The organism is Candidatus Westeberhardia cardiocondylae, from assembly GCA_001242845.1.
Classification (GTDB): domain Bacteria; phylum Pseudomonadota; class Gammaproteobacteria; order Enterobacterales; family Enterobacteriaceae; genus Westeberhardia; species Westeberhardia cardiocondylae.
Window position 1 is genome coordinate 57,672 of sequence record LN774881.1, and the last position, 57,671, is coordinate 115,342.

56 protein-coding genes, 2 tRNA genes and 1 pseudogene (1 of these 59 only partly in view) are annotated in these 57,671 nt (G+C 25.3%); 46 read left to right on the top strand and 13 right to left on the bottom strand.

Annotated features, from left to right (window positions below; all coding sequences use genetic code 11):
* Positions 1–247, bottom strand: the 5' portion of a protein-coding gene (rnhA, locus tag WEOB_RS00255; protein WP_281264057.1) for a ribonuclease HI. The gene continues 221 nt to the left of window position 1, outside the view; the window shows 247 of its 468 coding nt (coding positions 1–247); the start codon lies at positions 245–247; its stop codon lies beyond the left edge, outside the window.
* Between the two features lie 95 nt (positions 248–342).
* Between rnhA and dnaQ the strand changes: the two genes are divergently transcribed.
* From dnaQ to murA, 4 genes and pseudogenes are all read left to right on the top strand, one after another.
* Entirely contained in the window at positions 343–1,071 is a 729-nt protein-coding gene (dnaQ, locus tag WEOB_RS00260; protein WP_281263919.1) for a DNA polymerase III subunit epsilon, read from the top strand.
* Positions 1,072–1,477: 406 nt separating this feature from the next.
* Positions 1,478–2,056 (top strand): D-sedoheptulose 7-phosphate isomerase, encoded by a 579-nt coding sequence (lpcA, locus tag WEOB_RS00265; RefSeq protein WP_281263920.1) that lies wholly within the window; start codon positions 1,478–1,480, stop codon positions 2,054–2,056.
* A gap of 388 nt (positions 2,057–2,444) precedes the next feature.
* On the top strand, positions 2,445–2,690 hold the full coding sequence (locus tag WEOB_RS00270) for a BolA family protein (protein ID WP_281263921.1): 246 nt from the start codon (positions 2,445–2,447) through the stop codon (positions 2,688–2,690).
* A gap of 32 nt (positions 2,691–2,722) precedes the next feature.
* A pseudogene (gene murA / locus WEOB_RS00275) lies at positions 2,723–3,984 on the top strand (UDP-N-acetylglucosamine 1-carboxyvinyltransferase).
* Between the two features lie 71 nt (positions 3,985–4,055).
* Here murA and WEOB_RS00280 read toward each other — a convergent pair.
* From WEOB_RS00280 to glyQ, 3 genes are all read right to left on the bottom strand, one after another.
* Complete coding sequence (locus WEOB_RS00280) at positions 4,056–5,450, bottom strand: Do family serine endopeptidase (RefSeq protein WP_281263922.1); 1,395 nt, start codon at positions 5,448–5,450, stop codon at positions 4,056–4,058.
* A 1,311-nt stretch (positions 5,451–6,761) separates the two neighbouring features.
* Positions 6,762–8,807, bottom strand: coding sequence for a glycine--tRNA ligase subunit beta (glyS, locus tag WEOB_RS00285; protein WP_281263923.1), 2,046 nt, complete (start codon positions 8,805–8,807; stop codon positions 6,762–6,764).
* The gene (gene glyQ, locus WEOB_RS00290) at positions 8,789–9,697 is read right to left on the bottom strand and encodes a glycine--tRNA ligase subunit alpha (RefSeq protein WP_281263924.1); all 909 of its coding nucleotides are present in this window, start codon (positions 9,695–9,697) and stop codon (positions 8,789–8,791) included. The genes glyS and glyQ overlap by 19 nt, the downstream gene beginning before the upstream one ends.
* A 1,317-nt stretch (positions 9,698–11,014) precedes the next feature.
* Between glyQ and murI the strand changes: the two genes are divergently transcribed.
* The 3 genes from murI to WEOB_RS00305 all read left to right on the top strand — a co-directional run bounded on the left by murI (position 11,015) and on the right by WEOB_RS00305 (position 13,851).
* Entirely contained in the window at positions 11,015–11,860 is an 846-nt protein-coding gene (gene murI / locus WEOB_RS00295; protein WP_281263925.1) for a glutamate racemase, read from the top strand.
* Positions 11,861–12,493: 633 nt separating this feature from the next.
* A tRNA-Glu gene (locus WEOB_RS00300) sits at positions 12,494–12,565 on the top strand.
* Positions 12,566–12,936: 371 nt separating this feature from the next.
* Positions 12,937–13,851, top strand: coding sequence for a PfkB family carbohydrate kinase (locus tag WEOB_RS00305; RefSeq protein WP_281263926.1), 915 nt, complete (start codon positions 12,937–12,939; stop codon positions 13,849–13,851).
* A 1,917-nt stretch (positions 13,852–15,768) separates the two neighbouring features.
* On the opposite strand, the gene WEOB_RS00310 is transcribed toward WEOB_RS00305, so the two are convergent.
* Together WEOB_RS00310 and nudE are read right to left on the bottom strand one after the other, a co-directional pair.
* Positions 15,769–16,395: a NifU family protein gene (locus WEOB_RS00310; RefSeq protein ID WP_281263927.1), complete on the bottom strand. Its 627-nt coding sequence runs from the start codon at positions 16,393–16,395 to the stop codon at positions 15,769–15,771.
* Positions 16,396–17,021: 626 nt separating this feature from the next.
* Positions 17,022–17,573, bottom strand: a complete 552-nt coding sequence (gene nudE, locus WEOB_RS00315; protein ID WP_281263928.1) for an ADP compounds hydrolase NudE — start codon at positions 17,571–17,573, stop codon at positions 17,022–17,024.
* Positions 17,574–18,603: 1,030 nt separating this feature from the next.
* Between nudE and aroK the strand changes: the two genes are divergently transcribed.
* The 5 genes from aroK to WEOB_RS00340 all read left to right on the top strand — a co-directional run bounded on the left by aroK (position 18,604) and on the right by WEOB_RS00340 (position 24,848).
* On the top strand, positions 18,604–19,134 hold the full coding sequence (gene aroK, locus WEOB_RS00320) for a shikimate kinase AroK (RefSeq protein ID WP_281263929.1): 531 nt from the start codon (positions 18,604–18,606) through the stop codon (positions 19,132–19,134).
* Between the two features lie 55 nt (positions 19,135–19,189).
* Complete coding sequence (aroB, locus tag WEOB_RS00325; protein ID WP_281263930.1) at positions 19,190–20,293, top strand: 3-dehydroquinate synthase; 1,104 nt, start codon at positions 19,190–19,192, stop codon at positions 20,291–20,293.
* Positions 20,294–20,587: 294 nt separating this feature from the next.
* On the top strand, positions 20,588–21,262 hold the full coding sequence (gene rpe, locus WEOB_RS00330; RefSeq protein ID WP_281263931.1) for a ribulose-phosphate 3-epimerase: 675 nt from the start codon (positions 20,588–20,590) through the stop codon (positions 21,260–21,262).
* A gap of 234 nt (positions 21,263–21,496) precedes the next feature.
* Entirely contained in the window at positions 21,497–22,507 is a 1,011-nt protein-coding gene (gene trpS / locus WEOB_RS00335) for a tryptophan--tRNA ligase (RefSeq protein WP_281263932.1), read from the top strand.
* Positions 22,508–23,186: 679 nt separating this feature from the next.
* Complete coding sequence (locus WEOB_RS00340; protein ID WP_281263933.1) at positions 23,187–24,848, top strand: inorganic phosphate transporter; 1,662 nt, start codon at positions 23,187–23,189, stop codon at positions 24,846–24,848.
* A gap of 145 nt (positions 24,849–24,993) precedes the next feature.
* Here WEOB_RS00340 and WEOB_RS00345 read toward each other — a convergent pair whose 3' ends face one another.
* Both WEOB_RS00345 and rsmD read right to left on the bottom strand, forming a co-directional pair.
* Positions 24,994–27,054 carry a M3 family metallopeptidase gene (locus tag WEOB_RS00345; RefSeq protein ID WP_281263934.1) on the bottom strand — a complete coding sequence of 687 codons (2,061 nt, stop codon included), beginning with the start codon at positions 27,052–27,054 and terminating at the stop codon, positions 24,994–24,996.
* 468 nt (positions 27,055–27,522) lie between these two features.
* A complete protein-coding gene (rsmD, locus tag WEOB_RS00350) occupies positions 27,523–28,095 on the bottom strand; it encodes a 16S rRNA (guanine(966)-N(2))-methyltransferase RsmD (protein ID WP_281263935.1) in 573 nt (190 codons plus the stop codon).
* Positions 28,096–28,846: 751 nt separating this feature from the next.
* Between rsmD and pssA the strand changes: the two genes are divergently transcribed.
* Together pssA and WEOB_RS00360 are read left to right on the top strand one after the other, a co-directional pair.
* Positions 28,847–30,235, top strand: a complete 1,389-nt coding sequence (pssA, locus tag WEOB_RS00355) for a CDP-diacylglycerol--serine O-phosphatidyltransferase (protein WP_281263936.1) — start codon at positions 28,847–28,849, stop codon at positions 30,233–30,235.
* Positions 30,236–30,530: 295 nt separating this feature from the next.
* Positions 30,531–31,757 carry a multifunctional CCA addition/repair protein gene (locus tag WEOB_RS00360; RefSeq protein ID WP_281263937.1) on the top strand — a complete coding sequence of 409 codons (1,227 nt, stop codon included), beginning with the start codon at positions 30,531–30,533 and terminating at the stop codon, positions 31,755–31,757.
* An 87-nt stretch (positions 31,758–31,844) separates the two neighbouring features.
* Here the strand turns inward: WEOB_RS00360 and WEOB_RS00365 are convergent, their stop codons facing one another.
* Together WEOB_RS00365 and tsaD are read right to left on the bottom strand one after the other, a co-directional pair.
* Positions 31,845–32,240, bottom strand: coding sequence for a dihydroneopterin aldolase (locus tag WEOB_RS00365; RefSeq protein WP_281263938.1), 396 nt, complete (start codon positions 32,238–32,240; stop codon positions 31,845–31,847).
* A gap of 285 nt (positions 32,241–32,525) precedes the next feature.
* Complete coding sequence (gene tsaD, locus WEOB_RS00370) at positions 32,526–33,542, bottom strand: tRNA (adenosine(37)-N6)-threonylcarbamoyltransferase complex transferase subunit TsaD (RefSeq protein ID WP_281263939.1); 1,017 nt, start codon at positions 33,540–33,542, stop codon at positions 32,526–32,528.
* Positions 33,543–33,972: 430 nt separating this feature from the next.
* On the opposite strand from tsaD, the gene rpsU reads away from it, so the two are divergent.
* The 32 genes from rpsU (at position 33,973) to rplQ (ending at position 53,137) form a co-directional block, all read left to right on the top strand.
* Complete coding sequence (gene rpsU, locus WEOB_RS00375; protein WP_281263940.1) at positions 33,973–34,188, top strand: 30S ribosomal protein S21; 216 nt, start codon at positions 33,973–33,975, stop codon at positions 34,186–34,188.
* A 154-nt stretch (positions 34,189–34,342) separates the two neighbouring features.
* A complete protein-coding gene (gene dnaG / locus WEOB_RS00380) occupies positions 34,343–36,124 on the top strand; it encodes a DNA primase (protein WP_281263941.1) in 1,782 nt (593 codons plus the stop codon).
* A 158-nt stretch (positions 36,125–36,282) separates the two neighbouring features.
* Positions 36,283–38,163, top strand: a complete 1,881-nt coding sequence (rpoD, locus tag WEOB_RS00385; protein WP_281263942.1) for an RNA polymerase sigma factor RpoD — start codon at positions 36,283–36,285, stop codon at positions 38,161–38,163.
* A 123-nt stretch (positions 38,164–38,286) separates the two neighbouring features.
* Positions 38,287–38,360 (top strand) — tRNA-Ile (locus tag WEOB_RS00390).
* A gap of 569 nt (positions 38,361–38,929) precedes the next feature.
* Complete coding sequence (gene rpsJ, locus WEOB_RS00395) at positions 38,930–39,241, top strand: 30S ribosomal protein S10 (RefSeq protein WP_281263943.1); 312 nt, start codon at positions 38,930–38,932, stop codon at positions 39,239–39,241.
* A gap of 56 nt (positions 39,242–39,297) precedes the next feature.
* Positions 39,298–39,939: a 50S ribosomal protein L3 gene (gene rplC, locus WEOB_RS00400; protein ID WP_420885186.1), complete on the top strand. Its 642-nt coding sequence runs from the start codon at positions 39,298–39,300 to the stop codon at positions 39,937–39,939.
* A gap of 54 nt (positions 39,940–39,993) precedes the next feature.
* On the top strand, positions 39,994–40,605 hold the full coding sequence (gene rplD, locus WEOB_RS00405; protein WP_281263944.1) for a 50S ribosomal protein L4: 612 nt from the start codon (positions 39,994–39,996) through the stop codon (positions 40,603–40,605).
* On the top strand, positions 40,598–40,909 hold the full coding sequence (locus tag WEOB_RS00410; RefSeq protein WP_420885187.1) for a 50S ribosomal protein L23: 312 nt from the start codon (positions 40,598–40,600) through the stop codon (positions 40,907–40,909). The genes rplD and WEOB_RS00410 overlap by 8 nt, the downstream gene beginning before the upstream one ends.
* Before the next feature lie 38 nt (positions 40,910–40,947).
* Positions 40,948–41,760 carry a 50S ribosomal protein L2 gene (gene rplB, locus WEOB_RS00415; RefSeq protein ID WP_281263945.1) on the top strand — a complete coding sequence of 271 codons (813 nt, stop codon included), beginning with the start codon at positions 40,948–40,950 and terminating at the stop codon, positions 41,758–41,760.
* A 33-nt stretch (positions 41,761–41,793) separates the two neighbouring features.
* Entirely contained in the window at positions 41,794–42,075 is a 282-nt protein-coding gene (gene rpsS, locus WEOB_RS00420) for a 30S ribosomal protein S19 (protein WP_281263946.1), read from the top strand.
* Positions 42,076–42,140: 65 nt separating this feature from the next.
* Positions 42,141–42,473: a 50S ribosomal protein L22 gene (gene rplV / locus WEOB_RS00425; protein ID WP_281263947.1), complete on the top strand. Its 333-nt coding sequence runs from the start codon at positions 42,141–42,143 to the stop codon at positions 42,471–42,473.
* A 46-nt stretch (positions 42,474–42,519) separates the two neighbouring features.
* Entirely contained in the window at positions 42,520–43,230 is a 711-nt protein-coding gene (gene rpsC / locus WEOB_RS00430) for a 30S ribosomal protein S3 (protein WP_281263948.1), read from the top strand.
* On the top strand, positions 43,230–43,631 hold the full coding sequence (gene rplP / locus WEOB_RS00435) for a 50S ribosomal protein L16 (protein WP_281263949.1): 402 nt from the start codon (positions 43,230–43,232) through the stop codon (positions 43,629–43,631). The genes rpsC and rplP overlap by 1 nt, the downstream gene beginning before the upstream one ends.
* Positions 43,632–43,636: 5 nt before the next feature.
* Positions 43,637–43,852: a 50S ribosomal protein L29 gene (gene rpmC, locus WEOB_RS00440; RefSeq protein ID WP_281263950.1), complete on the top strand. Its 216-nt coding sequence runs from the start codon at positions 43,637–43,639 to the stop codon at positions 43,850–43,852.
* Complete coding sequence (rpsQ, locus tag WEOB_RS00445; protein WP_281264060.1) at positions 43,845–44,099, top strand: 30S ribosomal protein S17; 255 nt, start codon at positions 43,845–43,847, stop codon at positions 44,097–44,099. The genes rpmC and rpsQ overlap by 8 nt, the downstream gene beginning before the upstream one ends.
* A 194-nt stretch (positions 44,100–44,293) precedes the next feature.
* Positions 44,294–44,662, top strand: a complete 369-nt coding sequence (gene rplN, locus WEOB_RS00450) for a 50S ribosomal protein L14 (protein ID WP_281263951.1) — start codon at positions 44,294–44,296, stop codon at positions 44,660–44,662.
* Positions 44,663–44,686: 24 nt separating this feature from the next.
* Positions 44,687–45,001 carry a 50S ribosomal protein L24 gene (gene rplX, locus WEOB_RS00455; protein ID WP_281263952.1) on the top strand — a complete coding sequence of 105 codons (315 nt, stop codon included), beginning with the start codon at positions 44,687–44,689 and terminating at the stop codon, positions 44,999–45,001.
* A 37-nt stretch (positions 45,002–45,038) separates the two neighbouring features.
* On the top strand, positions 45,039–45,578 hold the full coding sequence (gene rplE / locus WEOB_RS00460; RefSeq protein ID WP_281263953.1) for a 50S ribosomal protein L5: 540 nt from the start codon (positions 45,039–45,041) through the stop codon (positions 45,576–45,578).
* A gap of 12 nt (positions 45,579–45,590) precedes the next feature.
* A complete protein-coding gene (rpsN, locus tag WEOB_RS00465; protein WP_281263954.1) occupies positions 45,591–45,896 on the top strand; it encodes a 30S ribosomal protein S14 in 306 nt (101 codons plus the stop codon).
* A 66-nt stretch (positions 45,897–45,962) separates the two neighbouring features.
* Positions 45,963–46,355, top strand: coding sequence for a 30S ribosomal protein S8 (gene rpsH, locus WEOB_RS00470; RefSeq protein ID WP_281263955.1), 393 nt, complete (start codon positions 45,963–45,965; stop codon positions 46,353–46,355).
* A 33-nt stretch (positions 46,356–46,388) separates the two neighbouring features.
* Entirely contained in the window at positions 46,389–46,925 is a 537-nt protein-coding gene (rplF, locus tag WEOB_RS00475) for a 50S ribosomal protein L6 (protein ID WP_281263956.1), read from the top strand.
* 21 nt (positions 46,926–46,946) lie between these two features.
* Positions 46,947–47,309 carry a 50S ribosomal protein L18 gene (rplR, locus tag WEOB_RS00480; protein WP_281263957.1) on the top strand — a complete coding sequence of 121 codons (363 nt, stop codon included), beginning with the start codon at positions 46,947–46,949 and terminating at the stop codon, positions 47,307–47,309.
* Between the two features lie 29 nt (positions 47,310–47,338).
* Positions 47,339–47,845: a 30S ribosomal protein S5 gene (gene rpsE / locus WEOB_RS00485; protein ID WP_281263958.1), complete on the top strand. Its 507-nt coding sequence runs from the start codon at positions 47,339–47,341 to the stop codon at positions 47,843–47,845.
* Between the two features lie 27 nt (positions 47,846–47,872).
* On the top strand, positions 47,873–48,055 hold the full coding sequence (gene rpmD, locus WEOB_RS00490; protein ID WP_281263959.1) for a 50S ribosomal protein L30: 183 nt from the start codon (positions 47,873–47,875) through the stop codon (positions 48,053–48,055).
* 6 nt (positions 48,056–48,061) lie between these two features.
* The gene (rplO, locus tag WEOB_RS00495; protein WP_281263960.1) at positions 48,062–48,502 is read left to right on the top strand and encodes a 50S ribosomal protein L15; all 441 of its coding nucleotides are present in this window, start codon (positions 48,062–48,064) and stop codon (positions 48,500–48,502) included.
* A gap of 5 nt (positions 48,503–48,507) precedes the next feature.
* Positions 48,508–49,848, top strand: coding sequence for a preprotein translocase subunit SecY (gene secY, locus WEOB_RS00500; protein WP_281263961.1), 1,341 nt, complete (start codon positions 48,508–48,510; stop codon positions 49,846–49,848).
* Between the two features lie 43 nt (positions 49,849–49,891).
* The gene (gene rpmJ, locus WEOB_RS00505; protein WP_281263962.1) at positions 49,892–50,008 is read left to right on the top strand and encodes a 50S ribosomal protein L36; all 117 of its coding nucleotides are present in this window, start codon (positions 49,892–49,894) and stop codon (positions 50,006–50,008) included.
* 148 nt (positions 50,009–50,156) lie between these two features.
* Positions 50,157–50,513, top strand: coding sequence for a 30S ribosomal protein S13 (gene rpsM, locus WEOB_RS00510; protein WP_281263963.1), 357 nt, complete (start codon positions 50,157–50,159; stop codon positions 50,511–50,513).
* Between the two features lie 25 nt (positions 50,514–50,538).
* Entirely contained in the window at positions 50,539–50,934 is a 396-nt protein-coding gene (gene rpsK, locus WEOB_RS00515) for a 30S ribosomal protein S11 (RefSeq protein ID WP_281263964.1), read from the top strand.
* 57 nt (positions 50,935–50,991) lie between these two features.
* On the top strand, positions 50,992–51,612 hold the full coding sequence (gene rpsD, locus WEOB_RS00520; RefSeq protein WP_281263965.1) for a 30S ribosomal protein S4: 621 nt from the start codon (positions 50,992–50,994) through the stop codon (positions 51,610–51,612).
* Positions 51,613–51,657: 45 nt separating this feature from the next.
* Positions 51,658–52,665, top strand: coding sequence for a DNA-directed RNA polymerase subunit alpha (locus WEOB_RS00525; RefSeq protein ID WP_281263966.1), 1,008 nt, complete (start codon positions 51,658–51,660; stop codon positions 52,663–52,665).
* A 100-nt stretch (positions 52,666–52,765) separates the two neighbouring features.
* On the top strand, positions 52,766–53,137 hold the full coding sequence (gene rplQ, locus WEOB_RS00530) for a 50S ribosomal protein L17 (protein WP_281263967.1): 372 nt from the start codon (positions 52,766–52,768) through the stop codon (positions 53,135–53,137).
* Between the two features lie 90 nt (positions 53,138–53,227).
* Here the strand turns inward: rplQ and groL are convergent, their stop codons facing one another.
* From groL to WEOB_RS00545, 3 genes are all read right to left on the bottom strand, one after another.
* Positions 53,228–54,880, bottom strand: a complete 1,653-nt coding sequence (groL, locus tag WEOB_RS00535) for a chaperonin GroEL (RefSeq protein ID WP_281263968.1) — start codon at positions 54,878–54,880, stop codon at positions 53,228–53,230.
* 53 nt (positions 54,881–54,933) lie between these two features.
* Positions 54,934–55,227, bottom strand: a complete 294-nt coding sequence (locus tag WEOB_RS00540) for a co-chaperone GroES (protein WP_281263969.1) — start codon at positions 55,225–55,227, stop codon at positions 54,934–54,936.
* Positions 55,228–56,100: 873 nt separating this feature from the next.
* Positions 56,101–56,970 (bottom strand): YicC/YloC family endoribonuclease, encoded by an 870-nt coding sequence (locus WEOB_RS00545; protein ID WP_281263970.1) that lies wholly within the window; start codon positions 56,968–56,970, stop codon positions 56,101–56,103.
* Positions 56,971–57,671 lie beyond the last annotated feature (701 nt).

The window sequence follows — 57,671 nt, forward strand, 5'->3', positions numbered from 1 at the left end:
TCCATTTTGTAATCCCTAATTTTATATATTGACTGTCTGTATATAGTGAAATTTCGCATGGATATTTTATTTTTTTTAATGGTATAATTACTGCTATAAGTTCCATTCTGTTGTTGGTGGTAGTTATGTATCCTGCGCTAAATATTTTTTCGTAGTTTTTTTTATAGGTTATAATGGAAGCATATCCACCCTGTCCTGGATTACCTAGGCAAGAACCATCAGTGAAGATTTGAATTTTTTTATATATCATGTGTATTATTATATCGTATTTTATGTTAAATATTAATTGTTTAATAAATTTAAATTTAAATAATATAATGTGTGAAAATTAGGGATTAAATTATGAGACAAATTATTTTGGATACAGAAACTACTGGTATGAATAAATCTGGAACGCATTTTGATGGTCATAAGATAATTGAAATTGGAGCAGTTGAAATAATAAATCGTCGTATAACAGGGAGACATTTTCATACTTATTTGAATCCTCAAAGAACTGTTAGTGAAGAAGCTTTTGGGGTTCATGGAATCAGTGATAGTGTTTTATGTGATAAACCTGTTTTTAAAGATATAGTTTGCAAATTTTTAAATTTTGTATCTGGAAGTGAATTGGTTTTGCATAATGCTTATTTTGATATTGGTTTTATAAATTATGAAATTGCAATGTTAAATTATAATTTTCAAAAAATTGAATCATTATGTAAAATTATAGATACGTTGAAATTAGCAAGAAAAATGTTTCCTGGAAAAAAAAATAATTTGAATGCTCTTTGTGATCGATATGGGATTAATAATAATAATAGAACTTTACATGGGGCGTTGTTAGATGCAGAGATTTTAGCAAATGTTTTTTTACATATGACCTCTGGACAAACTTCATTACATTTTTTTTCTGAAATAGATAAAAAACAAGAAAATATTCAAAATATTGCTAAGATTAAAGTGAAAAGTAAAAATTGTAGAAAAAATTTAAAAATTATTGATACAAATCATGAAGAGTTATTTGCTCATAAAAATCAGTTATTACTTATAAAAAAAAGATGTGGAACTTGTTTTTGGTTAGATGAATAGTAAATTTTTTATTTAATTAATTTTGTTTTAAAGTTTACATTTTAGTATTTTAGTTTTGTTGGAAAATAAGAATTGAAATTTTTTATTTTTTTATTTATAGTATTGATTAGTTATTGTATTGTTAAATTTAGATTATTTATTTTTATTATGGTTTTGATTTTATTTTAAATTGCTAATTGTATATTTTATAGTTTTTGTTTTTTAAAAACATTTATAAGTGTATAAAATTTTTTTTTGTATTACTTTTTTAAAATTTTATGAATTTTAGTTATAGAATTTTATGAAAAAAAAAGAAAATTTTATGAAAATTATTTTGTAAATAAACGAGGTTATATAATTTTATATATAAAAGATTTTATTTAAAATATTAAAGAGAATTATTTTATATAATATTAAAGCGAAACTTATGTATAAGAATTTGATTTGTGATGAATTTAGGAAATCTTTATATGTTTCTGAAAGTTTTTTTAATAAAGAGAAAAATTTTCAATATATTAATAATGCGGTTAAATTAATTTCTCATTCTTTTAAAAATGGGGGAAAAGTTATTTCATGTGGAAATGGTGGTTCACATTGTGATGCTATGCATTTTTCTGAAGAATTAATTGGTCGTTACCGGGACCGTAGAGCAAGTTATCCAGCTCTTGTAATTTCAGATCCAAGTTGTATTACTTGTATTGGAAATGATTTTGGTTATGAGTTTGTATTTTCTCGTTATATTCAGGCTGTTGGAAATTGTAATGATATATTAGTATGTTTTTCTACTTCTGGAAATTCAATAAATATTATTAAAGCAATTGAAATTGCACGTTTAAAAAATATGAAAGTTATTTCTTTTACTGGAAATATGGGTGGTAAAATAGCAGATTTATCTGATATTGATTTTTGTGTACCATATTGTGGTTATTCCGATAGAATACAAGAAGTACATATTAAGATAATTCATATTTTAGTTTTGTTGATTGAAAAAGAAATGATGAAGTGAATTCAGTTTTTGTTAATTGATTTATATTATATTGGATGAAATTAAAGATTTTAATTGTTTTGATGAAGAAATAATATTCCATAATATTGTATTAGTTACATATTTTACAGTATGTTGAGATTTATGTTGTTTTGCCTTAATTATAATATAAATAATTTGTTTGGTATATGGTTTTATAGTTTATTATTATAGAGATAGTGGTGTTTTTGTTGTAATATTAAAATTAATTTTTAATAGTAGTTTTATTAATTGTAATGTAGTTTATGTTTTTGTGTATAAATTTTTGTTTAGAAAAAGCAATTTAATTGTTATATATTGATTAAATTGTGTTAACTTATACCAGTTTAATTAAATTATTTATCTGTATTTTATTTTTGAGTATGATGTTATGAAAAAAGATAAAATTAGAAATATATTAATGAAGAAATTATCTGCTAATGAGGTATATGTGTATAATGATGGAAAATACTTTGAAATTGTCGTGGTTAGTGAATGTTTTCTTGGAAAGAGCAGAGTAAAAAAACAGAAAATGGTTTATGAACCATTGATTAAATTTATTGAAAATAATTATATACATGCTTTGTCTGTAAAGACATATACTCCTCTTGAGTGGAAAGGAAATTGTTTTTCTTAATTTTTAAAATATAAAATTGTTTAAGGATTTTAATGGAAAAGTTTCGTATTGAGGGACCTATAAAATTATGTGGGGATGTTTCTATTTCTGGGGCAAAGAATTCTATATTGCCAATTTTGTTTATGACTTTATTAACAAAAGAAACGATAGTGCTCAAAAATGTTCCTAAAATACAAGATGTGTGTGTTTCATTAAAATTGTTAGGTCAATTTGGTGCTCATATAATATATGAAAAGTCAACAATATATATTAGTAATAAAAATATCAATGTTTATTATACTCCTGTTATTTTTAGATTTATGAAATTGATTCGCGCTTCTATTTGGATTTTGGGTCCGTTGTTGTCAAGAATAGGAACCGCAAAAATGTCATACCCCGGAGGTTGTTCTATTGGTATAAGACCTATAGATCTTCATATATATGGTTTGGAAAAAATGGGGGCTTTTTTTTTGTTTGAAAAAGATTTTATTACAGCTTCGGTAAAAGATAGATTGTATGGTTCATATATTAAAATGAAAAAGATTAGTGTTGGGGCTACAATAAATATTATGTCTGCTGCAACGTTAGCTATTGGGATCACAATTATTGATTTTGCTTCTTGTGAACCGGAGGTTGTTGATGTTGCAAATTTTTTGTTATGTTAGGAGCTAAAATTTATGGAGTTGGAACAAATACCCTTGTTATAAAAGGGGTTGATTATCTTAATGGTGGTATTTATCAAGTTATACCTGATCGTATTGAAGCTGGAACTTTTATGGTTGCTGCTGCTATTTCTAAAGGGTATGTTTTTTGCCGTCCTGTTCAACCTAGTAATTTAAAAATAGTTATTAATAAACTACGAGAAGCTGGAGCTGATATAGATATTGGAAAGGATTGGATTAGTTTAGATATGCATGGTCGTAGACCTAAGGCAGTACAAATCTTCACTTCCCCCTATCCCGGATTTCCTACAGATATGCAAGCGCAATTTAGTTTGTTGAATTTTATAGCTAAAGGAGTAGGTGTTATTACAGAGACTGTATTTAAAAATCGTTTTATGCATGTTCCGCAATTTATTCATATGGGTGTTCATGCTAAAATTAATAATAATAGTATTATTTCGTATGGTGTTAAATTTTTGTTAGGAAGAACGGTTGTTGCTAGTGATTTAAGATCTGCTGTCAGTTTAATTTTAGCTGGTTGTATAGCTGATGGAATTACAATTGTAGATTGTATTTATCATGTTGATCGTGGTTATGATGGTATTGAATATAAATTAAGAAAAATGGGTGCAAATATTGAAAGAATTCGATGACTGATAAAGGATAATTTGTAGTTAATTGTTTTATAGGATTAAGTATTTGTTTGTTTTACTTAGTTAGTTAATTAATGTAATAATAAGAAAATATTTGTGTTTCCTCGTATAATATGTAATGCTACTATAGATGGTTCTTGTTTTAGCGATTTCCTGAGTTGTTCTATATCTTGTATTCTGTTTTTATTTATTCCAATTATCATATCTCCTTTTTGTAGTCCTGTTAAAGATGCTGGGGAATCTTTAAGTATATTTTCTACTTTTATCCCTTTTGTTCCGTTTTTAAGTTGTCCATTATTTAACAATGCTCCTTGTAATTCTGGTAAGAGAATTTCTTTTGTATTATAGGAGATGTTTTCATCCAATGTTATGAGTAAATTTTGGGTTTTTCCATTTCTTAATAGTCCTAATTTAATGTGTTTTCCTGGTTCTGTAGTTCCTATTTTTGCTCGTAGTTCAGCAAAGCTTTGTATTCTTTTTCCGTCAATAGAAATAATAATATCTCCTGCTTTAATTCCTGCTTTGTGTGCAGCAGAGTTTGGTAGTACTTCATTAACAAATGCACCTTTTTGAGTATCGATATTAAAAGCTTTTGCGATATTGGCAGTTAATTCTGTTCCTTTAATTCCTAATTGTCCTCTTTTTACTTTTCCATATTCTATGATTTGTTGACTTAAATTTTTTACAATATTACTTGGAATTGCAAAGCCAATTCCAATGTTTCCACCTCCAGGCGCTAAAATAGCAGTATTTATTCCTATAAGTTCCCCATGCAAGTTTACTAACGCGCCTCCTGAATTTCCTTTATTAATAGATGCATCAGTTTGAATAAAATTTTCTAATCCTTCTAAATTTAAACCACTTCTTCCTAATGCTGATATAATTCCTGATGTTACTGTTTGTCCTAGACCAAATGGATTTCCTATTGCTACAGCAAAATCACCAACTTTAAGGAAATCTGAATTGGCAATTTTTATTTCTGTGAGATTTTTTGGAGAAAGTAATTGTAACAATGCTAGATCAGTTTGTTCGTCTTTTCCTATAAGTTTGGTTTCAAATTCCCTTCCATCATTTAGTTGAATTTTTATTTTATTTGCTCCGTTTATGACATGATTGTTTGTAATTACGTATCCTTTTTCTGAATTGATAATAACTCCTGATCCTATTCCTTCAAATGGTTTTAGTCCACCTTGTTGTTTTCCTGGTATATCTGGTCCAAAAAAATATTTAAATTCTTTTGGTATGGTACGTTTTGTTATAGGTTGTATTCCTTCTATATGTATGCTCACTACAGATGGAAGTATTTTTTTTAACATTGGTGCTAGACTATATGTAATAGTTTTTTTTTCTTCTATTTTTTCAATTGAATATACATTTTTTATTGGTATACAAAGAATAATAAGAAGATATAAGATAAAATTAATTGTCAATATTTTAGTTAAGTTTTTTGATATGATTTTTATCATAAAACTGTATTCCTTATAATTCTATTTAGAATGTTGAAAAAAATTTTTTGTTTTATAGTTATTTATTTTGTTGTATATTTTTATATATGTTATTAATATTATATAGTTATTTTATTTTGTATTTGAAATTATTTTTTTTTATAAATGATTTGTTATTGTAAAAATTATTTTAATGTTTTTCTACAAATAAGTTATTGAAAAATTTTTTATTGTATTTTGTATATAATTAGTTTTGAAGAGAACATTTGTGTATATTTTAAAAGATTATTATTGAGATAGATTTCAATTAATATATTTTTAATTTTATGATTTTACAGATTAAGGTTTAATAATATAGATAGATAAGTTTTTTATTTTACTATATAATATGTGTTGTGTAGTTTTTATGTAATTTAATTTTGGCGTTGTGATTTCTTAAAGATAAAATATTTGTAAATGTAGAGTTTGTATATTTTGAATTCAAATGTATATAGTTATTATATGAATATTTTAATTTTCACAAGTTGTATAATTTTAATATTTTTTGAATATGTGATAAGAGTAAATTTTTAATGTTGTTTTTATGATATTTTTGATATAGTATGAATTTTTATGTATAAAATGTAAAACTACAAATTTTATTTTTATTGTGTTAATCAAAAAAATTTGTACTTGTATATTTGATTTTTGTTTTTGTATAATAAAAAATTGGTATTTATTTTGTAAATATTATTGTTTATATAAATTTTTAGTGTGTTTACAGTTTAGTTTTAATATGTGTTTTGATGAAAAATGATATAAATTTTTTAAAATATATTGGGTGTTTTTTCAGTTATTTTTTTGAGAGTATGAATTTGTATATATGTAATATATTTTTAAGTTTTATTATTTAATATGGATTTAATTTTTTTATATTTTATATTTTTATTTTATTTTTGCAAAAAAATAATTTCAGGATAAATTTTTAATTATATAATTTACAAATTTATTTTTATAAAAGTTTTGCATAAAATATTAATTTACTAATATGCATATGTATGTTACGTAAAATATATAAAATAAATTTTGGAACTTGTTTAAATTAAAATTTTATGTAGTTTCGGCGAATTAATAAGAATTTTATTAATAGATTGTTTGACATATTATTTATTTTTGTTTTGTTAAAAATACTATATAGATATTGATGTAAGTAAAATGGAAAAAATATAAGATTAATTATTTCGAATTTTATAAAGTTTGTTTTTGTTATATTTTTATATATTTTGGGTGTTTTAAACGATTAAGGTTTATATAAATTATTTTTAATAATATGTACATTATTTTATTTTTTGATTATTTTAGTAGTGTAATATCTGCTATGTTTAAAAATAAGAGTTGTATATTTTTTAGCAAAGTTAATCTATGAATTCTATTTTTTTTGTTGTTTGTTAAGATTATTACGTTATTGAAAAGTGTTTCTATAGGTTTTTGTAATGTTGTTAGTTCAGTTAATATTTCTTGGTATTTTTGTACAAGAAGGAGTTGTTTTATTTTTTTTTTAATTTTTATTAAATGTTTTGCTAGTTGTATTTCCTCTGGAGTTTCAAATTTTATTTCTTGTAAGTTTTGGCTAGTATTTTCGTTGGTTTTTTTTAGCAGATTTACAATTCTTGTATTTATATTTATTAATTGTTTTGTTTTGTTTAATTGTTTAAATTTACTTAATGCTTGTACTTTTGCGTGAAAATTAGCTGGATAATTTGAATTTATTGATAAAACAGATTTTATAACATTAACATCGTATCCTTTTTCTTTGTATAAAGATATGTATCTATTTAATATAAAATTTAGGATGTTTTTATATATTTTATCTGATGAATAACTAAAACAGAATTTATTATGTAAATTTATAGATTTTTTTATTAATTTTTCTAAATTTAGGAGTAAATTTTTTTCAATTATAATACGTAATATTCCAATTGCAATACGCCTAAGAGAAAAAGGATCATTATTTTTTTTAGGATATTTATTTAAAATAAACATTCCTGTTAAAGTATCTATTTTATCAGAAATTGCTATTGCACATGATATTAATGTAGTTGGTATATTATCATTGAAGAATTTTGGTTGATATTGTTCTTTTTGTGCTAAAGATATTTTTTTTGTTTCATTATCCAGTTTTGCGTAATGCATTCCTATTATTCCTTGAATTTCTGGAAATTCAGTTACCATATCAGTAACTAAGTCGCATTTACATAAAATAGCAGCGCGTTTTGTTTCCTGAATATCAATATTAACTATTTTTGCAATCCAGACTGATAAATATTGTATTCTGTTAGTTTTTTCATATAAATTTCCTAAATTTGTTTGGAATGTTATTTTTTTTAATTTTGGAAGGTACTCTATTAGTTTTAATTTTCTATCTTTTTGGAAGAAAAATTCAGCATCTTGTAAGCGAGCATGTATAATTTGTTCATATCCACAGATTATTTTGTTTGGATTTTTTGATTTAATATTTACCACAATAATAAAATATGATAATAATTTTTTGTTTTTATCATATATAGGAAAGCATTTTTGTATTTTTTTTATGATTTGGATTATAATTTCTTTTGGTAGTTTTAAAAAATTTTTTTGGAATCGCCCAGTTAGTGTTTCAGGCCATTCTACTAACGATGTTATTTCTTCTAACATAGATTTGTCTAATTTAATAATTCCATTTATATTTTTTGCTTCTTTTTTTACAAGATTTTCAATGATTTTTTTTCTATATTGAAAATCAACTATGACTCCTTGTTTAAATAAAATTTTTGGATAATTTTTAGCATGATTTAGAAAAATATTTTTTTTACCCATGAAACGATGTCCATGTAGTTTTCTATCAATATTAATTTCTAATATTTTTCCTGGAATGATTTTGTTATTTATTAGCAGAGTTATAGTATGTATTGGTCTAATAAATGAAAAGGTGTTATTTCCCCACCGCATTAATTGGAATATTTGTGCATTATTTAGTATATTTTTAACTATATTAAATAGTAGTGTTTTAAATATGTAATATTGTTCTTTTTTTTTTAAAAATGTTTTAACATTTTTGTTATTATTGATCAATGAAATATTTTTTTTGATTTTGTATTTTTTAAATAAAAAATTATTAATTTCATTGTTTTTATTGAAAACATGAATATTATGCTCTAATTTGTTAATTTTTATAGCAATTCTTCTTGGAGAAGCAAACCAGGTTATTTTTCTATATTTAAAATGCTTATTTTGTAATTCTAAATTAAAAAATTTTTTGAAGTTTTCTGCTATATATCTTAATTTTTTTGGTGGTAATTCTTCTATTCCAATTTCCATTAAAAAAATGTATTTTTTCATAATTAAATTTTGTTTTTGCACATTGGAAAACCTAGTTTTTTTCTATAAGAGTAATAAGAAGTTGCAATAGATTTTGTGATTTTTTGAATTCTTAAAATACAATCTTGTCTTTCTGTAGATGAGATTGCTTTTCTTGAATCTAATAAATTAAAGTTATGTATTGCTTTTAGTATTTGTTCATATGCTGGTGATATTTTTTTTAGACACAGCAGTTTTTTTGCATTTTTTTCATTTTCTTTAAATGAATTTAGTAAGGAGTCTATAGAGGCATGTTCGAAATTGTAAGAAGATTGTTCATTTTCATACTTATGGAATATATCTCCATAAGTTACATTACCTAGCGAATTTTTGTTCCAAATTAAATCATAAACGTTATTTGTAGATTGTAAACACATGCTTAATCTTTCTAAACCGTATGTTATTTCCCCTGAAATTGGTTGACATTTTAACCCCCCCATTTGTTGAAAATATGTAAGTTGTGTTATTTCCATTCCATTTAACCAAATTTCCCAGCCTACTCCCCACGCTCCTAGGGTATAATTTTCCCAGTTATCTTCCATAAAACGTATATCGTGTATGTTTAGATCTAACCCAATTTTTTTAAGTGAATCAAGGTATATGTTTTGCATGTTTTTAGGTGAAGGTTTTAATGTTACTTGAAATTGATAATAATGTTGTAATCTATTTGTGCTGTTTCCGTAACGTCCATCTGTTGGTCTTCTAGAAGATTGTACATAAGCGACTGAAATAGGTTCTGGTCCAATAACTTTGAAATATGTCATCGGATGAAAAGTTCCAGCACCAACTTCTATATCTATAGGTTGTACAATAGTGCAACCTTGTTCTGACCAATAATTCTGAAGTTGAAAAATTAAATTTTGAAAAGTATTTTCAGCACGTTTTATTCGCATAATTAATATTTATGTTAATTTTTAATTTTGTATTATCATGTTTTTAAATTTAATTAATTATGTATGGAATTTTTTAATATTATTTTAGAATTGTTTTATTAAAATTAGTTTTTAATTTAAAATTAGTGATAAAGTTTATGTTTTTATTTAATTTAAAATAGAAATTATATTTTATATGTAATAATGTTTAATTTTTAAGATAAATAATTAGAAAATTGTTTTGATAAATTATTAAATAAGATTTTTTATGTTAAAATTTATGTTTTTAAATTTTCGTATTTAGTGTATTTTTTATTTTTATTATTTAATTATTTTTTTTAATTTTAACACGTAATATATTTAAGTAAATTAAATTTATTGTTTTATTAAATTGATTTTTTGAATTTGGTAAAATAGTATAATTTTATAAATGTTATTTATCATATTTTAGTTAAAATAAATTTTTTATGCATGTTGTTTTTATAAATTTAATTATAAAATGTTGATATTTATACATGTCCATGTTTTCATGTAGATTTAAAATATTTATAGTGTATATTTTAATGAATATTGTAGAATTTATATAAATAAAATAGAATTTAATAATGTTATTTTAAAATATTTATATTCGATGTTTAAGTATGTAAAATGATATTCTAGTATGTTGGAAATTTTATATTAAAGTTTTATGTTTTCTTAATTAATAATTTATTTTGTAAATTTGACTAATGTAAGATTGTTTTATTTATAATTTAATAAATAGAAAATGTGTCTTAAATTTTTATATAATTTATAATATTATATTGAAAAATTATTTTTCATATAAAAGATTATTTTCATAATAAAATTGTGTTATACAGTTTATTTAGTTATTTTAAAACTAATTTAAAATATAAAATTATTTGTTTTTCATGTGTTTTTTGAAAATTAGTTTTTTACAAAAATTATGTGTAATCTTTTGTTTTTAAATATATTATGAATAATGAATTTGTTAAATTTCTGTATATATGGTTTATGAAAATATTTTTTCGTTGCTATTTAATATTTTTTTGTTAAAATATAATTTTATATTTTATATAGTTAAAAAGTTAATATTAGTATATTAGTATAAATTTGTTTAGTAGAGAAGTTTTTTTAGTTGTGATTTTGATTTACATTTTTAATTTTAGTATTATATTAGGTGTTTAAATCGTAATGTGATTATATTGTTAAATATTGAATATTTATGTTGGTTTTTTTTTATTTTATAAATATTGTGAAAAATACAAACTTTGTTCTTAAATTTTTTGATAGTAATTTTGTGTAAAATATTAATTTGATATTAAGTTTAGAATTTATATGATTATAAATAAGCATATATGTAATTATCGTCCTGTTATATTAATATTAGATTCTGGAGTGGGTGGATTATTTATTTATAATCAAATTAAAAGGGTGCTTTCTTTTGCTAAATATATATATTTTTTTGATAACGAATATTTTCCGTATGGAAAGAGATCAGATTTTTTAATTGTAAAAAGATTAATAAATATTTTGAAGACGATTCAAAAATTTTTAAAATTTGATGTAGTTATTATTGCTTGTAACACAGCTAGTGTTGTTGCATGTTCAGAATTAAAAAAAATTTTTTCTTTTCCAATTATTGGTATTGTTCCAGATGTTAAATTGGCAGTAATGTTAAGTCGTAATAAGATAATCGGTTTATTAAGTACAAATGTTACAATAAATAGCATGTATATGCGGAATTTGATTAAAAAATTTTCAGGAATGAATTTGATTCTTCAATTAGATATATCAAATTTAATTGAAATTGTAGAAAATAAATTATATGGAAAATGTGTATCGTTAACTTTAGTTCGAAAAATTATGCGGCCTTGGTTAGAATTAGATAAAATTCCTGATACTATAATTCTTGGTTGTACGCATTTATTGTTTCTTAAAAATGAATTTAAGAAAATATTTCATAAAAATATTTTTTTTGTTTGTTCTAGAAATAATATTTTACAATGCATATTAAAAGTAATAAATATTTCTGTATTTAATATTTATAAATTATCAAAATTTAATTTTATCAAGAATAGAGTTTATTGTTCTACTATGTCTTCAAAAACATTAATGTTAATGCCTTCTTTAATAAAATATGGATTTTCTTCATTGGAAAAAATTCGTATTACTAATTTTTAATTGTTATGTTATTTGTGAATAATGAATGTATTATTCATGATCAAAATTTATTGATTTTATAATTAATATGTTAATTTATATAAAAGTTTTAGTTTGTTATGTATAAAATGAGAATTTTTCCAGAAATTTTGCATTAATTTTGGATTTTGTATTTTGATTTTATCATATTGTTAAATATGTCGATTAATATTAATTTAATATTTAGATTTTTAAGTGTTTACAAGTTTGTTTAAGTAGAATATGATTTTAAAATTTTTAATATTTCAAATATATTAATTATTTTGTAATATTTTTAGTTGATACTTTGTATATTTTTATTTAAGAAGTAATTATTTTGTAGTTTAGTGATTATTTAGTTAAATGTTTATTTGAATTTGTGTAATATTTATTTAATTCGTGATTGGTGTTTTTTAATATATTTCAAAATTGTTATATTTATTAATAAAGTTTGTGTTATATTATGTATTTTGTTTTATTATCATGTATTAACGAAGTATTTATTTTTTTAATTTGTTAATTTTAAAATATTTTTTATGAAAAGTACTAATTATTTTGTTTCTATAAAGGTTTAGTTTTTAAATTGTTGAGTTTTTAATAAGATTATATTTAAAATTGTTTTAAGAAAGTTTATTTGTCCCCTTCGTCTAGAGGTTAGGACATCGCCCTTTCACGGCGGTAACAGGGGTTCAAATCCCCTAGGGGACATTATGTAAGAATTGAATCTGGTACAAAATTAGTCACAATAAAGCAGAATTTTAGGTTTTTTGAGAAAATTTTGTGAAAATTTATTTTTTTATTCATATTTAAATGGTAATTTAAGAATTATTATTTTTGTATTGATTAATATAAATGTTGTAATAAATTGTATGTTTAAATATAGTGCTAAAAGATTTTTTAAGGTATTTTTTATTTGTAAATAGTTAATTAATACATAATATTTTAAGAAATTGTGGCAAATTTTAAAATTTATAAATAAATTTTGATTTTATATAAATTATGTCTATAAAGTTAATTATTTAATAATATAGTTTGTTAGTATAAATTTTATTTTTATTGAAGGAATTTTGAGGAAAATAATGGAAATTGCTTTACCTGATTTTTATAAAGTGAATTTGCTTGTGGTAGGAGATGTTATGTTAGATCGATATTGGTATGGGTCTTTATCTAATATTTCTTTAGAAAATTCAATTCCAATAGTGAAAAAAATTTTTATTCAAGAATGCCCTGGTGGGGCAGCTAATGTTGCATTTCATGCAGGGTTGCTCGGTTGTTCTGTTCATTTAATTGGTTTTACTGGGTTTGATGATGAATCGTGTATTTTAAATAAACAACTTAGCAAAAAAAGTGTAATTTGTGATTTTATAAAAATTCCTATGTATTCAACTATTATTAAATTGCGTATTTTATCGGATAATAAAGAGATTGTTCGCGTTGATTTTGAAAAAAAATTTACAGATGTTAATATGCATTTTAAATTATTAGATCACATGAAATTAGAAATTTCAAAAGCTGGAGCTTTGATTTTATCAGATTATGATAAAGGGACACTTAAAAATATAGAGAAAATGATTTCGTTAGGAAATAAATATAATATACCAGTGTTAATTGATCCAAAAGGTTTAGATTTTTCTCGTTATAGAGGGGCAACATTATTAACTCCAAATTTGTTGGAATTTGAAAAGATAGTTGGACCATGTAAAAATGAAACAGAATTAGTTAATGCTGGAATGAAATTAATTCATGATTTTGATCTCTCTGCATTATTAATTACTAGATCTAAAGAAGGTATGAGTTTGTTGCAAGTTGGAAAAACTCCTTTGCATATTCCCGCTAGAACTAAGAGGGTTTGTGATGTTACTGGAGCTGGTGATGTAGTGATTTCTGTTTTAGGAGCTTCTTTGGCTTCTGGAAATAGTTTAGAAGAATCTTGTTTTTTAAGTAGTATGGTTGTTGGAGAAGTTATAAAAAAAAATAGAATTTTTTCCACGTAACATAATTAAAGTGGTAATTTAAAAAATTTTGTATATAAGAAAAATAAGGTAAATTTTGGTATTGTATAAAAGAATGAGTTAGAAAAGTAGTAATTCTGTTTCGCTAATTCCTAGAAACAATAGTTATGGTGTGCGGAATTTTTGATTTTTTGTATATAAATTATATTAATTTTCTTATGAATACGAAAATTAGGAGATAGATTAATTGTAGTGATACAGAATGAATTTTATTTTAAATTTTCAGAATAAAAAAGTTTTCAGTTAATTTTTTGTACAGTTGTATGTAGTTTTTTATTGAAATTGTATGGGATGGGTAGTTTTTTTTAAGAATGATATTGCTTTGTAGATTAATGTTTAATATTTTTTGGATTTTTTAATAAATAGAAGAAATGATTATAATTAATTCATAATGTATATAATGTATTTTGATAAAATTTTTAAGAATTTGTATTTTGTAATTTTGCTCGTTATAATTTATTTTTATATGTTATTTATGAAAGTTTATTTAACTTGTTTAATTTTTTTATGTTTATGTCGCTAATGAAAAATATTTGAATGCGAGATTTTATGGTATGTTAGTATATGATTTTTTATGAAGTTTTGTTTTTATTTTTATATACTTAATGTTATTAGAATTGTTTTATATTAGTTTTTTGTTTTTTTAATTTTGATTCATAAAAATAATAAAATTTTATATTAAAACAATACTAATGTTATGTTTAAATTTTTTTGAAATATGTAGATTTTGTTATGAGTTAATTAATTATTTTTTTAAAGGAAAGGTTGATTTATTGTTTATATAATTATGTAAATTTTAATTAATTAGATTTATTTGTTTTAAATTTAAAAAACAATTAAAAATTAGTTTTTGATTCAATATTTTATTTTTAGAAAGGTATATTTGTTTGGTGTTGTTGATTTTTGTGTATAAAGTTAGAATTATTGTATACATTTGATAGTATATTTTTGATTATAATGTGTATAAATGATGTTTTATTAAAAAGTTTTAATTTTTGTAATTTTTAATTTTATTTTTATATTATTGTGACATGTTATATATTTATATTTTAATTAGTTTATTAATTTTTTCATAATTTATAGATGTATTTTAAGTTTTAATAGAGATAAATTATGCAAATTTTATAAGTTTATGATTTATTGCATGGTGTAAAAATGATTTTTGTTATTTGTTTTTTCTTTTATTGGTTTTTGTTTATATATTTGGAATAATATTGTATGTTTAATTTTTTACACATAACACATGTATTGTTGGTTGTTGTTTTTTTTTGTATATTTGTAATTTTTGGTATAAAATTAATATTTGTTATTCATATAATAAAGCAAATTTTTCAAAAAGCTATTGTAGATCATTAAAATATTTATTATATATTTTATTTTACATATGTAATTCAATTTAATATGAGGTAATAGTAAGAAGAAAGTAGTAAAATTTGGATTTTATATTGTGGTTATTTGGAAATTTATTCGTTTAATGTAATAATTTTATACATATAAAAAATATTTATACGATTTTTTTTTAAATTTTTTTAAAAATGAAATATTTTTTAGATATTTTTTGGTATGAGAAATCGTGGGTAGAGAAATTTGTTATTCTTCAAATCTTATGTTGTTATTTGGATAAAATTTTTCATGTTTCTGTAATTTCAATTTTTTAGTATTATACAATAAAGTGAAATTCAATAATTTTTTAATGGATTGATAATTATTGAAATTTTATTACTTATATAATTATAGAAGACAATGTTTATAGTTCACTAGTTATTTCCATAATATGATGAAAGATGAAATGGAAAAATTAATTTGTGGTAATAGATAAAGAAAGGAACAATAAATTTTAAGTTTATTTTTTAAAAAAGTGTATAATTTTATTATTTTAAATTTGATTTACATTAAAATTTATAATTTAAAATTTGGCTTGTATTTAAAGGAGTAATGTTTTTTATTTTTATGTTTTGTAAGATCTTTTATTCCTTTTAATTTTGGAAAGAATTTTAATAATGTTTTTTCTATTCCTTCTTTTAAAGTGTATGATACCATTGAGCAGCCATTACAATTTCCACTGAATTTTACAATTAATTGCATATTTTTATCAATTTTTATGGCTTCTACTTGACCTCCGTGATATAGAAGTTTTGGATTAATGTATGTTTGTAAAAATGTTTTAATTTTTTTTATAAAAGTGGGTGTAATACCAAGGTTGTCATTTTTCTTGGTATTGTTTTTGTTTTCTTTTTTTATATTTGGAGCTTTTAACATTAATTGTAAATGGGATTCTTTTTTTATTAAATCTATTTTTGCGTTTTTTAAGTATGGAATGTGTGTTTTGTTAATATAAATTGAAAAATATTTAAATTTTAATTCAATTTCATTTGTTTTTTTTGTATTTAATAAGTAATATGATAATTTACATTCTGCATAAGGTGTTCCTGGATGTGTAATAGTTATTTTAATTTGTGTGTTATTTTTTTTTTTGGATAGTAATTTTTTTAAATATTTTTTTGCAGAATTTGTTATATAAATCATAGCTATGAATTTTGGTTTTTAATTTAAAATTATTTTTTTATCAGAAATTTGATTATTAGATATTTTGCAATTATATATAAAATATATTTTTCATATTTTAGTTTTTGTACATATTATAGTTTGTTTGATTTTTTTTGTAAAGTTTTTGTTATTAGGATGTGTTTATTGTGCGTGTTATTTAATATGTTTGTAATTTTAGAAGAGGTGAATTGTTTGTTTTTATTTTTTAAAGAGAGTTTTGGATGTGAGATAAATTTGTATTTTTTTAAGTGGTTTAATTTTTTTCAATAAGATTTTATTTAAAATATTAATTATATTGATAAATATATTTTAGGTTGTATTATTAAAGTATTTTTTTGAGATTAAAATTATCTATTGATTTTATTGTTTATTAATATAAATCTGTTAATAATGAAGAATTTTTTTGTTTTATTAAAATAATGTTTGATTGTTTAAATTTTTATAAATTTGTTTTTTTAATGTATTGTATAGGTTTTTTGATATATTTTATAATTTTGTATAGAAAATATATTTATTTTTTAAAATTTGTTTTTTGGTATTATAGAAATTAAAAAAGTAAATTTCAGAGTTATTTAAAATTTTTATTAAATATTAAATTAGTTTGTTTATGAAATTGTTGTTTTTATTATATTATGCATCCATATATGTGTTAAAAGTAATGCGCATACATTTCTAGTGTCGCAAAAATTAGGTTCATTAAGCAATTTTAGCATGTGATTTACTGGCCAATATATTATTGGAAGCGATTCTGGTTCATCTCCTTTTAGTTCTTTTTTATATAATTTTTTTGCTAAAACTATATTTATTGTACCAGGAGTGTAAGATGGTGATATGAATAGTTTGTGAAGTAGGACAATTTTTTTTGCTCCAAATTTTGTTTCTTCCATTAATTCGCGATTAGCTGCATTTATAATATTTTCTTCAGATTTGATCGTTCCTTTTGGAAAATTTAATCTGTAATTTTCTGTTCCTATTCCATATTCTTGTATTAGTAATAATTGATTATGTATTATTGGAACTACTATAACAGTTTCTAGGTTTTTAGGTTTTAACCTTTCATATGTTCGTTTTTTTTTATTGTTAAATTCTAGATCAATTGATTCAATAGTAAACAATCGAGAATTTGCAATATTTGTAATTTGATGAATAATAGGCATGTTGAATTTTTTTCATAAATGTTTTGATAAATTTTAAGTTTGTTATAAAAACTTTATTCTAAAGTTATATTTTTATTTAATGTTATTTACTATTGTTAATTTTAATCTATATTGTATTTGGAAAGTATTTTCTTGAGATTTAGTTTTATAGGTTTAAATTTTATAAATGTTAATTTAATTTATTAAATTTAGTTTTTATTTTGCAATTTAAATAATTTCGTTTATTTTTTTATAGTTATGTATTATATAATTATGTATTTTACATATATGTATACAAAAATATATCTATTTTTTTATTTTAATATAAATTATAATATGTATATTGGATAGCAGTAGAATAATAAAATTTTTTAATAAAAAGTAACAATTTTATTGGTGGCGTTGATATAATGCAATTTTTTTTAAGTTATTATATTATTTTGAATGTTTTATATTTAAATTTTGTTTTATAATTAGTTGATTTTGTAATGTAACATAACATGATTTTATTAGAAATTTTCATATGATATATTTTTAAGTTTTGTGATATTATAAAATTTTTAAATTTGTGAAAGAGTTTAATGAAAATTTGTACATTTTATTTAAATATACTATTTATTGGGTAATTTATAAAGTTAATTTTTTTTGTTTTAATTTTGTTGAATGATATAAAATATATTTTTGTATGTATTTGAATTTTTAAAATTTTCTTGTTTAATTAGTTATTAAAATGTACACTAATTCTATTAATTGTTAACATATTTAAATTATTTAAAATGTTTATAATTTTTATATTGATATTTTAAAATAAATATATAGAAGTAGTTTTTTATATAAATGTATTGTGATTTTTATTTTTGAGATTTCTTTTGTACAAGTTAATAAATTTGTAAGATTTTATATAAATTAATTGTAAAGTTATAGATAAATATTTTTAAATTTTAATTTTATATAAATTCGTTTAGTATGATTATTGTGCGTATTTAATTGAATTATTTATTATGAGCTAAATACGAATTGTGAATTTTATATTGAAAAAATTTTATTTGATATGTTAAAGAAACGAAATATTTTTTTGATTGGACCTATGGGTTCTGGAAAAAGCACTGTTGGGAAAAAATTAGCAGAAAAACTTGGTTTTAGTTTTTTTGATTCTGATAATGAAATTGAACGAATAAGTGGTGTCAATATAGCATGGATATTTGATGTTGAAGGGGAACGGGGATTTCGAAAAAGAGAAATAAAAATAATTAGTGAACTTGTGATGAAAAATAATGTTGTATTAGCCACTGGAGGTGGATCTATTATTTCATATGAAGTAAGAAATTTTCTTGTTAGTAATGGTGTAGTTATTTATTTAAAAGTTGGAATTGATACACAATTAGCTCGTACTAGGTTTGATAAAAGTCGTCCTTTAATTTTGTTAGAGGAAAGTAAAAAATATGCAATTTTTCAACGTTTATCTAATGAACGTAGTTTGTTTTATGAGGAAATTTTTGATTTAAAAATATGTGTAGATAATAAAAGTATTGATACAATAAATAATGAGATTATAAAGTTTTTAGAAGAAATACAATTTTAGTTTGTGAATTTTAACTTTATATGATTTATAATATTATATGAGTACGTAGAAGATTATGGAAAAAGTTATTGTTAGATTAAAAAAATATAGTTATCCTATAATAATAACTTCTGGATTGTTTAATAATTTAGAAGTTTTTAAATCGTTAGTTTGCGGTGATCAAGTGATGATTGTGACAAATGACTGTATCTCTAAATTGTATTTGGATATATTAAAAACACAATTGATTAAGTTTGGAGTTAAAGTTGATCAAATTATTTTGCCAGACGGGGAAAAATATAAATCTTTAGAAACTTTAGAGAGAGTTATTTATGCTCTTTTGATTAATAATCACGGAAGAGATACAGTTGTTATTGCTTTAGGGGGTGGGGTAATTGGGGATTTGGCTGGGTTTGCTGCTTCTGTTTATCAGCGGGGAATACGATTTATTCAGATTCCAACTACATTATTATCTCAAGTTGATGCATCTATTGGTGGTAAAACTGCTGTTAATCATGTTTTGGGTAAAAATATGATTGGTACTTTTTATCAACCTAGTTCAGTAATTATAGATATAGATTGTTTGAAAACATTGCCTGAAAGAGAATTTTCAGCTGGATTAGCTGAGATTATTAAATATGCTATTATTTTTGATAGTTGTTTTTTTAATTGGCTAGAAGACAATTTAGAAGAATTGTTTTTGTTAAAATATAAAGCAATTTCTTATTGTATTCGAAGATGTTGTGAATTAAAATCTGATGTTGTGGTTGCAGATGAATATGAAAGAAATGATAAGCGTGTTTTACTTAATTTTGGCCATACTTATGGGCATGCGATTGAAGCATATACAGGATATGATGGAAGTTGGTTGCATGGAGAAGCTGTTTCCGCTGGAATGATGATGGCAATTTGTTCTGCTATTATTTTAAAAATTTTCAATAAAAAAGATGCTGTTAAAGTTAAAAAATTATTATTGCGTGCAAGGTTGCCGATTTTTGGTCCAAAAAATATGGACAAAAAAGACTATTTATTTTATATGATGAAAGATAAAAAAAATATATCAAATAAAATGAGATTAGTTTTGCCAGTATCACTGGGAGAAGCAAAAATATTTTCCGATATAACAGATGATCTTATATTATCATCGATTCAAAATTGCAGAAGTTTGTTTTTATTTTAATTGTATAATATTTATTTTATTTTTATAATTGATTATATTCTATATTTTATAAAAGTATAAATTTGTAGTGTAAATTTTTGTTTGTTGTTATCGTTGAATTTTATTGTATTATAAAAATATAGCTGATGAGTAGTTTTGAATTAAAAGAAAAATTTAATGTTTTAATGAATATTGGATTATATTATATGAGAATAATTTGAAATTGGGTTTTGTTTTAAAAAGTTTGATAATGTAGCTTAATATTTATAAATTTAAGAAGGTTTTATTTTTAAAGAATTAATTATTATATAATTTATGGATAAAATTTATGTTTCCCCTTCTATATTATCTGCAGATTTTTCCAGGTTAGGAAAGGAGGTTTCTAGAGTTGTTTCTTGTGGGGCAGATACTATACATTTTGATGTAATGGATAATCATTATGTTCCTAATTTAACCGTAGGTCCTGGAGTGTTAAAATCGTTGAGACGATATGGGATATCAATTCAAATTGATGTGCATTTGATGATACGTCCTGTGTGTGATCGTTTGATTTTGGATTTCATAAATTCTGGAGCTAATTGTATTATTTTTCATCCTGAAGTGTCAGATAATATTGTTAAATCTTTAAGATTAATTAGAAAATATGGTTGCAAAGCAGGATTAGCTATTAGCCCTAATGTTTCTTTGGATTTTATAAATGATTTTATTAATGAAATAGATATTATTCTGATATTATCTGTTAATCCTGGTTTTTCTAATCAAACTTTTCTTCTTTCTAGTGTGAAAAAGATTAAACAAGCAAAAATATTGATAGAAAAAAGTGGATTAGATATTGATTTAAGCGTAGATGGGGGTATTAACATAAAAAATGTTAGTGATGTTGCTTGTCTTGGTGTAAATATATTGGTTATTGGATCAGCTATTTTTGATCGTTCGGATTATTTACGTGTTATGAAAGAAATTAGAAATAAGTTAAAAAATTTTCTATAAAAAATTATTAAAATATTTTATTTAAGTAATTTATAAATTGATATTTATGGTATTAAAATAAAAATTAATTTTAGTTTTATTGTTGAATATTTTTAGTTCTTGATTAATAAGTGGGTACTAAAATATTTAAGAATAGAGTGTAATTCATAATTACATTATTAGGTATTTTATATTTTGTGTATTCTAATTTTAATATTTAATTTAGTTTTATTAATTTAAAAATTGGAACGTAATATGGATAAATCAGTTATATTTAGCGCTATTCAACCAACTGGAATATTAACTATAGGGAATTATATAGGCGCATTACAATCATGGAATAAAGTGCAAGATGATTACAATTGTATTTATTCTGTTGCTGATCTTCATGCTATTACTGTTCGTCAAAATTTTAATACTTTGCGTAAAAGATCATTAGATTGTGTTGCGTTATGTTTAGCGTGCGGCGTTGATCCTTCTAAAAGCACAATATTTATTCAATCTCATGTTTCTGAGCATTCTCAGTTAGCCTGGATTCTTAATTGTTTTGCATATTTTGGAGAACTAAGTCGTATGACCCAATTTAAACATAAATTATTGAACAGGGAAAATAATATTAATATTGGTTTGTTTGATTATCCAACATTGATGGCTGCTGATGTTTTGTTATATAAAACAAATTTTGTGTTGGTTGGGGATGATCAAAAACAACATTTAGAATTTATTCGTCGTCTTTCTAGACGTTTTAATTCTATATATGGAGAAGTTTTTATGGTTCCTAAAAAATTTTTTGTTAAATTTAATAATAAAGTAATGTCATTATTAGATCCTAAGAAGAAAATGTCTAAGTCTGATATTAATTATAATAATATTATTACTTTATTGGATAGTGCTAATTCAATTGTTGAAAAAATTAAATATGCTATTACTGATTCAGATAATCCTCCAGTTATTCGTTATGATCCTGTAAATAAACCAGGGATATCAAATTTATTAAATGTTTTATCTGCTATTAGTGAAAAATCAATCTCTTGTTTGGAAAAGATGTTTGCAGGAAAAATGTATAATGATTTAAAAAAAGAAGTTACTGATGTTATTTTAGATAGAATATTGTCTATACAATCTCGTTATTATTTAGTTCGAAATAATGAAGATTATTTGTATAAAATAATATTTAATGGAGCAAAAAAAGCTCAGAGAAAAGCTTACGTAATGCTAAATAAAATAAAAGAACTCATAGGATTTATTGTACATAATCAAGTTTAAAACTAATTAAATTTTTTTAATTTTTATTAAAATATATTTTATTATTCTAAAATATTTATCATATTTATTAAATAGTAGATTGGTTGTTTATATTTAGTGTATTGTAGTGATATTAAATAAGATTTTATATATTTTTATATAATTGTTTTGAGTATTAATAAAATATTTTATCTTAATTGTTTATTTGTTATTTAATTTTTCATTATTGTAATATTAAATTAATTTTGTTAAAATTTTATTTTTACAATAATTTGTGTTAAGAATTATTATATTTAATTGATTAATTATGAGAATTGTTTTGTTTTTAGAATAAAATGTTTTAATATATTTTGTATTATAGTATTTGATCTTTATAAAATGGATATTGTAATAAATTTATTGAATATATTGTATTGTAGTTTATTTAATTAAATTTGAGTGAACAATATTATAAAGAAATAATTTTGTTAATTAATAGTAGTTATGTGTTTTATATTAGATTTAATGATGGAAAATTAAAAAATTTATTAATATTTATAATGTTTATATATACTTTGTGTGATTATTTTTATATAAATTAGTTTATATTTTTTGGTTTTTTGTGATAAATTTTGTTTTGTTGAAAGATTGTATTTTGTTTAGTTTTTTAACTATATTAAAATAACGTGATCTTTTGTATGAAAATATGGCGTAATTTTTTATGCTACAGTTATTTACTAGTTTAGATTTGTATATTGATATTACTTTAGTTATTGCTTTAATATTTGTTTTTATTTATGAAATTATTAATGGATTTCATGATGCAGCTAATGCTGTAACTACTGTTATTTATACAAAAGCTTTGAAACCTAATTTAGCTGTTTTAATTTCTGGTGTATGTAATTTTTTTGGGGTTTTGTTTGGTGGATTAAGTGTAGCTTATTCTATTGTGCATTTATTGCCAATTGATTTTTTGTTAATGAAGATTAATTCTTTTCGCGGATTAGCTATGATATTTTCTATGCTTTTATCTGCAATTTTATGGAATTTAGGAACTTGGTATTTTGGTTTACCGGCTTCTAGTTCTCATACTCTTATTGGTTCTATTATTGGAGTGACTTTTATACATGCTTGGTTAACTAAAAATTCAATTTTGCAGGAATTGCATTTATCACATTTGATTGAAATTTTTTTGTCTTTAATTTTTTCTCCTTTAATTGGGTTTATTTTTTCTGCTGCTGTTCTTTTATTTTTGCGCTGTTGTTTTAATATTAATAATAGTAAGTTTCATTATATTCATTTAACACCGGAAGAAAGATGTCAAAGAGATGGTATTTCTAAACCCCCTATTTTTATACGAATTGGTTTAATTATTTCATCTGCTGGAGTAAGTTTTTCTCATGGATCTAATGATGGACAAAAAGGTATCGGTCTTATTATGTTAGTTTTGATGGGTATTGCTCCTGTAGAGTTTGTAGTTAATTTGAGTGCTAGCACTCAAGATATTTGTCGAACCAATGATGCTGTTGTAAATTTTTATAAGTATTGTATACAAAATTATGATATTTTTAATTTTCATGTTACAGATTTTAAAAAAGAATTAATATCTTTGAAAAAAAAAGATTGTTCTTTTTATACTATTTCTTTAGTTCCTGTTTCTTTGTTTTATTTTGATTTTTTTATTAATGACGAAAAAAATATTTTATTTACAAATTGTATAGAACAAAAGTTTGTTTTTGAGGATATGTTTAAAAAAAATTATTTATTAATAGAAAAACAATCTTTATATTATAATATATCTCGTATTATGTTTATTATTAATCATACTTTGTGTTTGTTAAAAAATTTAGATAATTATAATCAATTGGATTTTAATCAACGTATTTATATTCGTTATTTGTTGATTTCTATTTCTGATATTATTTCTAAAGTAGAAAAAATTCCTAATTTATCTGTTTTAGATAAGATTTTTTTATCTAATTTAAAAAAAGATTTATTAAATACAATAGAATATGCTCCAATTTGGATTGTTATTTCTGTAGCGTTGTCTCTGTCTTTAGGCACAATAATAGGATGGAAGCGAGTTGCAATTACAATTGGAGAAAGAATTGGGAAGAAAAGTATGACTTACGCACAGGGTTTGTTATCTCAAGTGATTTCAGCAATATCTATTGGAATAGCTAGTTATATAGGGAAACCAGTATCTACAACACATGTATTGTCATCCTCTATTGTTGGAACTATGTTGGTGCAGGGAAATGGTATTCGTGCAAAAACTATAAAAAATATTTTAATGGCATGGATACTAACCCTTCCTGTAACTATGTTTTTGTCTGGAAGTTTATATTTGTTTTTTCTTTTTGTTATTATTTTTTTAATTTGAGGTTTTTTGGAATTAATTTTTATAAGAAGTTTTTATATTTTGTGATTGTTTTATATTTTATTGATCAAATCAAAAAATTTTTTATTATTTTATATGGAGAATTTTATGAGATATGTTAAATATTTTTGGATGTTATGTTAAATGTTTATGATTTTAAATCAGTTTTATTAATTGTAATTCCGTATTGTTGTAGCATAGCGTCTATTTTGGGCTTTCTTCCTATAAATTTAGTAAATAGTATTAAAGGATTTTGTGATCCTCCTTGTGATAAGACATGTTTAATAAAAGATTTTCCCGTTTTTTTATTAAAAATTCCTTCTTTTTCAAATCTTGACCAGGCATCTGCGGATAATATGTTAGACCATAAATAACTATAATATCCTACAGAATATTCTCCTGAGAAGATATGACTAAATGTATTTGGAAATTGTATCCATTTAATATATGGTGTAATTGATGTTTTTTTGTGGATTTTTTTCAATATTTTTGAAATGTTTATATTTTTTTGTGGTTTATAATGTATAATAAAATCAAATAAGCATAATTTTAATTGATGTAAGATAAATAGTCCTGATTGGTATTTTCTTATTTTTTGTAATTTTTTTATTATATTTATTGGGAGTGGTTCTTTTGTGTTAAAGTGTCCAGAAATTAAAGTTATAGATTCTTTTTCCCAACAATAATTTTCCATAAGTTGGCTGCATGATTCTATGGCGTCTAATGGTATTCCATGTATCCCAGAGATATTTGGAATATCAATATGAGTTAGGATATGTTGTAATGCATGCCCGAATTCGTGAAATAATGTTATTACTTCATTATGGGTTAGTAGTGTGGGTGTTTCATTTACTGAAGGACTAAAATTACAAATAATATGTGCAATAGGTTTTTGTATTTTTTTGTTAGATTCGTTGCGCATTAGCCCAACGAATTCGCTCATCCATGCACCACTTCTTTTATTTTGTCTTGTGTATAAATCTAAATAAAAGCTTCCTTTAAATTCATTTTTTTCATCGAATATATCAAAAAAGGATACAGTTGGATTCCATGTTTTTATTGTTTTGTTTTGTATAATTAAAATTCCGAATATTCGATTTAGAATTTTAAATAAGCCTTGTAAAACTGTATTTATTGGAAAGTAGGAACGTAGTTTTTCTTCATTAATGGAAAATAAATGTTGTTTTTGTTTTTCGCTGTAAAATGTTATGTCCCATGGATATTTTGTATGATAATTAAAATGTTTTTTTGTGAAAGATTGTAGTTGTTTTAATTCTTTTTTACCTTTTTTTTTTGCATATTTTATTAATGTTGCAAAAAATTTTAAAAAATTTTTTGGGTTTTTAGCCATTTTTGTTTTTAATGAAAGATTTGCATATGTTGTATATCCTAGTAATTTTGCTAGATTATGTCGTAATTTTAAAATCTTTTTAATTATTGGGCCATTGTCCCATGTATTTTCATTAAAACCTATGTTGGATGCTCGAGTATTATAAGCATAATAGCATTCTTTTCTGAAGGATGAATTATTGCAATTTGTTAATATTGATAGATAAATCGGTAAATCTAGAGTTATTATCCATTCTGTTTTTTTATTTTTTGTTTCTTTGTTTTTTATGTTTTCTAATATGTCGTTTGGAATTCCGTCTAGTATTATTTTGTTAGTGATAATTTTATTCCATTTTACAGTTGAATCAAATACATTGTTATTGTACGATGTTTCTAATATAGATAGCTGAGTAATAATTTTTTCATATTGTTTTTGTTTTTTGATTGATAAATGTACTCCAGATAGTTTGAAATCACGGAGTATATTATTAATTGATTTTTTTTGTTCTGTGTTTAATTTTGAATAATATTTGTTTTGTTGCAAAGATAAATAGGATTTGTATAATTTTATATTGTGTCCTACCCAAATATTATATTTTGTAACAAGAGTTAAAGAGTGTTTATAGGCTTGTCGTAATTTTACGGTGTTTCGTACTGCATTTAAATGTTCTATAATGGACCATATTTTTATGAAATAATTATTTATTTCTTGCATAGGTTGACATAAGTTATCCCATGTAAATAAAGTTTTTTTAGAAGTAATTTTTTTTATTGAATCATGACAATATTTTATTATATGTTCAGTTGCTGGTATAATATGATCGTGTCTGATTTTAGAAAAAGGGGGTAAAGTGAAGGTTTTTAATAATGGATTGTTCATTCTGTTTTTGTATAAATCTTATAGTGTATTATTTATATTTTATTGAAATATATATGTACTACTAATGAAATTTTACAATATAATTTATGAAAATCAAATCATTTTATGTTTAAATTTTTGTGAAATTGATTTTTGTTGTTTCAATTTTAAAAAAGTTATTAAATTTTAGTTTTTATTTTTGATTTCAAAATTATTGGAGTAATTTGTATAAATTAACTATGTGTGAAAATTGGGAAATTTGTTATTGTGTGTTGCATAACAAAGATAATGTAAATAATTTTAGAAACAGTTTTTTTGAATTTTAGGAATTTTTTTATTTATTAAATGTATATTTTATGTTTTTGTAAAATTTGTGGCTAATTTTTGAATTGAATATTTGTAAGTATATTTCTGATTTTGTAATAAATACATTTTGTATGATTTTATTAAATTTTGAACAAAATTAAATGATGTTTAGAATTATTTTGATTAAGTTGATTTATGATATAGTTGGTATAATACGTTTCCTGTGATTTTTTTTTTGTATTTTTTCCAGATTTTTGGAATAGTTACGTTAGTGGAAGAATTGGCGTTTGTTTCAATGTAGATCCATGCGTTTTTTGATAAAATTTTTTTTTCTAATATTTTTATTGTTTTTTTTAATAATGTTTTTTTTTGAAATGGTGGATCAATAAATACTATATCAAATATTTTTTTTGTTTTTTTTAACCAAAATATGCTATTGGTTAGAATTGAGATTGCATTTTTTATTTTTAATGTTTGCAAATTTTTTATAGTATAATTTCTAATTATACTATTATTTTCTAATAAAAATGATATAGATGCTCCTCTGGAAATTGCTTCTAATCCTAATATTCCACTTCCTGCAAAACAATCTAGACAACGTGTTTTATAGATTATTGGGTTTAACCAATTAAATAGAGTTTCTCTTATTTGGTTTTTTGTTGGTCGTAATTTTGGTTGATTTTTTGGTAATATTAATGTTCTTCCTTTCCATTTTCCTGAAATAATTTTTATTTTTTTTTGGGATTTTTTTTTCATTTTATGAGATTTGTATAAAATTTAATGTTAAAAAATATTTTATTGTTTGTATCATTTGTAGTTTGTTTATTGTGATTATTTATATTTCATAAGATTGTTTTTTAGAATAAAATCTATTTTATAAATAATTCTACATAGAAAATTGTATTAAAAATTTTTATAAAATTTATTTTGTTTTCATAAATATTTGGTTAAATTTTTTGATTTTTGATTTTTTAAATAATATTAACAGTTTAATGTTTTATATTATATATTAAGTAAATATTTATTATTGGTTTTTGAATTTTGTAGATGTAGAGTATATGTTTATTACAATTGTTTTGCAAATTTGATTTTTTGTAATTGTGAAGTTGAATAATAATACATACTATTATTTATAAGGATAATTGAAAAATAAATTTTATTATTAATTTTTAGAAAATTATTTTGTATTAAATATTTGATGATATAGATTTAGAAAATGTATTTTATATATATGTATTATAATTTTGAGATAATAAAAATATTTTTTAAAAATTAAATTTTAAATTTGTATTTATATGAAATATTTTATTATAAAATTTGTGTATTATGGTTTATATAAATTTTCATTAGTTTCATGTTTTAATGAAACTAAATAGATTGTTATTTTAAAATTGTAATTATGATAACAAAATATTTAAAGAATTTATTGTTTTGATTTCAAAATTCTTTTGAATAAATAATTAACTTTTATAAAATTTTGATATTTATTTTAATTAAAACATTGTTTATGATATTTTTAAAAACATATAATTTTAATACGCACTATCAATATCTTAAAAAATTAAAAAAAATTCCTCAAAAAAGTGAGGATGTTGATATTTTGTTAAATCCGAAAGATTTTTTTCGTTCTGTTATGAGAATTATTAGTAATGCAAAAAAAAGAATTTATTTAACAACGTTATATTTAGAAAAAGATTTTAGTGGGGAAAAGGTGTTAGAAGAAATTTATCATATAAAATATATAAATTCTTCAATAGAAATTGCTATTTTAGTAGATTGGCACCGTGCTAAAAGAAATCGTGTTGGTAGTATTTTAGTAAATAATAATCGTAAAATTGTTACAAATCTTGATTGGTATTTAAGTATGGCAAAAAAATATTCTCATGTAGATGTTCCTGTATATGGGGTCCCTGTTAATATTTATGAAGCTTTAGGAGTATTTCATTTAAAAGGATTCATAGTTGATGATCAGGTGATATATACAGGTGCTAATTTAAATAATATGTATTTTCATCAATTTGACAAATATAGATGCGATCGGTATCAAATTATTCGCAATAAATATTTAGCTGATTCTTTTTTTGAATATATTAATAAAAGATTACTTTCTTCAAAGGTAGTGCATAGAATAAATTGTTTTTCTGATTGCACCAAAAAGTTAAAAATTAATAAAAATCGTATTAGAATGTTTCGTAAACATTTAAAAAATAGTCAATATTGTTATAAAGGAGTTTTAAATTCGAACACATTGTCTGTTATTCCATTAGTAGGGCTGGGGGAAAAGAATATTTTGAACGAAACAATTTATCATTTGATTGGTTCTACCAAAGCTATAATGACGTTATGTACTCCTTATTTTAATTTTCCAAAATTTTTATTTAAAAGTGTAATCAGTTTATTACATGATGGGAAAATAGTTGAAATTATTGTAGGGGATAAAAAAGCTAATGATTTTTATGTTTCTTCTAAAGAAAAATCTTTTGGAATATTAAGAATTATTCCTTATTTGTATGAAATGAATTTATGTAACTTTGTTGATCGATTACAAAAATATATTGATAATGGGCAATTATTAGTTAGGGTTTGGAAACACAAAAAAAATACTTATCACGTAAAAGGTATTTGGATAGATAATGTTTGGTATTTGTCTACTGGAAATAATTTTAATTCTAGAAGCTGGAGATTAGATTTAGAAAACGGAATATTGTTTTATGACCCCAACGGGGTATTACGTATTAAATATGAAAAAGAGCTTTTTTTGATTAGAAAAAATACTAAAATTATTAAGGATTCTTCTAATTTTGAAGGTATTCAAGACTATCCTATTAAAATAAGAAGGTTTATTTATCGTATATGCTATATTTATATAGCTAGATTGTTGAAAAAAATATTATAATTTTGAAAATTTTTGTAAATTAGGGAATTTTATGAATGATTTTTTGTATTAAATTTATTTTTGAAAATTGAAAATTATATTTTGTTTTTATAAGAAATTTTGTTTTATATATGAAAAATTTTGTTCTCAATGTGTATTGAATTTAGCTGTATTTATAATTAATATTTTAACTTACGTGGAAAATAAATATTGTTTATTAAAATATTTTAATTTTATAGAAAATAATTTATGATTGTTTTGTTTATAAGTAAATAAAATTTTATTTTTTAAATATTATTTTTGTACAAACGAGAATATGGAAATATATCTAGTTGGTGGTGCTGTTCGAGATACTTTATTAAAAATTCCTGTTGTTGAACGGGATTGGGTGGTAGTTGGATCCACTCCCCAAGAAATGTTAAAAAATGGATTTCAGCAGGTTGGTAGAGATTTTCCAGTTTTTTTACATCCAAATAACCATGAAGAGTATGCTTTAGCTAGGGTTGATCGTAAATATGGAAAGAGGCATATTGATTTTAATTGTATATCTAAAGATATTTCTTTAGAAGAAGATTTACAACGTAGAGATTTGACTATTAATGCTATTGCTCGCGATAAGTATGGGAATTTTATTGATCCATATAATGGAATAAATGATATTCGTCTTTGTAAATTGCGTCATGTTTCTAATGCATTTTGTGAAGATCCATTGCGTGTATTGCGTGTGGCGCGATTTGCTGCGCGCTTTTTTCATCTGGGTTTTTCTGTAGATTCGAAAACTTTATTATTAATGAAATTGATGTGTTGTGAATTAAAATGGATTTCTCCAGAAAGGGTTTGGAAAGAAACAGAGCAAGCTTTAGTGACTAAAAATCCTCATGTATTTTTTCAGGTATTACGGGATTGTGGTGCATTAGAAATTTTATTTCCAGAAATACATTCTTTATTTAGCATACCTACTTTGACAAGTTTACAAAAAGAAATTAATGTTGGGGTTCATACATTAGCGGTTATGTCTATTGTTTCAAAATTATCTTGCGACGCTGTAGTTCGATTTTCTGCACTGTGTCATGATTTTGGAAAAATTTTCACTTCTAAAAAATTTTGGCCTAATCATTTCGATCATGAAGTTTTAGGACAAAGAGTAATAGAAAAGTTTTGTACAAGATTAAGAATACCAAATATTTTTAAAAATTTTGCGAAAATTACAGCAAAATATCATGATTTTTTATACACTGTTAATAGAGTGACTTCTGAGAAGTTAATTCAGTTTTTTAATGATATTGATATTTGGCATCACAAAAAGAAACTAGAAAAATTAATTGTAGTTAGCGAAGCTAATCTTTTAGGAAACATTGGATGTAATGATTTTTATAAAGAAAAAATAAAGTTTTTAAGAAAAGCTTATGAAATAGCTAATTTAATTACGGCAAAAGAGATAATTCAAGAAGGTTTTACAGGAAAAAATATTTCCAATGTTTTAAATGCTAGAAGACAAGATGTATTAGGTAAATGGATAAATATTTATAATATTAAGAATTAGTTTTAAAATTTTATAATTTATCTTTTGTGTGAGTTGAGAATATTGATTTCATATTTTATGAATTATGTGGTTCAAGGTTATTGAATCTTATTTTTTAATTTTTGATAGGTTGTAATTGTATATATTGTTAATATTAGTATACTTTCTTGTTATTAGGTAGCTGACATTTTTGGCTTGTGGTATTGCGCTTGGTTTGCTTATCTTTAATTGTAACCAAGATAATTGAAATTTTTTTATTAGCATTGTTGCTATTTTTTCCGCTACATCTTCTATTAAATAGAAGTGTTTATTTTTCATGAATAACATGATAGTGTTCACTATATTTATATAGTTTATAAATTTTTTTGTATTATTTTTATTTTTTTTGGTATTATTTATTCTTATTTTTATGTCAATTGTTATTTTTTGTAAGTGTTTTTTTTCCCATTCATAAATTCCGATATATGATAATATTGTTAGTTTTTTTATAAATAAAATATCCATATGTTTTTTATGTTTTATTGATTTTATTTTAATATTTTTAAATTTTTCGTAAAGAAATTTTATTATATATTTGTATGAAATTTTTATTAAATTGGTTTGATAATTAGTTTTTTATTTAGATATTTAGGTATATATCTTTTATATTGTATTGTTTAATAGAAAAATTTTTAATTTTATAAGTTAGCTATGTAGATTTTATATTAATGAAATTTTTATATTTTTAAAAGTAATGTTGTGCATGAGTTTAAAATTTTATATAAATTTATAAGATTTATTTTTATTAATTTAGTTTATAGGTAGGAGGTCTTCTATTGACCAATTTGGTTGTACTAATATTTCTAAATTTGTTTTTTTGTGATTGTTTAATCGTAGAATTCCAGCGTAAGCGATCATTGCTCCATTGTCTGTGCAAAATTTAGTTGGTGTAATAAATATTTTTCCTTTTCTTTTTTTTATCATATTTTTTAGTTTTGTTCTGATTTTTTGATTTGCGCTTACTCCTCCAGAAATTAATAAATTATTGCATTTAGTTAAATTTAGCGCTCGATGGCATTTTATAATTAATGTTTCTACTATTGCGTTTTCGAATGCAAGAGCAATATTTGCTTTTGTTTGTTTGTTTTTTTTAGAATTGCGAATAACATTAGCTGCGAAAGTTTTTAGTCCAGAAAAACTGAATTCTAGTCCTTTTTTTTTAGTCATAGGTAATGGGAAAATATATTGTTTAGGAATCCCCTTTTTTGCTAATAAGGATAGTGATTTTCCTCCAGGATAGGGTAAATCTAGAAGTTTAGCGGTTTTATCAAACGCTTCTCCAATTGCGTCATCAACGGTTTCTCCCAATATTTTATATTTTCCAATTTTTTTAGCAAATATTAATTGAGTATGCCCACCAGATATTAATAATGCTACTAATGGAAAAGATAATGAAGGAGTTTTCAACATAGGAGATAAAAGATGTCCTTCCATATGGTGTATTGGGATAGCTGGTACTTTGCATATATAACTTAATGTGTTTCCGATTACAGATCCTACCATTAAAGAACCTATTAATCCAGGGCCAGCGGTATAAGAAATACCGTGAATATCTTTAATTGATAATTTTGTTTCTTGCAGGCAACGCTGAATAAGTGGTATTACCATTCTGGTATGTTCTCTAGCAGCTAGTTCTGGAACTATTCCCCCATATTTAGCGTGCAATTTTTGATGATTAAGTTTATTACTTAATAAACCTTTATGTTTATCAAATATTGCAATTCCGGTATCATCACAAGATGTTTCAATTCCTAAAATTAATGTCATATTTTGCTAATTTTTCATATTTATAATTTTGCTAAATTTGTTTTAGATTCTAAATATGGTGTTTGAATATTTTAAAGTTTGATAACAGATTATTTGTGTTTTAATAGAATTTGTATTGTTTTAAATATTGATTTTGTTTATTATATAAATTTACATAAATTGATTATCTTAATATTTGAAAAAAGTTTGATAGAAACTTTGTTATTATTTTATAGATAAGTTATGTTTTTGTACATTTAAGTTTGTTTTACAAATTTAGTTAATTTATATTATTTTTGCAATTTTATATTTTTGGTACATTAAGATGTTGTGATTGAGAAATTTATAAGAGTTAAGCGAAAGTTTATTTAAAAAAGATCATATTAGCAATAAATATTATGCTATGCAATATAATTTTTTGTTTGTTAATATTTTTAAGGAGAAAATGTATATGCCAATAATAAAAATAAGAGAAAATGAACCTTTTGATATAGCATTGCGTCGTTTTAAACGTTCTTGTGAAAAAGCCGGGATTTTGTCTGAGGTTCGTCGTAGAGAATTTTACGAAAAGCCAACTACTGAAAGAAAAAGAGCAAAAGAATCAGCAATTAAACGTTATGCAAAAAAGTCGGCTCGTGAAAATTTACGTCGTTTTCGATTATTTTAGTATTTATTAAAAGGATAATTTATAGTTAACAACGATAGTTTTAGCTTTTTGGGTAATGATTTTGTTGAATAATTATCTTGTGTGCTATGTTATGGTTATTTTTTGTTTATTAAATTTATTTTTTTAAATATAATTAAAAATTTTATGATAAAATATGCTTAAACGTATTTCTCGTATTTTTATTACAGATTTGTTGATTCACGTTAATATTGTTGATTTGATTAGTTCTCGTGTTAAATTAAAAAAAAAAGGAAGTAATTTTTATGCTCTTTGTCCTTTTCATTATGAAAAAAACCCTTCATTTTCTGTAAATCATAATAAGCAGTTTTATTATTGTTTTGGTTGTGGTGCGCATGGGAATGCTATTGATTTTATAATGTGTTATGATCAACTTAATTTTGTAGAATCTGTTGAAGAATTAGCTCTATTTTGCAATTTAGATGTACTTTATGAAGTTGATAAAAAAGTAGATTTCGATGAATATTATCAGCGTAAGAGTTTGTATAAAATCATGGATGAAATTGCTCGTTTTTATCAAAATTCTTTAAGAAAAGAAAAATTTTCATCTTTTTTATCTTGTTATTTACAAAAAAGAGGATTAGATAACGATATTATTAAACAGTTTTCTATTGGTTATTCTCCAATAGATAAAAAAAATAATGTTATTAAAGTTTTTGGTTCATCAAAAACTGGATTAAATTTGCTTATTGAATCTGGTATTGCTGTGGTTGATAACGACGGAAATGTTTATGATCGATTTCAAGGTAGAGTTATTTTTCCTATACAAGATGATAAAGGAAGAGTTGTTGCTTTTGGTGGAAGACGAATATTTTGTTCCGAAAAACCAAAATATTTGAATTCTCCTGAAACTAGAATTTTTCATAAGGCCAGGCATTTGTATGGTTTGTATCATGTTCGATTGTGTAAATTTTCTAAGTTATCTCGTATAATTGTTGTAGAAGGATATATGGATGTTTTAACATTAAGAAGATTTGGTATTAATTATGTAGTGGCATTATTAGGAACATCTATTACTTGCGAACAAATTCAACTTTTATATCGTTTTTCTGATCAGGTAATTTGTTGTTTTGATGGGGACTTTTCCGGACGTAGAGTTGCCTGGAATACTTTGGAAAAATCTTTATCGTATTTAGTGGATGGAAAGCAGATGAAATTTATGTTTTTACCAAATGGGGAGGACCCTGATAGTTTAATAAAAAAAATTGGAAAATGTAAATTTGAGAAATGTATTAGTTTTGCTGATCCTTTATCAAAATTTTTGTTTGAATATTTAATGCGTAAGATTGACTTAAGTACTCCTGATGGATTAGTTAAATTAGGGGAGTTAGCTCTTCCGTTAATAAATAAAATTCCTGGAAAGACGTTTCGTTTATATTTACGGAAACAATTAGGTTATAAATTAGGTATTATTGATGAATATTCATTAGAAAAATTTTTTTCTAATAATTCATCTATCAAACATGATGTTTCTAGTAAATGTATAAAATTTAAAAATATGCGTATGTTAATTAGTTTGTTAGTACAAAATCCTCAACTTTCTATTTTTGTTGTTTCCGTTCAAGGTATGAAAAAAATACCTCTTCCAGGTTTGTCTTTGTTTATAGAATTAATTCAAATTTGTAAGATTACACCTAGTTTAACTACTGGTCAATTGCTAGAGTATTATAGAGGTCGAGAATATTATTTTGAATTAAAGCGGCTTGCTGTGTGGGATAATATGATTCATAATAATGTAATAGAGGAGATATTTATTGATTTTTTGATACATTTGTATAATTTTGTTCTTGGGCATTATAGAGATGCTTTAATTGTTCAAGATCGCATTTCAGGTTTAACTAAAAAAAATCGTGAGTTGCTTTGGATTTTAAATAAAGTTTTATCTAAAAAAATTAATGATGTTTTTTCGTTGCATTAGATTTGTATTAGAAAATATATCATAAATATGATTCATGTATTGATTGTGCAGATTATGTTTTTATTAAAATGTAAATTTAAATATAGAAATTTAATTTTAATTAAGATATTGTATAATTTTATGTCTTTAAGTTGTTTTTGAAAACAGGTATTATTAATATGGAGCAGAATCCACAATCACAATTAAAATTGCTTATTACCCGCGGGAAAGAACAGGGGTATTTAACTTTTTCTGAGATTAATGATTATCTACCAAATGATATTGTGAATTCCGATCAAATTGAGGGGATTATTCAAATGATAAATGATATGGGAATTCAAGTTACAGAAGATGCACCTAACTCTGAAGATCTTTTATTAATTTCTGATGCTTCAAATGCAGATGAAGAATCTTTAGAAGTTGTTACTGCTCAAGTCTTGTCAAGTGTTGATTCTGAAATTAATTATACAACTGATCCGGTTCGTATGTATATGCGTGAAATGGGTTCTGTGGAATTATTAACTAGAGAAGGAGAAGTAGATATTGCAAAAAGAATAGAGGATGGAATTAATCAAGTGCAGCGTTCTCTATCTGAATTTCCCTTAGTGATTTTATACTTATTAGGACAGTATAAGCATGTTGTTTCTAATAAAATTCGTATATCAGATTTAGTTTTAGGTTTTTCTGATACTAATTTTAATGAGAATGTTATGAGTAATAGTAATTCAATTTCTACGGTATCTAGCACGTCACATATTAAATCTAAGATTTCTTTAGATAATGTTTGTAAAAATGAATGTGATGAAGAAAATAGTAATAATCGTGATGTAAATGAGGAGGATAATAATATTGTTGATTTAGAATTAGCAAAAAATAAATTTATGGAATTACAAAAACAATATTATGTTACTCATAAAATTATTCAGATGTATGGTAGAAAACATATTAAATCTTCTAGAGAAATTTTGAATCTATCTGATATTTTTAAACAATTTCGTTTAGCTCCAAAACAGTTTGATTATTTGGTAAATATCGTTCGAACTATAGTATGCCGTGTTAGAACACAGGAACGCTTTATTATGAAATTATGTGTTGATGTTAGTAAAATGCCGAAGAAAAAATTTATTTTTTTATTTTCTGGAAATGAATCTAGTGAATTTTGGTTTAAAAAAGCGTTATTAGAAAAGGAACCTTGGGCTGAAAATTTGCAAAATGTGGGAGAAGATGTATATTGTAGTTTGAATATATTACATGAAATTGAAAAAGAAACAGGTTTGAGTATTGAGCAAATCAAAGATATTAATCGTCGCATGTTGATTGGTGAAGCAAAAGCAAGGCGCGCTAAGAAGGAAATGGTGGAAGCGAATTTACGTTTGGTTATTTCTATTGCTAAAAAATATACAAATCGTGGTTTACAATTTTTAGATTTGATTCAAGAAGGAAATATTGGTTTGATGAAAGCAGTAGATAAATTTGAATATCGTAGAGGGTATAAATTTTCTACTTATGCAACATGGTGGATTCGCCAAGCTATTACCCGATCTATCGCAGATCAAGCACGTACTATTCGGATCCCTGTTCATATGATTGAAACTATAAATAAATTAAATCGTATTTCAAGAAAAATGTTGCAGGAAATTGGTCGTGAACCAACCCCAGAAGAATTGTCAGAACGTATGTTGATATCAGAAGATAAAATTAGAAAAATACTAAAAATTTCTAAGGAACCTATATCTATGGAAACCCCTATTGGGGATGATGAAGATTTACATTTAGGGGATTTTATTGAAGATGTTTCTTTGGAGTTGCCTTTAGATTCTGCGACTGCAGAGAGTTTACGTTCAGCAACACATTCTATTTTGTCAGGTCTTACCGCTAGAGAAGAAAAAGTATTGCGAATGCGTTTTGGTATAGACATGAATACTGATCATACGTTGGAAGAAGTAGGAAAACAATTTGATGTAACTCGCGAAAGGATTAGGCAAATTGAAGCTAAGGCACTGCGTAAATTGCGTCACCCTAGTCGTGCTGAAATATTACGTAGTTTTTTAGATGATTAATTGAGTTCATTCGATTTTATTGGTTTTGTTTATAAGTTGATACAGAATTTTGTAATATTTTTGCAGTTATATGAATTTATGCTATTTTTAATATGTATTTTAGATTTATTTTGATTATTTTGTGGCCCTTTAGCTCAGATGGTGAGAGCAGACGACTCATAATCGTTTGGTCGTTGGTTCAAATCCAACAAGGGCCATGTGTTTTTTTGATTTGTTATTTAAAATTTACTTTTGTATTTTGTTAATTTTGGTTTAATTTGTACAATTTATGTGCTATAATTATCTGTGGTGGTGCTAGTTCAATAACATGTTTATTTTATATAATACTTGTGTCAAATTTTATTTGAGTTTGTTTATTTTGTTTTTAGTTATATAATATTTTTATTCGTGTAGTGAGTTTTATATTTAATAAAAATTTTTTAATTTTGAAGTTTTGTTTTTATTCGTATAATGAAAGAAATTTTTTGGAGTTTGTGTTGTAGTTTTTATGTTTCATATTTTAATTTTATATAAATAAATTTGATGTTGTGATTTATTTTAATATACTGTAAGTTTTTTGAGGTTGTTTTCATATGGTTTTCTTATTTTTTTGTGATAAAATTGGTTTTATTGTTTTTTTATATTAATATGTATTTTTTTGTTATTATCAATTTTTATTTGTAGAAATTTGTTGAATTTTTATAAATAATTTTTTGGAATTATGAAAGTAAAGATTTTATAAAATGTAATTAATTACGTAATTATATTTATTTGTGGAATAGTTATTATGCAAAATCAAAGAATTAGAATTCGTTTAAAAGCATTTGATCATAGATTGATTGATAAATCAACCATAGAAATTGTTGAAACTGCTAAGAGAACTGGTGCACAAGTTCGAGGACCTATTCCTTTGCCTACCCGTAAGGAACGATTTACTATTTTGGTTTCTCCTCATGTTAATAAGGATGCTCGTGATCAATATGAGTTGCGAACTCATAAACGTTTAGTGGATATTGTTGAACCTACAGAAAGGACTGTCGATGCATTAATGCGTTTGGATTTAGCTGCTGGTGTTGATGTACAAATTAGTTTAGGTTAGTTTTGATTGGATATAAATATGCAATTATTTTTTTTGTACATAAGGAATTTTTTCATATGGATATTGATGGTCTCATTGGAAAAAAAGTAGGTATGACGCGTATTTTTACTGCAAAAGGTGTTTCTATACCTGTTACCGTCATTGAAATTAAAAATAATTATGTTACGCAAATAAAAAGTGCAAATAATGGTGATTATTACTTTGTTCAAGTTACAACTGGTTTAAAAAAAGATTGTTGTGTTACTAAATCGGAATTCGGTTATTTTAAAAAAATTGGTGTAAATGTTGGGGAAGGATTATGGGAATTTAAAGCAAAAAATATTGATGGAATTTTTGTTAAACAAAGCATTTCTGTAGAATTTTTTAGAAATATTAAAAAGGTTGATGTAATTGGTTTTTCTAAGGGAAAAGGTTTTTCTGGAACTGTTAAACGTTGGAATTTTAGTATGCAAGATGCTACTCATGGAAATTCATTGTCTCATCGTGTTCCCGGTTCTATTGGTCAAAATCAATCTCCCGGTAGAGTTTTTAAAGGAAAAAAAATGCCAGGACAGTTAGGTAATAAACGAGTTACTGTACAGAATTTGGATGTCATTCGTATTGATTTGAAGAATAATTTGTTGTTAGTAAAAGGGTCAATTCCTGGAAATATAAGATCTAATGTTATTGTTAAAGTAACCTCTAAGTTTTGTTTGTAGATTTTTCATATATAATAATGAATATGAAAATGACATATAAGGAAGAAAGATTTAATGAAATTTTTATTACAAGATACACAAAATATTATAGATATTTCTGAGAATGTTTTTTGTTGCGATTTTAATAATACTTTAGTTCATCAAGTTATTACATCTTATATGTTGACTGGAAGACAAGGAAGTAGGGCACAAAAAAGTCGGTCAGATGTGCGTGGTTCAGGAAGAAAACCATGGAGACAAAAAGGAACCGGTAGGGCTCGGGCTGGGAGTTTAAAGAGCCCGATTTGGAGATCTGGGGGGGTTACATTTGCTTTAAAAACAAAAAATTTTTTTCAGAAAGTAAATAAAAAGATGTATCGAGGAGCTTTAAGAAGTATTTTTTCAGAGTTGGTGCGGAAAAATCGTTTGATTATTTTTAAGGAATTTTCGATAGATAAACCAAAAACTAAATTGTTATTGAAAAAATTGCATTATACGGGATTGAAAAGTGTATTAATTTTGCTTATAAAGTTAGATTTGAATTTGTGTTTGGCTTCTCGTAATATACCAAGAGTTGATGTGCAAGAAATTAATAGTGTTAGTCCGGTTAGTTTGATTTCTTTTGATTTAGTTTTGTCAACAACAGATGTTATTAGAAAGATAGAGGGAATTTTAAATAATGTATGAAGAATGTTTAATAAGAATATTGCGTGTCCCGTATTTTTCTGAAAAATCGTCTTTTTTGATGAAGAAATATAATACTGTTGTTTTTAAAGTAAGAAAAGATGCAACAAAGATAATGATTAAAAAATTAATTCGTAAAGTTTTTGGTATTGAAGTTATGAATGTTCACATTATTAATGTTAAGATTAAAAATAAATATTCTGGTAAAAAAAAGAAATTTTGTAGAAGATCGTGGAAAAAAGCTTATATTGTTTTGAAAAAAGGACAAGGGTTAAAATTTATAAGTAATAATATAGAATCTTTGTAAAATTATGTTATCCTAAAATAGGAGTGCGATAAGTAAAAGTGGGTATTATAAAATATAGACCAACTTCTCCTGGACGTAGACATGCGGTGAAGGTGGTTAATAATTTATATAAAGGAAAGCCTTATTTTCGTTTAGTGAAGTTCTTAAATAAATCAGGTGGTCGTAATAATTATGGACGTATTACTGTTCGTCATATTGGTGGTGGACATAAAAGACTTTATCGTTTTATTGATTTTAAAAGAAATAAAGATAATGTTATTGGAGTAATTCAGAGAATAGAATACGATCCAAATCGTTCTGCAAATATTGCGTTGGTTTTATATAAAGATGGAGAATTTCGTTATATCATTTCACCGAAAGGTTTAAATGTTGGAGCTGAAATTCAGTCTGGTATTCATATTCCAATAAAACTTGGAAATAGTTTGCCGATGTGTAATATTCCAATTGGTTCGTTTATACATAATATAGAGATGAAGCTTGGAAAAGGGGGGCAATTGGCTCGTTCTGCTGGATCGTACGCGCAAATTATTGCTAAGGATAATTTGTATGTAACATTAAGGTTACGATCTAATGAAGTTAGGAAAATATATTCTTTATGCCGAGCTACATTGGGGGAAGTTGGTAATTCTGAACATATGTTGCGTGTTTTTGGAAAAGCTGGTGTAAGTCGCCGACTTGGGATACGTCCTACAGTACGGGGAACTGCGATGAATCCAATAGATCATCCACATGGGGGCGGAGAAGGTCGTAATTTTGGAAAACATCCTGTAACCCCTTGGGGAATTTCTACCAAAGGTAAAAAAACTAGGAATAATAAAAGAACAGAAAGATTTATTATTAGACACAATTGAGTTTAAAAATATTAAGAGGAAATTATAAAATTTATGCCGCGTTCTTTAAAAAAAGGCCCTTTTATTGATGCACATTTGTTACAAAAGGTATTAAAAGCAGTTAAAAATAATGATAAAAGCCCTATTCGTACTTGGTCTCGTCGTTCTACGATTTTTCCTATTATGATTGGGCTGACTATTTCCGTGCATAATGGTAGAAAACATGTTCCAGTTTTTATTGTTGATGAGATGATTGGTCATAAGTTAGGGGAGTTTGCGCCAACTCGTACATATCGAGGACATGTTGGGGAAAAAAAAATTAAGAAAAATCAGTAGATTATATACGTGTGAATATGTGTGTTTAAATATTTTATATAAAAGAAAAAAATTATAGGTTTTATATGGAAAGTATGGCCAGACATTGTTATGCTAGGTCTTCTCCCCAAAAAGTTCGTATAGTGGCAAATTCTCTTCGAGGGAAGAGCGCGATGCAGGTATTAAAATTATTGGCTTATTCTAAAAAAAAAGCTGCATTTTTAATTAAAAAAGTTTTGAAATCTGCAGTGGCGAATGCTGAACATAATAATGGAGTAGATGTAAATTCTCTGAAAATTTCTAGAATTTATGTTGATGGAGGTCCAAGTATGAAGCGGGTTTTTCCCCGAGCTAAAGGAAAAGCAGATCGTATTCTGAAACGAACCAGTCATATTACTATTTTGGTTTCAGATGAATGAAAAAAGTTTATATTTATAATTATTAATTAATGGAGTTTTACTCAGAATGGGACAAAAAGTACATCCTGTTGGTATGCGACTTGGTATTATTAATACGTGGAGTTCTATATGGTATTCTGGTACTAAGGGTTTTGCAGATAATTTGGAAAATGATTTTAAAGTTCGTTTATTTTTAAGTAGACACTTAGTTAAAGCGTCAGTTTCTCGTATATTGATTGAGCGATTATCCAAAAGTATATGTATTGCGATTTATACCGCTAGACCAGGTATTATTATTGGGAAAAAAGGGGAGGATATTGAGAAGTTGCGTAACAGCATATTAAGAATTACGAATGTTCCTTCTAAAATCAATATAATTGAAATCCGAAAACCTGAGTTGGATGCTAAATTAGTTGCTGATAGTATTGTATCTCAGTTAGAACGTCGTGTTATGTTTCGCCGCGCGATGAAACGATCTGTTCAAAACGCTATTCGTGTTGGAGCGCAAGGAATTAAAGTTGAAATTAGTGGTAGATTAGGTGGTGTAGAGATTGCTAGAACGGAATGGTATCGAGAAGGTCGAGTTCCCTTGCATACTTTTCGCGCGGATATAGATTATAGTTTTTCAGCAGCTCATACTTCTTACGGGGTAATTGGGGTAAAAGTTTGGATTTTTAAAGGCGAGATATTTAATCGTGTTTCGTCAATTTTTACAAAAAAGGAGTTGTTTACGAAATCTAAAAAACAAAGAAAAGTAAACAAAAAAGGGAGACGTTGATGTTGCAACCAAAGCGTACGAAATTTAGAAAAATGCATAAAGGTAGGAATCGTGGTTTAACTGTGGATTCAAAAATTAATTTTGGAGCGTTTGGTTTAAGAGCTATAACTAGGGGTTTTTTGACTGCTAGACAAATTGAAGCGGCTCGTCGTGCTATGACTAGGTTTGTTAAAAGACAAGGGAAAGTTTGGGTTTGTGTTTTTCCAGATAAACCAATTACTGAAAAACCTTTAGAAGTTAGAATGGGTAAAGGGAAAGGTAATGTTGAGTATTGGGTAGCTGTGGTTCATCCTGGAAAAATTTTATATGAAATAGATGGTGTATCAAGTAAATATTCAAGAAAAGCTTTTAAATTAGCTTCTTCAAAATTGCCGATTAAAACTTCTTTTGTAGAGAGGTGAGTGTTATGAATTTGAAAATAAAAAAGTTTAATAAAAGAAGTAAACAAGAATTATATTCTAAATTGTTTGAATTATTGCGAGAAGAATTTAATTTTCGTGTAAAGCGTGTTGTGTATCCTAAAACTGTAAAAGGGACTCATTTTTTAAAGAATGTTCGTCGTGATATTGCAATCATAAAAATGTTATTAGATCAAGATGTTGGAAGCGTGTATGATGCGTAAAAAAGGTCGTGTTTTACTAGGAAAAGTGTTAATTAATAAGATGGAAAAATCTGTTGTAGTTATCATTGAGAATGTTGTTAAACATTCTTTATATGGTAAATTTGTTAAACGTACTACAAAATTTTATGTTCATGATGAAAATAATATATGTAATATTAATGATATTGTTGAGATTAGAGAATGTCGACCGATTTCTAAAATGAAATCTTGGTTATTAGTTCGGATTGTGAATAAAGCAATTTTGTGAAGTTATATTTATTAATTTAAAGATATTTTTGTAAATTTGATTTATAGTAATTATGTTATCTTGTCTTGTAATATTGTTGCTTTTATTATAGAATTGTTTTTGTACGTAATATTTTGAAAAACTTGGTTTTTTATATTTTTATTTTAGGAAAGCGAGATTATTAATAATTTAATTATTTTGTGTGTTAGAAATTTATGATTCAAGAACGGAGTGTATTGTTTGTAGCTGATAATTCTGGTGCACGTCGCGTCATGTGCATTAAAGTGTTAGGTGGTTCACGACGTCGTTATGCAAATATTAGCGATATTATTAAGGTATCTGTTAAAGACGTGGTTTCTAGAGGAAAGATAAAGAAGGGAGATGTTCTAAAAGCGGTGATAGTTCGAACTAAAAAGGGTATTAGAAGATTTGATGGTTCTCTTATTCGCTTTGATAAAAATGCTTGTGTGTTGTTAGAAAATAATGATCAACCTGTAGGTACTCGTATTTTTGGTCCAGTTACTAGAGAATTGCGTGTAGAAAAATTTATGAAAATTGTTTCATTAGCTTCTGAAGTTATTTAAATGTTGTCACAGGGAGTGTTATAAGTGAGTAATAAAATTCGAAAAAATGATATTGTTGTTGTATTATCTGGAAAAGATAAAGGAAAACGAGGAAAAGTGAAGTGTGTATTTTTATCGTTAGGAAAAGCAATTGTTAGTGATATTAATTTAGTTAAAAAACATCAAAAATCGATTCCGTCTGCAAATCAACCCGGTGGAATTGTTTGTAAAGAATCATTGATACATTTATCTAATCTGGCATTATTTAATAGCGATACTGATCAGTCTGATAGGGTAGGTTTTGTGTTTATAAAAAATAGGAAATTTCGTTTTTTTAAATCTAATGGGAAAATTATTTAAAAGTGGAATTTTTTGTGAGAGGTTATATTGTATATTTATGAATTCGCAAAGTTATTATAAAAGTATAGTAGTGAATCAATTATTAAAGGAATTTAAATATCGATCTTTTATGCAGGTTCCGAATTTTGAAAAAATTACTTTGAATATGGGATTAGGAGAAAGTGCTTCAGATAAAAAGTTATTGAATGATGCTGTATCTGATTTAAGTTTAATATCTGGGCAAAAGCCTATTTTTACTAAGGTAAGAAAGTCTGTTTCTAATTTTAAAATTAGAAAGGGATTTCCTATTGGATGCAAAGTTACTTTACGCAGTAAACGTATGTGGGAATTTTTTGATCGATTAATATTTATTGCTATACCGCGTATTCGTGATTTTAGGGGGTTTTCTTCAAAATCTTTTGATGGGTACGGAAATTATAATATAGGTGTATGTGAACAGATTATTTTTCCTGAAATTCGTTATGACAAGGTTGGTTGTATTCGAGGTATGGATATCGCAATTACAACTACTGCTAAATCTAATAGGGAAGGTTATTTTTTGTTAAAATTATTAAATTTTCCTTTTCGAAATAATTAAGAGAGATGTTATATGGCTAAAAAATCTATGAGAGAACGTGAATATAAAAGAATAAAATTAGCTAAAAGATTTTTTTTGAAGCGTATCAATTTAAAGAATGTTATTTCTAATTTAAATATTTCTGAAAAAGATCGTTGGGATGCAATGATTAAGTTGCAAAAGTTACCCCGAGATTCTAGTCCATCTAGACAAAGAAATCGATGTAGGATAACCGGTAGGCCACATGCTTTTCTTAGAAAATTTGGTTTAAGTAGAATGAAAGTTCGAGAATCTGCTATGCGGGGGGAAATTCCTGGATTAAGAAAAGCTAGTTGGTAAATATGTAGTATTTTAGATGGAATTAGAAATAGTATTTAAAATAAAAAATATGTAAGGAAGATATTAATGAGTATGCAAGATCCTATTTCAGATATGTTAACTTGTATTCGAAATGGAAATAGGAAAAATAAAAGAATGGTCTTTGTTCCTTCATCAAAATTTAAAATAAAAATTTCCGATGTATTACAATCTGAAGGATTTATAAAAAAATATCAGGTTCAACATAAAAAGAAATCTGTTTTGATTATCTTTCTTAAATATTTTAAAAATGAACCTGTGATAGAAACTATAAAACGTGTTAGTCGTCCTGGTTTGCGTGTGTATAAAAAAAATAAATTTCTTCCAACTGTTATGGGGGGTATGGGTATTGCTATTATTTCTACATCCAAGGGAATTATGACGGATCGTTTAGCAAAAAATATGGGTATAGGCGGAGAGGTTATTTGTTATGTTTCTTAATAAAAGAAATAAAAATTTTAAAAGGGGATTAGAATGTCTCATTTAACTATGTCTGATCTTTATGTACCTGAAGGAGTTACAGTGATGTTTTCTGGTAAAAATATTTTAATAAAAGGGAAATTTGGGGAATTGAAAAGTAAAGTTCATGATGATATTAATGTGGATTATCAAGATAATTATTTGATTTTTTCTTCGCGTAAGAAACGTGTTAATTCCAGATCATTAATTGGAACGACTCGTTCTTTGCTTAATAATATGTTAATTGGTGTTACAAATCGATTTAGAAAAACCCTACAATTAGTAGGGATAGGATATCGTTTTTTTATAAAAAAAGATAATGTTGTAGATTTGTTTTTAGGATTTTCACATGTAATTCATTATAAATTACCAGAGGGTATTTCGATAAAAAGTTCTGTTCAGAATGAGATTATTGTGATAGGAATTGATAAGCATTTGGTTGGTAAAACAGCTTCGGATATTCGATCTTGCCGTCCTCCAGAAAGATATAAAGGAAAGGGTATTCGTTATTTAAATGAAGTTGTATTAATAAAAGAAGCTAAGAAAAAATAATTAGGAGAATATTGTTTATCAATGGTTATTTATAAAGTAATGTCTCGTTTTCGTAGATGTATGAAATTGAGAGATAAATTAAAAAAATTAGGTTCAGTTAGATTAGTTGTACATCGTACTTCTAGACATATTTATGCACAGATTGTTGCAGAAAATAATGCAAAAATTTTAGTATCTGCCTCTACGTTGGAAAAAGAAATAAAGCGCAAGATAACTGGATATACTGGAAATAAAAATGCAGCTTCTATTGTAGGAGAAGTTATCGCGAAGAGAGCACTAAATTTTGGTGTAAAAAAAATTTCTTTTGATCGATCTGGATTTAAATATCATGGAAGGATTCAAATGTTAGCAATGTCTGCTAGGAAGTTTGGTCTTGATTTTTAATTTTTTTTGTAAAATAAAGAGGATATAAAATGGCATTTGTTTCTGGAAAGCAAATTTCTGCTGAATTAAAAGAAAAGTTAATTTCAGTAAATCGTGTTTCTAAAACGGTTAAAGGAGGTCGAGTTTTTAGTTTTACTGCTTTAACTGTTGTTGGTAATGGGGTAGGAAAAGTTGGTTTAGGATATGGTAAGGCGCGTGAAGTTCCATCGGCTATTCAAAAAGCTATGGAAAGAGCTCGCCGAAATATGATTTGTATTATTCTTAATAATAATACAATACAATATCCAGTTTATGGGGTACATGTTAAATCTCGTATATTTATGAAACCCGCACATGAAGGTACTGGAATAATTGCCGGGGGAGCAATGCGAGCTATTTTAGAAGTTACTGGAATACGAAATGTATTGGCGAAAACTTATGGTTCTACTAATCCAATTAATGTTGTTCGCGCTACTATGAATGCACTTAGCAGTATGAAATCTTTATCTATGATTGCAGCAAAACGTGGAAAATCCCCGAAAGATATACTAAATTAGAAATGTGTGTAATTGAGACAAAATAATATGAAAAAAATGATTAAAGTTATTCAGATTCGTAGTTCTATTGGTGTATCAAAAAAACATAAGGCAGTTTTATTTGGATTAGGTTTACGACATATTGGTCATATTGTTTATAGAAAAGATACGAAGTCTGTTCGCGGAATGATTAAAATAATATTTTATATGGTAAAAATTGAAGAGTGTTGATTTTATATGGTTCATTTAAATAATTTGTCTGTATCCAAAAATAGAAAATATTGTAGGAAACGTTTTGGTCGTGGTGTTGGGTCTGGAATAGGAAAAACATGTGGAAGAGGACATAAAGGGCAAAATTCTCGTTCTGGAACTAGTGTATGTAGAAGATTTGAAGGGGGACAGACGCCATTTTATCGTCGACTTCCTAAATTTGGATTTATTTCAAAAAAATTTATGTTAACTAAAGAAATTCGTTTTTCTGATTTGAATAATGTAAAAGAAAATATTATTGACCTTGATGTATTGAAATCATATAAAATAATTAAGAAAAAGATTTTATATTGTAAATTGATATTATCTGGGAAGATTAGCCGAGCATTTATAATTAGAGGATTAAAAGTGTCTAAGGGAGCTCGTATTGCAATAGAAAATTTTGGCGGCGAAATTAAGGATGAGTAAAGATTATGTTTAATAATAAATATAAAAAATTTGGATTAAATTTTCAGAGCCCAAAAGATGGGATGGATGAATTAAAACGCAGATTATTTTTTGTTATTTTAGCACTTATTATTTTTCGGGTTGGTTCTTTTATTCCTATTCCAGGAATTGATACTATTAAGCTTTCAAAATTTCTTGAGTATCAACATGGTACAGTAGTTGATATGTTTAATATGTTTTCGGGAGGAGCTTTGAGTCGGGCTTCTATTTTTTCTTTGGGTATTATACCATATATTTCAGCGTCTATTGTTGTTCAATTATTGACTGTTGTTCATCCGAAGTTAATTGAAATTAAAAAGGAAGGCGGAGAGTATAGTAAAAAAAAAATTAATCAATATACAAGTTATTTTACTTTATTTTTATGTATTTTCCAATCTATTGGTATTGCTATTGTTTTACCTAAAATGTCTGCTATGAAAGAATTGATAATAAATCCAGGTTTTATTTTTTATATAACGACAGTAATTAGTTTGGTAAGTGGAACAATATTTTTAATGTGGTTGTGTGGACAAATTACTGAGAAAGGAATTGGTAATGGTGTTTCTATTATTATTTTTTCTGGCATTTTAGCAGGATTTCCTTCTGCTATTGGGGAAACTATAGAACAAAGTAGAAAAGGGGACTTACATTATTTATTATTATTGTTAATAATATTGTTTATGTTTATGGTTACATTTTTTGTTGTTTTTGTTGAACGAGGACAACGCCATATTATTGTGAATTATGCTAAGAGACAACAAGGAAGGAGAATGTATTCAGCGCATAGCACACATCTTCCGTTAAAAATAAATATGGCCGGAGTTATACCTGCAGTTTTTGCATCTAGTATTATTTTGTTTCTAACGACAATTTTATCTTGGTTTAGTAATATTGCAAAATGGAAATGGTTAAGTATTATTTCATTAAATTTGCAACCCAATCGACCTTTTTATATTTTATTGTATGTGATTTCAATTATATTTTTTTGTTTTTTTTATACAGCATTGGTTTTTAATCCCCGTGAAACAGCTGATAATTTAAAAAGATCAGGAGCATTTATATCTGGTATACGCCCGGGTGAGAAAACAGCACAATATATCAATAAAATAATGACAAAATTAACTTTAATTGGATCTATTTATATTGTTTTTGTCTGTCTGATACCTGAGTTTATGAGGATTGTGATGAGTGTTCCTTTTTATTTTGGGGGAACATCTTTATTAATTGTGGTTGTTGTTGTGATAGATTTTATTATTCAAATTCAAAATTTGGTTATGTCAAGTCAATATGAAACATTATTAAAGAAAGTAAATTTTAAAAAAAATTAATTTTTAAATTTGTATTTAATAGAATAATTGGATTATATAAAAAATGAGAGTTCGTGCTTCTATAAAAAAATTGTGCAGACATTGTATAATTGTTAAACGTCATGGTGTTGTTCGTGTGATTTGTGTTAATAATCCAAGACATAAGCAACGTCAGGGATAATTTTATTTTTATTGTATTTTGTGATATGCGTTAAATATTAAAATTTATATTTTTATAAATTTATTATATTTTATAAAATTTTGAATAGATTTTTATTTATTCATATGTTTTAAGTTTGGGTTTTTTATTAGAAATATGAGGTGAGGTTGTGGTTCGTATAGTTGGTGTTAATATTCCAGAAAATAAAAGTGTTATTATCGCATTAACTTCAATTTATGGTATTGGAAAGATCCGTTCTAGGAGAATTTGTTTTAGTTTGGGTATTGATGATACTTTAAAAATTAATAAATTGTCTGACAAACAAATTGATTTATTACGTAGTGCAGTTAGCAAATTTGTTGTCGAAGGAGATTTGCGAAGGAAAGTTTCATTAAGTATTAAGCGTTTAATAGATATTGGGGTTTATCGAGGGCTGCGTCATAAAAGAAATCTTCCTGTTCGGGGTCAACGAACTAAAACTAACGCCCGTACTAGAAAGGGTCCTCGTAAATCTATTAATAAATAAAATACAAATTGAAGAGTTATAAATTATGGTTAAGAGTACATCTTCTCGATCACTCCGTAAGCGAGTCAGGAAGAAAATTTTGGATGGAGTTGCACATATTCATGCATCTTTTAATAATACCATTATAACTATTACTGATTTACAAGGAAATACATTGGGTTGGGCTACATCTGGTAATTCTGGTTTTAAAGGATCTAGGAAATCTACTCCTTTTGCTGCCCAAGTTGCGGTTGAACGTTGTGTTGAATTAGTAAAAGATTATAATATTAAAAATCTTGAAGTAATAGTTAAAGGACCAGGACCTGGTAGAGAATCTAGCATTCGCGCGTTAAATTCTGCTGGTTTTCGTATTATGAATATTATTGATGTTACTCCTATCCCGCATAACGGATGTCGTCCTCCAAAAAAACGCCGCGTTTGATTAAATAAAATTATGTTTCATAATATAAAATGAAGATTTTTAGGAGTTAATTATTTTATGGCAAGATATTTAGGTCCAAGATTGCGATTATGTCGTAGAGAAGGAACAGATCTTTTTTTAAAATCAGGTATTCGTTCTATTGATTCTAAGTGTAAGATTGATCAATTTCCGGGTCAAAAAAAAAATTATAAATCTCGTTTATCTGATTATGGTATGCAATTGCGCGAAAAACAAAAAGTTAGACGAATATATGGAGTTATGGAACGACAGTTTAGAAAATATTATAATCATGCAGTTCGTTCTAAAGGTAATACCGGTGAAAATCTTTTACGGTTATTAGAATGTCGTTTAGATAATATTGTGTATCGTATGAATTTTGGATCCACTCGATCTGAATCTCGTCAATTAGTGAGTCATAAAGCAATTATGGTAAATAATCGTATTGTTAATATTCCTTCGTATTCTGTTCAAGTCAATGATGTTGTTTGTGTTTTCGAAAACGCTAGAAAACAGCTTCGTGTTCAAGTTGCATTGTCATTAGCAGAAAAACGAGAAAATTTAACATGGATTGAAGTTGATAATGCAAAAATGCAAGGAACATTAAAATATATTCCAAATCGTTGCGATTTTTTTTCAGGTATTGATGAACATTTAATTGTGGAACTTTATTCTAAATAAATGTTTTTAATATTTTATATTTTCGAGTTTAAGGATGTAAATAAAATGTGGAGTTCTACTGTAAAATTTTTAAAACCTCGTTTGGTTAATATTGAGAAAATTAGTTTCACACACGCCAAAGTAATTCTCGAACCTTTAGAACGGGGGTTTGGGCATACTTTAGGTAATGCTTTGCGTCGTATTTTATTGTCCTCGATACCCGGATATTCTGTGACAGAAGTGGAAATTGAAGGCATATTACACGAATATAGTACAAAAGAGGGTGTTAAGGAAGATATTTTAGATATTTTACTTAATTTAAAAAAATTAGCTATAAAATCTCATAGTAAATTACGGGATAGTTTTATATTGAAATTGAGTAAAACTGGGATTGGTCCAGTTTTTTTTGGTGATATTTCTCGTGATGATGATATAGAAATTGTTAATTCCGATTATATTTTATGCAATTTAACAAATGATAGTGTGTTTTTGAATATGTCTATCAGAGTGCAATTAGGATGTGGGTATGTTCCCGCTACTTCAAAAATTCGTTCTAATTTAATAAATAATAATAATGATCATCGTTCTATTAACTGTTTGTTAGTTGATGCGCATTATACGCCTATTGATCGAGTGAATTATATTGTAGAAGCAGCTCGTGTAGAACAGCGTACTGACTTAGATAGATTGGTTATTGATATAGAAACTAATGGAACAATTGACCCTGAAGAAGCTATCCGTTGTGCAGCAACTATTTTATCTGAACAATTGGAGGCATTTGTTGATTTTCGTAGTATTCATAAGCCTGAAATTGAAGAAGAAAAACCAGAATTTGATCCTATTTTATTGCGACCTGTGGATGATTTAGAGTTAACTGTTCGTTCTGCTAATTGTTTAAAAGCGGAAAGTATTCATTATATTGGCGATCTTATACAACGAACGGAGGTTGAATTGTTAAAAACTCCTAATTTAGGAAAAAAATCTCTTACTGAAATTAAAGATGTATTAGCTTCTAAAAAATTGTCCTTAGGTACATTTCTTGATAATTGGCCTCCAATTGATATTAAAAAATAAAATGAAATTTTGTTATATGTGTATTTTATGTTTTATTTTAGTAAGTAATTATTTTGTTTTTATTTCTATTTGAATAATAAATATAGGATTGGAGATAGGTATGGGAATTGTTTATCACGGTGCACGTTGCAGAAGATTAAATCGAAGTATTAATCATCGTTGTTCTATGTTTAGAAATATGGCAGTTTCTTTATTGTTTTATGAAAAAATTAAAACTACTTTGCCTAAAGCTAAAGAATTACGTCGTGTTGTTGAACCGTTAATTACATTATCTAAAATAGATAGTATTGCAAATCGTCGTAGAGTTTTTTCTTATGTTCGCAATGATAAAATTGTAAGAAAGTTATTTAATGAATTTAGAGTTAGATTTATGGATCGTCCTGGAGGATATATTTGTATTTTTAAATACGGGTTTCGCTTTGGAGATAAAGCCCCGATTGCTTTAGTTAAATTAGTAGAAGAAAATGAGTAATTTCTTAAAAAAAATTCCCCGACAAGGGAATCGGGGAAAATAAAATAAGCGAAAATGATCTTTTTTTTATAATACAGGAAAGAAAGGGTATTACATCATTCCTCCCATTCCACCCATTCCGCCACTTGCTGCACTTGGACCACTATTTATGTCATTTTTTTCTTCTTTTGGAAGATCAGTGATCATACATTCAGTGGTAATCATAAGTCCAGCAATAGAAGCTGCATATTGTAATGCTGATCTGGTAACTTTAGTTGGATCTAAGATACCCATTTCAATCATATTTCCGTATTGCTCTGTTGCAGCGTTGTACCCAGTGTTTCCTTCGCTACTTCTAACTGTATTAGCAATAACAGATGGTTCTTCTCCTGCGTTGGCTACTATTTGACGAAGAGGAGCTTCCATTGCTCTTCTAGCAACTTTAATCCCAACATTTTGATCCTCATTGTCTCCTTTTAAATTCATTATACTATTTGCAACTCGTATCAACGCAACACCACCTCCAGCTACTACTCCTTCTTCTACTGCTGCTCTAGTGGAATGTAGAGCATCTTCTACTCTTGCTTTTTTTTCTTTCATCTCAACTTCTGTTGCAGCACCTACTTTAATTACTGCTACTCCACCAGCTAGTTTAGCGACACGTTCTTGCAATTTTTCTCGATCATAATCAGAGGTTGCTTCATCTTTTTGTTGATTTATTTGGGCAACTCGACTATTGATAGCGGATTTGTTTCCAACTCCATCAATAATGGTGGTTGTATCTTTGGTAATAAGAACACGCTTAGCTTGTCCCATATCTTCTAAAGTTGCTTTTTCTAATTCTAAACCAATTTCCTCAGAAATTACTGTACCAGCTGTTAATATACCGATATCTTGCATCATGGCTTTTCTTCTATCTCCGAAACCTGGCGCTTTAACAGCAGCGACTTTTACCACTCCTCGCATAGTATTTACTACTAATGTAGCGAGAGCTTCCCCCTCTACATCTTCAGCGATGATTAGTAATGGTTTGTTGGATTTAGCCACGGATTCTAGTATCGGAAGCATTTCTCTGATGTTTGATATTTTTTTATCTGCTAGTAATATATATGGGTTTTCTAATTCAACTACTCCGCTTTCTTGTTTATTAATGAAGTAAGGTGATAAATAACCTCTATCAAATTGCATACCTTCTACGACATCTAATTCATCTTGCAATCCAGATCCTTCTTCAACAGTTATTACACCTTCTTTTCCTACTTTTTCCATTGCTTCAGCAATTAATTTACCAACTGTTTCATCAGAATTCGCAGAAATAGTTCCAACTTGAGCAATTGCTTTTGAGTCAGAACAAGGAACTGATAGTTTCTTTAGTTCTTTTACTGCTCCGATAACTGCTTTATCTATTCCTCTTTTTAGATCCATTGGATTCATTCCTGCAGCAACAGCTTTTAATCCTTCGTTGACAATGGCTTGAGCGAGTACAGTAGCTGTAGTAGTACCATCTCCAGCAGTATCATTAGCTTTTGAGGCAACTTCTTTCACCATTTGCGCGCCCATATTTTCGAATTTGTCTTCTAATTCAATTTCTCTAGCAACAGATACACCATCTTTAGTAATCATAGGGGCTCCAAAAGATTTGTCTAATACTACGTTTCGACCTTTTGGTCCTAATGTAACTTTCACCGCATCCGCTAACACATTCACACCGCGTAGCATCTTTATGCGACTGTCGCTACCGAATTTTACGTCTTTAGCTGTCATTTCAATTTTCCTATATAAAATTAGTTTGTGAAATAATAAAATTATAATGGATTTTATTTCTCAACGATAGCTAAAATGTCGCTTTCAGACATGATTAGCACTTCTTCGTTGTCAATTTTTTCTGTTTTTACTCCATACCCATCATTAAAAATGATAGTATCACCAATTTTTACATCTAGTGGCTTTATTTTTCCATTATCTAAAATACGGCCACAACCTACCGCTAGTACTTCACCGCGAGTAGATTTTCCTGCTGCAGAACCAGTCAAAACTATACCACCTGCAGATTTAGCTTCAACTTCTTTTCGTTTAACAATAACTCGATCATGTAATGGACGAATCTTCATAAATTCACTCCCTAAAATTGATAAAGTTTACATCGGTTGTGGTGTACGAGAAAACTTAATCTTTTTGTATTTGACAGACTTACCGCGGTAAACTTATTTATTTTCGGCTTAATAAAATGAAACTTAAATTCAAGCTTGATTTCTTTTGGAATTTGTAGAGAATTCAAGCAGTATCAATCTAAAGATGGGGGCATTCGATTAGGTTTCAAGAGGAAAATAGATTTTTTTTGTGTGTATGAGTTAAATATTTGTACGAATTTTTTGAATTTTAATATCTTTTTTTATGTTATTTACTTTTATATTAAAATTGTTTAGTGTAATGAGTTGGTTTATTTTTTAGGGGTAGTATTAATGAGGTTTGCTTTATCAGTTCGTGTGTGAAATTTTTCTATAAAGGTACATTTTTGAGTGGTTTTAATATTTTATATACTGTAATTTTTTGAGTTTTAGGAGAGATTTTTTAAAATTTTATTTTGTATGTGAAGATTTATTAGATTTGTTTATGTGGTTTTTACAGACATGTCATTCGTTCGATTTCTTTATTATTTATAAAAGTATGTTTTGGTTGTTTTTTATAATATGATGTAGTTGTATATTCGAAATTTACGTTTTGTTTTTTATGTTTGACATTATTTTTGTATTTTATAAATTTTTGTTTTTGTTATAGTTTTACATTCAATATTTTAACATTGATTTTTGTTTTTGAATTTATGTTGAGTTTGCTTTTTTAATTTTTTGGATTTGTTTTGTATATTATGTGGTTTATATTTTTTATGTTTTATGTATTATTTTCCTATATAGATGGACATTATTTTTAGATTTGGGTTTTTATGAAGTTTTGAGTTAGTTGTTTATGCAGGTATTGTATTTTGTTTACTCTATATTTTGGGTGTGTTCTAGTATTTTTTCAATGAACATTTTTAATTCAATAGATGAATTTATTATGTAAATATTTGTATTTTTTTTCAATATTCTGTGTAGTTCTCTTTCGCATTCTTGTAGTATAAAATTTAAATATTTTCCAACGTTTGTATCTTTACGAAGATTCTGTTGGATTTTGTTTATGTGTATTTCTAATCGGTCTAGTTCTTTTGTTATATCGATATTGTGAAGAAATGTAGTGATTGTTTCTTCTTCCGGTGTTATTGAATTTGTATTAATTTCTGTATTGTTTATTTTTTTTAGTATGTCTTGTTTGTTTGACATTATTACGAAAGGGAGTTCTGTTCGAATTTTTTGGATTTTATTGATCATTTTGTTGAGAAGTGTTGTAATTTCTTTTTTTATTATTTCTCCTTCAATTATTTTTTTTTTTATGAAATTATTTATTGCTTCTTCAAATGATGAAAGTAGTTTTTTTGCATCGATTGGATTGAAATTTTTTTTTGTTATTATTCCTGGCCATTTAAGGATAGAGAGTATGTCTGTATATCCTTCTTTGTTTTTTTGCTTTATCCATCTTATAGATTTTATTAGTTGTTTAGCTAAGTTTTTATTTAAATATAGTTGATTTTTTTTTTGTTGATTTTGTATTTTTTCAAAAAATAAATTGCATTCAATTTTTCCTCTTGAAATTTTGGAATAGATTTGTTTGTAAATTTTTGTTTTTAGGTGATAGAATTTTTGAGGTAGATTAATTTGTATTTCCAAAAAACGTTGACTAGTGGAACATATTTTCCATGAAGCTTTCCAAGATTGATTTTGAATTTTATGTGTTAAAAATGCATTCATATTAGCGATCATCTTTAATTTTTCCGAAAATTATTTTATAGATTTAATTTTTCGTTAATTTTTTGTAGAATAAAATATTTTAATTAGTAGCATGTTTGTAGTTTTTATTATAGATGATTGAAGTTATCTATTGCAATATTGGTTTGAATAATTTTCCGTTTGAAATATGGTATTGTTTGAACATAGGTTTTATTTATGGAGTTTTTTAGCTATCAATGATGTATTTTTTTATTGTTTGTTTTGATATGTTTATTTTTTTGATCTAACTTTATGAGATAGCATGTTGTTGAAGTTAAGAAAGAAATTTGTTTTATTATTTAATAAGATTATCTGGTTCGTTTTTTCAATTAAAACCTTATTTTATTTTTGTTGTTTTATATTGTTTTTTAAGTGTTAGAATTAATTTGATTTTGTAGGATAACTTTTTATTTATTTTAAGTAATAGGGTTTTATTTTCATTTGATATATTTGGATAAAAGCGCGATTATTTCTTGTTCTATAATTTGATTTTATTAAGTGTTTTAATGGTCTGTTTTGTTGTATCTTAAGGTAGTCTTTGAATGTTTAATTTTTGGAGAATTTTTCAGACGAAAAGTAAAATACGTATAGATTTTAATGTATATTGTGTTTTTTATTTTAAAATTATTATATTAAATTTTTTAGAAAATTTGTTTGTGGATTTCAATAGTGCTAATTTTTTTGTGGGGTTAATA

Coding starts and splice junctions, on each gene's coding strand:
- rpmD (WP_281263959.1), top strand. CDS start 47,873: ATGAAAAAAATGATTAAAGTTATTCAGATTCGTAGTTCTATTGGTGTA.
- lpcA (WP_281263920.1), top strand. CDS start 1,478: ATGTATAAGAATTTGATTTGTGATGAATTTAGGAAATCTTTATATGTT.
- WEOB_RS00270 (WP_281263921.1), top strand. CDS start 2,445: ATGAAAAAAGATAAAATTAGAAATATATTAATGAAGAAATTATCTGCT.
- pssA (WP_281263936.1), top strand. CDS start 28,847: ATGATATTTTTAAAAACATATAATTTTAATACGCACTATCAATATCTT.
- secY (WP_281263961.1), top strand. CDS start 48,508: ATGTTTAATAATAAATATAAAAAATTTGGATTAAATTTTCAGAGCCCA.
- rplD (WP_281263944.1), top strand. CDS start 39,994: ATGAAATTTTTATTACAAGATACACAAAATATTATAGATATTTCTGAG.
- rpsJ (WP_281263943.1), top strand. CDS start 38,930: ATGCAAAATCAAAGAATTAGAATTCGTTTAAAAGCATTTGATCATAGA.
- WEOB_RS00345 (WP_281263934.1), bottom strand. CDS start 27,054: ATGAACAATCCATTATTAAAAACCTTCACTTTACCCCCTTTTTCTAAA.
- groL (WP_281263968.1), bottom strand. CDS start 54,880: ATGACAGCTAAAGACGTAAAATTCGGTAGCGACAGTCGCATAAAGATG.
- WEOB_RS00540 (WP_281263969.1), bottom strand. CDS start 55,227: ATGAAGATTCGTCCATTACATGATCGAGTTATTGTTAAACGAAAAGAA.
- murI (WP_281263925.1), top strand. CDS start 11,015: ATGATTATAAATAAGCATATATGTAATTATCGTCCTGTTATATTAATA.
- WEOB_RS00410 (WP_420885187.1), top strand. CDS start 40,598: ATGTATGAAGAATGTTTAATAAGAATATTGCGTGTCCCGTATTTTTCT.
- rpsC (WP_281263948.1), top strand. CDS start 42,520: ATGGGACAAAAAGTACATCCTGTTGGTATGCGACTTGGTATTATTAAT.
- glyQ (WP_281263924.1), bottom strand. CDS start 9,697: ATGCGAATAAAACGTGCTGAAAATACTTTTCAAAATTTAATTTTTCAA.
- rsmD (WP_281263935.1), bottom strand. CDS start 28,095: ATGAAAAAAAAATCCCAAAAAAAAATAAAAATTATTTCAGGAAAATGG.
- rpsS (WP_281263946.1), top strand. CDS start 41,794: ATGCCGCGTTCTTTAAAAAAAGGCCCTTTTATTGATGCACATTTGTTA.
- rplR (WP_281263957.1), top strand. CDS start 46,947: ATGGTTATTTATAAAGTAATGTCTCGTTTTCGTAGATGTATGAAATTG.
- trpS (WP_281263932.1), top strand. CDS start 21,497: ATGGATAAATCAGTTATATTTAGCGCTATTCAACCAACTGGAATATTA.
- rpmJ (WP_281263962.1), top strand. CDS start 49,892: ATGAGAGTTCGTGCTTCTATAAAAAAATTGTGCAGACATTGTATAATT.
- WEOB_RS00305 (WP_281263926.1), top strand. CDS start 12,937: ATGGAAATTGCTTTACCTGATTTTTATAAAGTGAATTTGCTTGTGGTA.
- rplE (WP_281263953.1), top strand. CDS start 45,039: ATGAATTCGCAAAGTTATTATAAAAGTATAGTAGTGAATCAATTATTA.
- rplC (WP_420885186.1), top strand. CDS start 39,298: ATGGATATTGATGGTCTCATTGGAAAAAAAGTAGGTATGACGCGTATT.
- aroB (WP_281263930.1), top strand. CDS start 19,190: ATGGAAAAAGTTATTGTTAGATTAAAAAAATATAGTTATCCTATAATA.
- WEOB_RS00280 (WP_281263922.1), bottom strand. CDS start 5,450: ATGATAAAAATCATATCAAAAAACTTAACTAAAATATTGACAATTAAT.
- rpsN (WP_281263954.1), top strand. CDS start 45,591: ATGGCTAAAAAATCTATGAGAGAACGTGAATATAAAAGAATAAAATTA.
- WEOB_RS00310 (WP_281263927.1), bottom strand. CDS start 16,395: ATGATTTATATAACAAATTCTGCAAAAAAATATTTAAAAAAATTACTA.
- WEOB_RS00360 (WP_281263937.1), top strand. CDS start 30,531: ATGGAAATATATCTAGTTGGTGGTGCTGTTCGAGATACTTTATTAAAA.
- WEOB_RS00525 (WP_281263966.1), top strand. CDS start 51,658: ATGTGGAGTTCTACTGTAAAATTTTTAAAACCTCGTTTGGTTAATATT.
- rpsQ (WP_281264060.1), top strand. CDS start 43,845: ATGCGTAAAAAAGGTCGTGTTTTACTAGGAAAAGTGTTAATTAATAAG.
- rplN (WP_281263951.1), top strand. CDS start 44,294: ATGATTCAAGAACGGAGTGTATTGTTTGTAGCTGATAATTCTGGTGCA.
- rpsU (WP_281263940.1), top strand. CDS start 33,973: ATGCCAATAATAAAAATAAGAGAAAATGAACCTTTTGATATAGCATTG.
- rpmC (WP_281263950.1), top strand. CDS start 43,637: ATGAATTTGAAAATAAAAAAGTTTAATAAAAGAAGTAAACAAGAATTA.
- WEOB_RS00545 (WP_281263970.1), bottom strand. CDS start 56,970: ATGATCGCTAATATGAATGCATTTTTAACACATAAAATTCAAAATCAA.
- rplQ (WP_281263967.1), top strand. CDS start 52,766: ATGGGAATTGTTTATCACGGTGCACGTTGCAGAAGATTAAATCGAAGT.
- WEOB_RS00340 (WP_281263933.1), top strand. CDS start 23,187: ATGCTACAGTTATTTACTAGTTTAGATTTGTATATTGATATTACTTTA.
- rpsD (WP_281263965.1), top strand. CDS start 50,992: ATGGCAAGATATTTAGGTCCAAGATTGCGATTATGTCGTAGAGAAGGA.
- rplP (WP_281263949.1), top strand. CDS start 43,230: ATGTTGCAACCAAAGCGTACGAAATTTAGAAAAATGCATAAAGGTAGG.
- rplF (WP_281263956.1), top strand. CDS start 46,389: ATGTCTCATTTAACTATGTCTGATCTTTATGTACCTGAAGGAGTTACA.
- dnaQ (WP_281263919.1), top strand. CDS start 343: ATGAGACAAATTATTTTGGATACAGAAACTACTGGTATGAATAAATCT.
- tsaD (WP_281263939.1), bottom strand. CDS start 33,542: ATGACATTAATTTTAGGAATTGAAACATCTTGTGATGATACCGGAATT.
- aroK (WP_281263929.1), top strand. CDS start 18,604: ATGTTAAAGAAACGAAATATTTTTTTGATTGGACCTATGGGTTCTGGA.
- rpsK (WP_281263964.1), top strand. CDS start 50,539: ATGGTTAAGAGTACATCTTCTCGATCACTCCGTAAGCGAGTCAGGAAG.
- rpsH (WP_281263955.1), top strand. CDS start 45,963: ATGAGTATGCAAGATCCTATTTCAGATATGTTAACTTGTATTCGAAAT.
- rpe (WP_281263931.1), top strand. CDS start 20,588: ATGGATAAAATTTATGTTTCCCCTTCTATATTATCTGCAGATTTTTCC.
- dnaG (WP_281263941.1), top strand. CDS start 34,343: ATGCTTAAACGTATTTCTCGTATTTTTATTACAGATTTGTTGATTCAC.
- nudE (WP_281263928.1), bottom strand. CDS start 17,573: ATGCCTATTATTCATCAAATTACAAATATTGCAAATTCTCGATTGTTT.
- rplV (WP_281263947.1), top strand. CDS start 42,141: ATGGAAAGTATGGCCAGACATTGTTATGCTAGGTCTTCTCCCCAAAAA.
- rpsE (WP_281263958.1), top strand. CDS start 47,339: ATGGCATTTGTTTCTGGAAAGCAAATTTCTGCTGAATTAAAAGAAAAG.
- rplO (WP_281263960.1), top strand. CDS start 48,062: ATGGTTCATTTAAATAATTTGTCTGTATCCAAAAATAGAAAATATTGT.
- WEOB_RS00365 (WP_281263938.1), bottom strand. CDS start 32,240: ATGGATATTTTATTTATAAAAAAACTAACAATATTATCATATATCGGA.
- rpoD (WP_281263942.1), top strand. CDS start 36,283: ATGGAGCAGAATCCACAATCACAATTAAAATTGCTTATTACCCGCGGG.